47 protein-coding genes, 1 tRNA gene and 2 pseudogenes (1 of these 50 cut by a window edge) are annotated in these 42,963 nt (G+C 61.3%); 21 read left to right on the top strand and 29 right to left on the bottom strand.

The window, feature by feature from the left end; genetic code table 11:
- Positions 1–568, bottom strand: a pseudogene (locus L610_RS00895) (transposase); the annotation flags it as partial.
- A 267-nt stretch (positions 569–835) separates the two neighbouring features.
- Here L610_RS00895 and L610_RS00890 point away from each other — a divergent pair.
- Positions 836–1,084 carry a hypothetical protein gene (locus tag L610_RS00890; RefSeq protein ID WP_024849600.1) on the top strand — a complete coding sequence of 83 codons (249 nt, stop codon included), beginning with the start codon at positions 836–838 and terminating at the stop codon, positions 1,082–1,084.
- Positions 1,069–1,425 (top strand): annotated as a pseudogene (locus L610_RS00885) (helix-turn-helix domain-containing protein); the annotation flags it as partial. The gene L610_RS00890 and the pseudogene L610_RS00885, both read left to right, overlap by 16 nt.
- Before the next feature lie 10 nt (positions 1,426–1,435).
- Here L610_RS00885 and L610_RS00880 read toward each other — a convergent pair.
- The 7 genes from L610_RS00880 to L610_RS00850 form a co-directional block, all read right to left on the bottom strand.
- A complete protein-coding gene (locus tag L610_RS00880; protein WP_144701698.1) occupies positions 1,436–2,221 on the bottom strand; it encodes a hypothetical protein in 786 nt (261 codons plus the stop codon).
- A gap of 97 nt (positions 2,222–2,318) precedes the next feature.
- Entirely contained in the window at positions 2,319–3,287 is a 969-nt protein-coding gene (locus L610_RS00875) for a DUF4424 family protein (RefSeq protein WP_024849603.1), read from the bottom strand.
- 55 nt (positions 3,288–3,342) lie between these two features.
- Positions 3,343–4,341 carry an OmpA family protein gene (locus L610_RS00870; protein ID WP_024849604.1) on the bottom strand — a complete coding sequence of 333 codons (999 nt, stop codon included), beginning with the start codon at positions 4,339–4,341 and terminating at the stop codon, positions 3,343–3,345.
- Between the two features lie 82 nt (positions 4,342–4,423).
- Positions 4,424–4,978, bottom strand: coding sequence for a hypothetical protein (locus tag L610_RS00865; protein ID WP_210245983.1), 555 nt, complete (start codon positions 4,976–4,978; stop codon positions 4,424–4,426).
- Positions 4,954–5,421: a hypothetical protein gene (locus L610_RS00860; protein WP_144701692.1), complete on the bottom strand. Its 468-nt coding sequence runs from the start codon at positions 5,419–5,421 to the stop codon at positions 4,954–4,956. Before L610_RS00860 ends, L610_RS00865 begins: the two co-directional genes overlap by 25 nt.
- A gap of 14 nt (positions 5,422–5,435) precedes the next feature.
- The gene (locus L610_RS00855) at positions 5,436–6,383 is read right to left on the bottom strand and encodes a hypothetical protein (RefSeq protein WP_245263794.1); all 948 of its coding nucleotides are present in this window, start codon (positions 6,381–6,383) and stop codon (positions 5,436–5,438) included.
- A gap of 146 nt (positions 6,384–6,529) precedes the next feature.
- On the bottom strand, positions 6,530–7,213 hold the full coding sequence (locus L610_RS00850) for an outer membrane protein (RefSeq protein ID WP_084466207.1): 684 nt from the start codon (positions 7,211–7,213) through the stop codon (positions 6,530–6,532).
- Positions 7,214–7,305: 92 nt separating this feature from the next.
- Between L610_RS00850 and L610_RS20085 the strand changes: the two genes are divergently transcribed.
- Entirely contained in the window at positions 7,306–8,121 is an 816-nt protein-coding gene (locus L610_RS20085; RefSeq protein WP_024849609.1) for a helix-turn-helix transcriptional regulator, read from the top strand.
- Between the two features lie 221 nt (positions 8,122–8,342).
- On the top strand, positions 8,343–8,642 hold the full coding sequence (locus L610_RS00840; protein ID WP_144701689.1) for a hypothetical protein: 300 nt from the start codon (positions 8,343–8,345) through the stop codon (positions 8,640–8,642).
- A 446-nt stretch (positions 8,643–9,088) separates the two neighbouring features.
- Here the strand turns inward: L610_RS00840 and L610_RS00835 are convergent, their stop codons facing one another.
- From L610_RS00835 to L610_RS00810, 6 genes are all read right to left on the bottom strand, one after another.
- On the bottom strand, positions 9,089–10,216 hold the full coding sequence (locus L610_RS00835; RefSeq protein WP_024849610.1) for a mandelate racemase/muconate lactonizing enzyme family protein: 1,128 nt from the start codon (positions 10,214–10,216) through the stop codon (positions 9,089–9,091).
- Between the two features lie 22 nt (positions 10,217–10,238).
- Complete coding sequence (locus tag L610_RS00830; RefSeq protein ID WP_024849611.1) at positions 10,239–11,744, bottom strand: tripartite tricarboxylate transporter permease; 1,506 nt, start codon at positions 11,742–11,744, stop codon at positions 10,239–10,241.
- Entirely contained in the window at positions 11,744–12,211 is a 468-nt protein-coding gene (locus L610_RS00825) for a tripartite tricarboxylate transporter TctB family protein (protein WP_024849612.1), read from the bottom strand. The genes L610_RS00830 and L610_RS00825 overlap by 1 nt, the downstream gene beginning before the upstream one ends.
- Before the next feature lie 34 nt (positions 12,212–12,245).
- On the bottom strand, positions 12,246–13,217 hold the full coding sequence (locus L610_RS00820) for a tripartite tricarboxylate transporter substrate binding protein (protein ID WP_024849613.1): 972 nt from the start codon (positions 13,215–13,217) through the stop codon (positions 12,246–12,248).
- Positions 13,218–13,300: 83 nt separating this feature from the next.
- Positions 13,301–14,017 carry a hypothetical protein gene (locus L610_RS00815; protein WP_024849614.1) on the bottom strand — a complete coding sequence of 239 codons (717 nt, stop codon included), beginning with the start codon at positions 14,015–14,017 and terminating at the stop codon, positions 13,301–13,303.
- A gap of 63 nt (positions 14,018–14,080) precedes the next feature.
- Positions 14,081–15,031: a tripartite tricarboxylate transporter substrate binding protein gene (locus L610_RS00810; RefSeq protein WP_024849615.1), complete on the bottom strand. Its 951-nt coding sequence runs from the start codon at positions 15,029–15,031 to the stop codon at positions 14,081–14,083.
- Positions 15,032–15,362: 331 nt separating this feature from the next.
- Between L610_RS00810 and L610_RS00805 the strand changes: the two genes are divergently transcribed.
- Positions 15,363–15,752 (top strand): MerR family transcriptional regulator, encoded by a 390-nt coding sequence (locus tag L610_RS00805; RefSeq protein WP_024849616.1) that lies wholly within the window; start codon positions 15,363–15,365, stop codon positions 15,750–15,752.
- A 322-nt stretch (positions 15,753–16,074) separates the two neighbouring features.
- On the opposite strand, the gene L610_RS00800 is transcribed toward L610_RS00805, so the two are convergent.
- Positions 16,075–17,862: a hypothetical protein gene (locus L610_RS00800; protein ID WP_144701686.1), complete on the bottom strand. Its 1,788-nt coding sequence runs from the start codon at positions 17,860–17,862 to the stop codon at positions 16,075–16,077.
- A 213-nt stretch (positions 17,863–18,075) separates the two neighbouring features.
- Positions 18,076–18,166 (bottom strand) — tRNA-Ser (locus tag L610_RS00795).
- Between the two features lie 691 nt (positions 18,167–18,857).
- Here L610_RS00795 and L610_RS00790 point away from each other — a divergent pair.
- Positions 18,858–19,934 (top strand): porin, encoded by a 1,077-nt coding sequence (locus L610_RS00790; RefSeq protein ID WP_024848593.1) that lies wholly within the window; start codon positions 18,858–18,860, stop codon positions 19,932–19,934.
- 158 nt (positions 19,935–20,092) lie between these two features.
- On the opposite strand, the gene L610_RS00785 is transcribed toward L610_RS00790, so the two are convergent.
- Positions 20,093–22,195: a lytic transglycosylase domain-containing protein gene (locus tag L610_RS00785; RefSeq protein ID WP_144701683.1), complete on the bottom strand. Its 2,103-nt coding sequence runs from the start codon at positions 22,193–22,195 to the stop codon at positions 20,093–20,095.
- A gap of 212 nt (positions 22,196–22,407) precedes the next feature.
- Between L610_RS00785 and dapA the strand changes: the two genes are divergently transcribed.
- Both dapA and smpB read left to right on the top strand, forming a co-directional pair.
- Positions 22,408–23,289: a 4-hydroxy-tetrahydrodipicolinate synthase gene (gene dapA, locus L610_RS00780; protein ID WP_024848591.1), complete on the top strand. Its 882-nt coding sequence runs from the start codon at positions 22,408–22,410 to the stop codon at positions 23,287–23,289.
- 25 nt (positions 23,290–23,314) lie between these two features.
- Positions 23,315–23,788, top strand: a complete 474-nt coding sequence (gene smpB / locus L610_RS00775; RefSeq protein WP_024848590.1) for an SsrA-binding protein SmpB — start codon at positions 23,315–23,317, stop codon at positions 23,786–23,788.
- Positions 23,789–23,791: 3 nt separating this feature from the next.
- Here the strand turns inward: smpB and L610_RS00770 are convergent, their stop codons facing one another.
- Both L610_RS00770 and L610_RS00765 read right to left on the bottom strand, forming a co-directional pair.
- On the bottom strand, positions 23,792–24,457 hold the full coding sequence (locus L610_RS00770; protein ID WP_034330208.1) for a uracil-DNA glycosylase: 666 nt from the start codon (positions 24,455–24,457) through the stop codon (positions 23,792–23,794).
- A complete protein-coding gene (locus tag L610_RS00765) occupies positions 24,454–25,038 on the bottom strand; it encodes an NYN domain-containing protein (RefSeq protein WP_024848588.1) in 585 nt (194 codons plus the stop codon). Before L610_RS00765 ends, L610_RS00770 begins: the two co-directional genes overlap by 4 nt.
- 197 nt (positions 25,039–25,235) lie before the next feature.
- On the opposite strand from L610_RS00765, the gene rpoZ reads away from it, so the two are divergent.
- The 6 genes from rpoZ to era all read left to right on the top strand — a co-directional run bounded on the left by rpoZ (position 25,236) and on the right by era (position 30,810).
- Complete coding sequence (rpoZ, locus tag L610_RS00760) at positions 25,236–25,622, top strand: DNA-directed RNA polymerase subunit omega (RefSeq protein WP_024848587.1); 387 nt, start codon at positions 25,236–25,238, stop codon at positions 25,620–25,622.
- Between the two features lie 110 nt (positions 25,623–25,732).
- Positions 25,733–27,952, top strand: coding sequence for a bifunctional (p)ppGpp synthetase/guanosine-3',5'-bis(diphosphate) 3'-pyrophosphohydrolase (locus L610_RS00755; protein ID WP_024848586.1), 2,220 nt, complete (start codon positions 25,733–25,735; stop codon positions 27,950–27,952).
- 9 nt (positions 27,953–27,961) lie between these two features.
- Positions 27,962–28,366, top strand: a complete 405-nt coding sequence (gene acpS / locus L610_RS00750; protein WP_024848585.1) for a holo-ACP synthase — start codon at positions 27,962–27,964, stop codon at positions 28,364–28,366.
- A 71-nt stretch (positions 28,367–28,437) separates the two neighbouring features.
- Positions 28,438–29,181, top strand: coding sequence for a signal peptidase I (gene lepB, locus L610_RS00745; RefSeq protein ID WP_186441267.1), 744 nt, complete (start codon positions 28,438–28,440; stop codon positions 29,179–29,181).
- A gap of 4 nt (positions 29,182–29,185) precedes the next feature.
- Positions 29,186–29,902, top strand: a complete 717-nt coding sequence (gene rnc / locus L610_RS00740; RefSeq protein WP_024848583.1) for a ribonuclease III — start codon at positions 29,186–29,188, stop codon at positions 29,900–29,902.
- Positions 29,878–30,810 (top strand): GTPase Era, encoded by a 933-nt coding sequence (gene era, locus L610_RS00735; RefSeq protein WP_024848582.1) that lies wholly within the window; start codon positions 29,878–29,880, stop codon positions 30,808–30,810. Before rnc ends, era begins: the two co-directional genes overlap by 25 nt.
- Positions 30,811–30,813: 3 nt before the next feature.
- On the opposite strand, the gene L610_RS00730 is transcribed toward era, so the two are convergent.
- A complete protein-coding gene (locus tag L610_RS00730; protein WP_024848581.1) occupies positions 30,814–31,278 on the bottom strand; it encodes a GNAT family N-acetyltransferase in 465 nt (154 codons plus the stop codon).
- Positions 31,279–31,382: 104 nt separating this feature from the next.
- Here L610_RS00730 and recO point away from each other — a divergent pair, with 104 nt between their 5' ends.
- Positions 31,383–32,126, top strand: coding sequence for a DNA repair protein RecO (recO, locus tag L610_RS00725; protein ID WP_144701676.1), 744 nt, complete (start codon positions 31,383–31,385; stop codon positions 32,124–32,126).
- Between the two features lie 5 nt (positions 32,127–32,131).
- Here recO and L610_RS00720 read toward each other — a convergent pair whose 3' ends face one another.
- The 8 genes from L610_RS00720 to L610_RS00685 form a co-directional block, all read right to left on the bottom strand.
- The gene (locus tag L610_RS00720; protein ID WP_024848580.1) at positions 32,132–33,367 is read right to left on the bottom strand and encodes an MFS transporter; all 1,236 of its coding nucleotides are present in this window, start codon (positions 33,365–33,367) and stop codon (positions 32,132–32,134) included.
- A gap of 79 nt (positions 33,368–33,446) precedes the next feature.
- Positions 33,447–33,893, bottom strand: a complete 447-nt coding sequence (locus L610_RS00715) for a LysM peptidoglycan-binding domain-containing protein (protein ID WP_024848579.1) — start codon at positions 33,891–33,893, stop codon at positions 33,447–33,449.
- Between the two features lie 91 nt (positions 33,894–33,984).
- Positions 33,985–34,596: an HD family hydrolase gene (locus L610_RS00710; protein WP_024848578.1), complete on the bottom strand. Its 612-nt coding sequence runs from the start codon at positions 34,594–34,596 to the stop codon at positions 33,985–33,987.
- Positions 34,593–35,465 (bottom strand): folate-binding protein YgfZ, encoded by an 873-nt coding sequence (locus L610_RS00705; RefSeq protein WP_024848577.1) that lies wholly within the window; start codon positions 35,463–35,465, stop codon positions 34,593–34,595. The genes L610_RS00710 and L610_RS00705 overlap by 4 nt, the downstream gene beginning before the upstream one ends.
- Before the next feature lie 86 nt (positions 35,466–35,551).
- The gene (locus L610_RS00700) at positions 35,552–36,442 is read right to left on the bottom strand and encodes a hypothetical protein (protein WP_024848576.1); all 891 of its coding nucleotides are present in this window, start codon (positions 36,440–36,442) and stop codon (positions 35,552–35,554) included.
- Positions 36,443–36,534: 92 nt separating this feature from the next.
- Positions 36,535–36,792 carry a hypothetical protein gene (locus tag L610_RS00695; protein WP_024848575.1) on the bottom strand — a complete coding sequence of 86 codons (258 nt, stop codon included), beginning with the start codon at positions 36,790–36,792 and terminating at the stop codon, positions 36,535–36,537.
- A gap of 143 nt (positions 36,793–36,935) precedes the next feature.
- A complete protein-coding gene (locus L610_RS00690) occupies positions 36,936–37,313 on the bottom strand; it encodes a TIGR02301 family protein (protein WP_024848574.1) in 378 nt (125 codons plus the stop codon).
- Positions 37,310–37,756 (bottom strand): NUDIX hydrolase, encoded by a 447-nt coding sequence (locus tag L610_RS00685; protein WP_024848573.1) that lies wholly within the window; start codon positions 37,754–37,756, stop codon positions 37,310–37,312. Before L610_RS00685 ends, L610_RS00690 begins: the two co-directional genes overlap by 4 nt.
- Positions 37,757–37,944: 188 nt before the next feature.
- Here L610_RS00685 and L610_RS00680 point away from each other — a divergent pair, with 188 nt between their 5' ends.
- Positions 37,945–38,694, top strand: a complete 750-nt coding sequence (locus tag L610_RS00680; RefSeq protein ID WP_024848572.1) for an SOS response-associated peptidase — start codon at positions 37,945–37,947, stop codon at positions 38,692–38,694.
- 3 nt (positions 38,695–38,697) lie between these two features.
- Here L610_RS00680 and L610_RS00675 read toward each other — a convergent pair whose 3' ends face one another.
- On the bottom strand, positions 38,698–38,889 hold the full coding sequence (locus tag L610_RS00675; protein WP_144701673.1) for a hypothetical protein: 192 nt from the start codon (positions 38,887–38,889) through the stop codon (positions 38,698–38,700).
- 351 nt (positions 38,890–39,240) lie between these two features.
- Here L610_RS00675 and cysS point away from each other — a divergent pair, with 351 nt between their 5' ends.
- The 5 genes in view from cysS to pip are tightly spaced (at most 55 nt apart) and all read left to right on the top strand, a layout consistent with a single transcriptional unit that may run on beyond the window.
- The gene (cysS, locus tag L610_RS00670) at positions 39,241–40,665 is read left to right on the top strand and encodes a cysteine--tRNA ligase (RefSeq protein ID WP_024848571.1); all 1,425 of its coding nucleotides are present in this window, start codon (positions 39,241–39,243) and stop codon (positions 40,663–40,665) included.
- On the top strand, positions 40,662–41,063 hold the full coding sequence (locus tag L610_RS00665) for a VOC family protein (protein ID WP_024848570.1): 402 nt from the start codon (positions 40,662–40,664) through the stop codon (positions 41,061–41,063). The genes cysS and L610_RS00665 overlap by 4 nt, the downstream gene beginning before the upstream one ends.
- Before the next feature lie 55 nt (positions 41,064–41,118).
- A complete protein-coding gene (locus tag L610_RS00660) occupies positions 41,119–41,610 on the top strand; it encodes a GFA family protein (RefSeq protein WP_024848569.1) in 492 nt (163 codons plus the stop codon).
- A complete protein-coding gene (locus tag L610_RS00655; protein ID WP_024848568.1) occupies positions 41,607–42,083 on the top strand; it encodes a GFA family protein in 477 nt (158 codons plus the stop codon). Before L610_RS00660 ends, L610_RS00655 begins: the two co-directional genes overlap by 4 nt.
- Positions 42,080–42,963 carry the 5' portion of a prolyl aminopeptidase gene (gene pip, locus L610_RS00650; protein ID WP_024848567.1) on the top strand. 70 nt of this gene lie beyond the right edge of the window, so 884 of the gene's 954 nt are visible here — the first part of the coding sequence; the start codon lies at positions 42,080–42,082; the stop codon falls past the right edge of the window. Before L610_RS00655 ends, pip begins: the two co-directional genes overlap by 4 nt.

Genomic DNA, 42,963 nt, shown 5'->3' with positions numbered 1-42,963 from the left:
GGAACCTTCAGCCCCTCTTGTCGCCAGATGCGCTCGACCCGCTTGTCGTTGACCACCCAGCCCATCTGGCTGCGCAGAAGCTCGGCGATCTTGCGATAGCCATAGCGGCCATACYGGCGGGCCARTGCRACRATGTCYTCGGTMAGTTGCTGCTCGTCGTCCCGRCCGCGRGGAATGCGGCGCTGCGTGGAGCGATGCTGCCCCAGCACGCGGCATATCCGGCGCTCCGAMACGCGYTTCGGCARAACCGAGCGAACATGGTCKATGCAGGCACGRCGRCGCGAGGGGCTCAGAAGTTTCCCCGMGCAGCCTCCGTCAGGATCAGCTTGTCCAGKGTCAGATCGGCMACCRCCTTGCGAAGCCGTTCGTTCTCCTTCTGGAGCTCCTTCAACTGCCGRAGYTGGTCACGGCTCATGCCGCCATACTGCTTGCGCCACCTGTAATACGTCAGCTCGGAAACGCCGATCTGGCGAACAGCATCCGCCATCGCCATGCCCTGGCCGCGCAAAACCTCAACCTGCCGAAGCTTCGTGACGATCTCATCGGGCTTGTGTCGCTTGGTTGCCATCGTGGTCCTCCTTCATGGTCAAAACCATACTTCAAGGTGGACCCGTTCAATGGGGGTGGATCACGCTTCTGGGTGCAAAAGTTGAAAAGGCCGTCCTTCAGCTGTTGCACCAGAACTTCGAATGGCAACAGCAGTAGGCCGGCCCCAACTTGCATATAGCCCGGCATCGGCTTCGCTGTCGCTACACCGATGTTGAGCAGGCGGAGGCGCGCGTCTGCGCGATCGGCGAGCATTGGCTCGGAAATCCTGATTCCCATAGTGCTGCGCATGAGCGCGGCCAAGCAACATCAATCTTCTCATGCCTTCTCGCAGGGCCGGCCGAAGGGGCACATCTTCCAGACGGTATCGACCCACGATGCCGCGCCGGCGGAGCGCTATGACTACTGGACCGGAGATGTCATACGAAGCTTTGAGCTTGCGGCTCCCGACAGCAGACAGAGGCGGGATTTCAGGGCCAGGATGACGTCGCTGGCAACCATGGCCGGCGAGATGCACTATGCCGATTCCGACGCCTAAGCGTCGTTCAAGCCGCCGAGCCGCTGCACATCAGCCGCAGCCAGGTTCACCGGCTCCTGCAGGCCTATGATCGCGCCGGCGCTGATGGTCTGGCGTCCAGAAAGCGCGGCCGGCCGAGTAATCGTCGCCATACCCAGGATTTTCGCAATCATGTGCTCGATCTGGTTCGTGCGCATTATCCAGATTTCGGATCAACCTTTGCCCATGAGAAGCTGGTCGATCGGCATGGCCTCGGGATCAGCAAGGAGACCTTACGCCAATGAACGATCGAATCTGGTCTCTGGACGTCGAGCCGCGAGCGCAAGCGGCGGATTTTCCAGCCGCGCGGCCGACGCGACTGCCGCCGCTTTTTCAGAAGCGCTCTTCGTTCTCGCGTGCCAGGGTTGTCAAAGCGTTCGAATCCGGCATGTAGCTTTGGGCGACGGTATCCCAGCGATAGGTTACGGTGATCGCACGACTTCCCGGCTCGGGAAGCGTCCCGTCGTCCTGGTCCACGGCCGTGAGCTCCGTCGTTTCAGTTACGCTGACCGCTATGTCCGCGAAGGGCTCGCCTGCGCTTTGTTCGATGGTCAACTCCTGGGTGCGTTCGAAGCCATACGCTCTGTCGCCGAGCAAGGAGATCGTATCGACCAATTCGAACTGGTCATTGCGAACCAGGATCAGGGATGCGGACAGGAAGCTCTGGCTAGAGTTGTGGTGCGTGCTTTGGATTACCAGGAGATCGTCGTCAGCGCCGACCGGCAGACGAACGGGGTCCATGAACGATGTCCACCGATCCAACGCGACATCGGCGGCGTCGAGCAGCCGGGCGTCACCTTCAATGTCAAAAAGCGCCAGGATGGCATAGCCGACGCTGTATTCGGTCATTCCGAAGTCTACCAGCAGCACCAGCCGTTGCCTGCCGCTAGAGCGCAACGGCACGGCTTGAAGCCCAAGAGTACCAGTACGTGCCAACCCGATATCGCCGTCAATCCAGCCTCCGAGATGCCTGATGCCGGTTGGCTGGTGGGCGTCGGAATAGGCGCTGCCGCTGACGGCGATTCCTGGCATGACGAGCCGGATGAGGTCGAGATATGTCCTTCCGTTGCCCTCGGGCAGCGCGTCGGTCGCCTCCGGGGAAAAGGACGGCTGTGCCATTACACTGCCGGCCATGCCCATAAGGAGCGCGAGCAGGATTGGAAATAAGCGCAGGTGTGCAACGGCAAGGTTTGTGCCGTAATGTGGGCGATATGCGCTAGCCATACACATAGAACACGATTTTCAGGTCTGAATCGGGCACGAAGTCCCTGGCTCTCCAACTCCGGTCATCACCGGCCGGCTCCAGGCCTTCGGGAACGCAGAACGCGAACAGGACCCCGAGGTCGTCGCTGACCTTCAGCCGGAAGTCGCCGATCGGGCCGTTCCAGTATCTCGCCGTCTGCAGGATGTAGCCGACTGTGAACGCCTCCGGTTGACCGCCTCTCGTCATGAACTCCCTCTTGGTCGCTTCGTCCATGCAATAGTGCGAAGCGCCTTCGCCATCCGGATAGTAACGGTGGTAATCGACGTCGGCACCGAACAGCGGCCGGTAGGAGATTTCGACCACGGTCTCGCCGGGCGAGAAAGTCTGAGTCCATTCATAGACGGATTGATATTCCCATTTCGGGGCGATCCAGCCGGCGCCCGGCGGCACCTCGTTCCACACCAGATCGTGCCGTCTCAGCTCCTCAAGTGTCGCGTCCGGCAGTTGCGCCAGCCTGACGTATGAATCCATGTCGGTCGAAAGGAGCGGTATGTCGAGGTCGAGAAGTCTTCGAGTAACATCGGTTTCCCCGGACCATGCGTATTCGTGAAGCTTCGGCGTCAGCGGCGTGCCATTCACGAAGACCCTGAAAGCCATGTAGTTGCGCGGATCGTCCACGCCTTCGTCCTGGCTCCAGCTCCTGTTCTCGATGTTGTCTGGTCCGTCTTCCAACGAAACCTTTGCCAAGGGAAAGCCGATCGTCCTTATGAGCGGCTCGGTTGCGGACGAGACAAAGACGTAGCGGACATTGATCCGGTTCCATCCGATCTCAAGGTCCTCGCGCGCGATCGAAATGCTCTCCTCGGACTTGAAGACGAGGCCGCCTGCCGGGAATTCGGACACCGCGCCGTTTGCCTGCGCCGCGGACACCGTGCTGAGGATCGTTGCGCAGGCGATAGCGAGACTGGAACGACATTTCATCTGAGCCTCCCGCAACAGATTCAGGTGTTGGACATCTTCCTCCCGATGACGATGCTTACTCCGACCGCGTCACCAGCTCCACGATCTCGACGCGCCGGTTCCTGGCACGGCCTTCCTCGGTGCGATTGGTCGCAACCGGCGCGACCATGCCGGCGCCGGCCGGCGTCATGCGGCCTGAGGCGATGCCATGGTTTGTCACCAGAGCATCGACCACGGCCTGGGCTCGACGCTGCGAGAGCGACAGATTGTAGTCGAATGCGCCCTGGCCGTCCGTATGGCCGACGATCAATACGCTGAGTTGCGGACTGTCGTTGAGCAAACCGGCAAGCTGGGTGATCTGAGGCTCCGATTCCGGCCTGAGCTCGGTACTGTCGAAGTCGAAATAGATGCCATAGATCGCGATGCGGCCATCCTTTGCCAAGGCCTGCTGCAATTCGTTCGCCTCGATGACACTGATGCGGTCCGTCTCCATGGGCTGGCTTTTGACGATGGTCATGGCGACATGCGGGGTCAGAGGCTGACCGCTTCGCGCTGCGGTTTCCACGCCGAGCATGCCGACCGTCAGCTTGCCTTCCCCATCATCGCGCTCGGCAAGCAGGTAGACGGTCGTGTCCCATGTGGTGGGCATGCCGATCCCGCCGCGTGCGGCGTCCCAAAAGGTTGAGATCGCACGGGCGGGTGAGCACTCCTGCTCGTTGCGGCAGAGGAAGCGGATTTCGAAGCTCTCCGCTTGCAAGGCGGCCTCGTAGTTGCGCATCACCTCCAGGATCGAACGGTCGCCCGGCCCCTCGTAGCGAATGGAGGTGAGTTCCCCGGCAAGCTCCGTCTGCCATGCGGAAGGGTCATTCTGATCGCCGGGATCAAGGGCCTTGAAGGGCAGGCTGAGCTCTTCATAGGCTTTGGTCTCGTAAAAGCCGATCCTCGCCCCTTCGTAGCGGCCGACCGCCGGATGATCGGAAGATCCGGGAACGTCGTCGACCTGGGCAAAGACTGAAGGCGCTCCACACCAAACGGCAAAGCACAGCGAAAATATTGCGATGATCAAACGCCCCATGGCAATCCTCCCAATTTGTGCCTCCGACGGAGCGAAGATGGTTCATAATCGGTAAGAGGCGACCGCCACCAGTCTCAGAAATTTACCTCTTACATCTCTCGATGAGATGCATCGCGGCCGCGCGCGCGCCGTCCAGTGGATATTCCTCTGACCCGTCCTCCACAAAGACCGTGAGTGTCTCGCCGGAGGTCAAAAGATCGACCAGCCTGTCATCAAGGTGGGTTCTTCCCTGAAGAAGGAACTCCTCATCAAGTTCGAGCCGAAACCCGAAGGTCGTGATTGGCACTGCAATTTCCGCAGCCTGAAGCAGGACTTCAACTTTGATGCCCTCACAGGGCTGGTTCGGTTCGTGGGCATAGGTGAAAGTCACTCCCTTACCGTCATTTGTGCAACTGAAGGAAAGCGGTGCGTAATCGGAATTGGGAATGCCATAGGAGAGCGAAGCTCTGCCTCCCTCTGCACGTCCATGCCAGATCAGATTCTCCTGCGCTCGCGCCGGCGATAGCCATGGGGACACGCCCGACGCGAGGAAAAGCATTCCCATGCTGGTGAAAAGCTCATCGCCGATGCCCGTCTCGACAGGGTGCCGCTCCGAATCCTGGCGTCTTCCATTCAGCACGCCCCCTTGCGGAGACAACCCGTCAAAATCTCCAGATCGCGTTCGGTTGGCCCTCTCAAAACCGTACGGTTGCAGGGGAAGGTCTCAAGCAGATAGCCGTTCTCGACTTTCTTCAGGAAGATAACGGCAGGAGCGCCTGTCGGCACCGCGCCGCACCACGGGCCAAGGCAATTTTCCATCACGTTCAGGGCGAAGCGCGCCGGAAGGTCAAAGCCGCTCGGCCGGGCAAGATGTCCGCTGAACGTGGCTCTGTAGGGTCCAGGAGGCTTATATTCGAGCGTATCGGAATTGAACTGCGGGCGTTGGCCAACAAGCGTTATGGTGCCGAAAGCCATGACGTAGCTTTCCGGCAGTTCCTGATGCATCACGCATAGCAGCTCCGCCGTCTGTTCCGGGCAGGTCAGCGAGAGTGCCGGTCCCGCCATGAAGGGAAGGAACGCTGACGCCTTCAGCCATGTCACTGGGCGACATAACATCATACCGCCGCTTTCCTCTCCTGAGGTGCAGCAGGCTGGCGAGACCAATCGCGAGCCCGCTCGGCGAGCATTCCGAACCGACCAGAGAGTTGAGCCAGCCTCGCCTGCCATTCAGGATCTGGCTCCTGTCCCGCGGTGGTCCTGAAGAAAACCTGCATCATGCACGCAATCGCCAGCGGTTCGAGAACGGCGGCCTTGACTGCCCACGCAAAGAGCAGGGCAAACACGAAGCCCCCGGCGCTCCATCCGCCGGGAAACAGATAGATCAACGCCGAGGCTGGAGCGAGAGCAAGCAGGAACACGACAAAGGCGAAAACGTAGATGAACATGGCCACCCAGGCAGCGTTCCTGATCATCACCTTATAGTTCTGACAGTAGAGGATCAGGGCTTCCTCTGCCGCTTGCCATGGATTACGCGTCTGAATGTGGATCGCATAGGCGAGGATGACTTCATCGATGAAGCCTACGGCAATCTTGAGAAAGAGCCGCAACATCCGCGCGAGCGTGTCTAGGCTAGGGATCGGCAAGAACGTAGCGGTACCTGCCATAAGGCTGGTGACCGCGTTGATGACTGCCTTGACCACCTGATCGATGCCAAACAGGACGCTTGCCTCAACGAAGTGTTCGCGCACAATCCTCGTGCCGCGGGCGATCTGGCCGGCATTACCTGAGTCTTCGCGGCCGTCCATAAGATCGACCAGAACAGCGATATGGCCGGCTTTGACGAGATAGAGAATGTATTCGCGGGCAAGATAGATGAGACCCGCCGAGAGTCCGAAACCCGCCGCCCCACCCCAGAAGCCGGAGGCTGTGCGGAAATCTTCACCGCCGCGACTGCCAATGCCGTAGCCGATCATGGCGCTGGCGCCTGTAACAATGACAATGGCACCCGCGATGCCGAAATAGACGGCCAAGCGCAGCGCGACATAGGGCGCAGTCCGCGCCATCAGCCCCAAAGCCCTCGTAAACTGAAAGTCCCACATATTCCTCAGAATCGGCGTCTACGCCTTGTCCCACCACTCGCTGCACAACGGCATCGATCCAAGTTGGAAGCAGCCCTTGCCATCGCAACAGACTGCCCAGTTATCCTCCCTCAGAATTTGTAGCTAATGCTTGCCGAAATCAGGTGAAGACCCGGCTCGACAAATGTCGGTCCGATCTCGTCATTCTCGAAATTGTGGCTGCCGAAATCGGAATAGGCGTAATCGACGCCGAGAACCCAGTTGTTGTCGACCGCGTAGTCGACGCCCGCTCCGACGGTCCAGCCGACATAGCTGCGATCCAACGGTCGTGACGAAGGGAAAATAGAACTTTCATAGCGAAGGTCCTTCAGGTGAAGGAAGGAAACGCCACCCTTCAAATAGGGCAGGAAACGTCCCGCGGCATAGCCGATGCGGCCAACCATGGCGCCCTGCCAATCGGCGTTGACGTGCCAGTCTTCGTTGCCGAAAATTGAATGGCCTTCATTGAACAGGGCGAACATCGACGCTTCTATGCCCAGCACGATGTCATTGGCGAAGTGCTGGTTGTAGCCCGCCTTCGCGCCAATGGCTCCGGACGTGCTGTCCGCGTGGAAAGCGTCGCGCGAATAGGCTGGAATGCGCGTGGTGCCGTCGAGAGCGCTAATACCGCCGACAATACCGATCGAAGCTCCGGTCCAATCGACAGCGGATGTGTCCGGTTGGGAAGATCCGGGCTCAGCAGCATTGGCAATGACACTGGTGCATATGACGTAAACGGCTGCTGCCGAAAGCAAAAAGACAGTCGTAATCCTCATTTAGGCGCCGTTCTTTCTGGTAGGATTGAAAGGACAACGTTACAATGACTGTCAAACAAAAGCGTCAACCGTTCGGTCGATAGAAGGGGGCGATGGACGAAGCGCTGCTTGATCTGATCGATTGCATTTACGCTGCTTCGCTGGAAAAGCCGCTGTGGCCCGATGCAATGAACCGCATGGCTGACCTGATGGGAGGCGCCGAAGCCACTCTCCATTTCAGCGATACCGGGACCGGACAGCGGATCGTTGTCGCGCCTAGATCGGATCCGGACTATCTGGTGAGCTATCGTGAGCACTGGGTGCGTCTCAATCCCCTGATGCAGCACGTCGGCAAGGTTCGAGCGGGTCAACTCATTCGCTTCGCGACGATCGTGCCGCCGGATGAATTTGAACGCACAGCCTTCTTCAACGAGTGGTGGGCTCCACAAGGGTTGGGCACCGGGGGCATGGGCATCACGTTGATGTCTGGCGCGCAAGCGTGGGCGGGGTGCGCGGTTCACCCGGACATCAGGCGTCCGCTCAATGGAAAAGCCGAGGCGCTGTTCGCGGCTTTGCGCCCGCATCTGGTGCGAGCCTTCGAAATCCAGTCGCGGCTCGGTTCCCTGCAAGTCGGAGATGGACATGCGGAGAGCATTGACGATCAGATAGACAACCTTCGCCATCGGTTCGGCCTCACGCGAGCCGAGGCCATTCTCGCATTGGAGATCTGCAAGGGCGACGGGCGCGAGGCTGCCGCGCAGCGCTGCGGGATTTCGGTTTCGACGGCACATACTCATCTGAACCGAATATTCAGCAAGACAGGAACACGCCGGCAGGCCGAGCTTGTGCATTTGTTGCTCACGTCACAGGCGGCCACTTACAAGCTTTCCGTCTCTAACATGCAACGCATGGCCCTTATACAGATTTGAACGTCCGCCTATTAAGGCTGCTGGCGGACTTCCTAATCGCGACCTGAGCCTAATCTGCCGCTATTTCCGCCCGATTACTGGCCAGGCCAGTGACGCGCGTTGTTATTGCGTCGACGAGACGGCTGACGATCCGGTGGAATGCCGGAACGCCGTTTCGTGGGTCTGGCGGAACGGAGGTTCGATGGAATGCCGGCGCGTCGTTTCGTTGGCCCGGCAGAACGGTGATCTGGTGGAATGCTGAAACAGCGTTTCATTGGTCAGTTGAAATGGCAGAATGGTTGTGCGGTGGAATGCCGGAACAGCGTTTCATTGGCCAGTTGAAATGGGAGAACGGCGGTCCGATGGAATGCCGTGAGGGCGTTTCGCTGGTCTGGCGGAACGGTGGTCCGGTGACCTGCTGGAACGGCGTTTCATTAGTCTGGCAGAACGGTGATCCGATGGAGTGCCGGAGCGTCATTTCGTTGGTCTGGCGGAACGGTGGTCCGGCGGAATGCTGGAGCGGCGTTTCATTGGTCAGTTGAAATGGCAGAACGGTGGTCCGGTGGAAGACCGNACGGTGGTCCGGCGGAATGCTGGAGCGGCGTTTCATTGGTCAGTTGAAATGGCAGAACGGTGGTCCGGTGGAAGACCGGAATGGCACTTCGTTGGGCTGGCGGATCGGTGGTCCAGTGGAGTGCCGGAACGGCATTTCGTTGGTCGTTGAAACGGCAGAATGGGGCCGAGTGGTCCGGCGGGATGCCGGTGCGTTAGTGTCCCGTTGCGCGCTGAAAGAGCCCTTGTCCATCAGAAGCAAGTACTGGCTGATGTAGCCTCGCTTATGCCTAGGTCTCAGGAGACGAGACAGCAGCTTGCGGGAACGAGCCATCGCCGCCAATGAGGGAGGAAGTGATTCTAATGTTGGCGACACCGGTCGGGGTTTTCGTTCGTGACGAACTGAGGTGTCCCCAAGAAAAGGCTAGACAGCCTGCTAACGGCAGCGAAATGCCCGAACCGCCTCCTGGTTGATGTCAAATCCGAGACCCGGGGCGTCGGGCATTGTAAGCCAGCCGTTTTGAGGTTCCGGTAGGTTATTGGCTAGCTGGCGGTACGCGATGACCGCAAGATTGTGGTATTCGCAGAGCGTTCCATTTGGTGCTCCAGCCTGCAAGTGCATGTTGTAGTGGATCCAAGCACCTCCGTTTGCGATTGGCATGTTGTAGGTGTGGGCTAGCGAGGCGATGCGCGCGCATTGGGTAAAGCCGCCAGTGATGACGACGTTCGGCTGTAGCACATCGAGTGCGTTGGCCGCGATTAGCTCACGAAAACGGAAGGCGGTGCCTTCATTCTGGCCGCACGCAAGCGGAATGCCGACTTCGCGACGCAGATCCGCCATTTGTCGAGCATCGTTTTGGGTGATTGGTTCTTCGAAGAAGGTGATATCGTATTCCTTCACTCGGCGAGCGAGATGCGCGGCGTGGAAGTGATCGAGGCTGCAGTTGGCATCAAGATATAGCCGGACGTTGGGGCCGACTGCCTCACGCACAGCCTGAACCCGTCGAGCGTCTTCCTCCACTACTTCTATTACGGGGCGAGAAGGACTGCGGCGAGCGAGCGCGTTATGTCCGACCGTCATCTTCAGATCGCGAAATCCGCGTTGTACGAAGTCACTCGCAGCGTTCGCGAGCTCGTCCCGGTCGTAGAAGTCAAAGCCAAAGGTGGCATAGACAGGTACACGCTCGCGAGCGCCGCCAAGAAGACGCCATACGGGTAGATTGAGATGCTTGCCTTTGAGATCCCAGATCGCGACGTCAATCGCAGCTATCGCATGCATTGCATAGCCACCTTGACCGCGAGGCGTCATCGCCCAGTAGAGCACTTCCCAAATCCGTTCATTGTCGACCGGGTCCATGCCCATGATGACGTTTGAGGATGAATTGACGGCGGCCGCCACCACCCCGACGTCTGTGATCGCACTAATCCCGTGGCCGATGTTCCCATCATCCGTCTCTACTTCGACATAGCAGATGCCCATGTTCTGGCTGTGCTTGCGGGTGCCAATTTCAACGTTGGCTGGGACGGCAAGCGCTTGTGCGTGCACGCGTGTGATTTTTGGCATGTACGGTCCTACGAAATCCAAGTCACTGAGCGGCTGCGCGCGCTCGAATTTTTTGGCGGAGGCCAGAGATTAACGGCCACAGCAGTAGAAGCGCCGTCAGAAGCAGACACGTGAGGCTGATCGGACTCTTGATGAACACCGAAAAGTCACCTCGGTTGAGCATCAGTGCGCGGCGCAAATTCTCTTCCATCAGCGGTCCTAGGATGAACCCCATCAAGAGCGGAGCGCAGTCGAAGCCCGTCATGCGCATCGAGTATCCGAGAAGCCCAATACCCAGCACGACCCAGATGTCGAATGTGCTGAGATTCACGCTGTAGATCCCGACGCAGATCAGGCAGATGATGGTCGGGAAGAGATACTTGTAGGGCACCTGCAACAATCGGACCCAAAGGCCGACCAGGGGAATGTTTAGTACCAGCAGGAACAGATTTCCGATCCAGAAGCTGGCGACCAACGCCCAAAAAAGATCGGCATGCGCGGTCATAAACTGCGGACCGGGCGGGATGCCATGGATCATAAGTGCGCCAAGTATCAACGCCATGGTCGCGCTACCAGGAATGCCCAATGTGAGGGTAGGGATGAACGCGGTCTGTGCTGCAGCATTGTTTGCCGACTCCGGTGCCGCAACGCCTTCTATCGCGCCGTGTCCGAACCGTTCGGGCGTGTGTGACACCTTCTTTTCGATCGAATAGGCGAGAAACGCGGCGATTGTGACGCCTGTGCCGGGGAGGGCCCCCAAGAGTGAGCCAAGGCTTGTCCCTCGCACCACGGGCATGGTCGCGCGGCGTACTTCATCGCGTGTTGGGAGCATATCTCGAATGCGGACACGTTGGGCGACGGGGCGGTTTGCCTTGCTTTCGGCGCCAGCAATGACCTCGGGGACCCCGAAGAGACCCATCGCGATTACTGTGATGCCGAGCCCGGTGATCAGCTCTGGGTACCCGAAGGTATAGCGTTGCATCCCTGTGTTAACGTCGGTGCCAATGATACCGAACAGCACGCCAACAATGAGGGCACCAATCGATTTCACTGGTGAGCCGCGGCCAACCGACGCCGAGGCGAGCAGACCCAGTAACATCACTGAGAAATAGTCGACTGAGGTGAAAGACAACGCGAAGTTGGCGATGAGCGGCGAGAATAGCGTCATCAAAATGATGCCAGTTGTGCCGGCGATGAACGATGCGACTGCGGTCACATAGAGAGCGACGGCGGCGCGCCCTTGCTTGGCCATTTGATGGCCGTCGAGACATGTCACTGCTGACGATGCGCTGCCCGGCAGATTCACCAGAATTGACGTGATCGAACCTCCATATTCACCGCCGTAATAAAGACCTGCGAGCATGATGATCGCCGCATCGGGCGGAAGATGGAAAGTGACTGGGAGAAGTAGAGCAATGCCTAGCATCGCGCCGATGCCGGGCAGCACCCCAATAAGGGTTCCAAGCGTGACACCTACAAAGCAGTAGAAAAGGTTAGTTAATGATGCAGCTTGAACAAATCCGGCGACCAGGCTGGATGGAATATCCATCAGAATACGCGCTCCAGTAGCGGCATTGGGAGACTTAGAAGGTATATAAAGATCACCCAGATGCTGGCGGTAAGGATGGCAGCGAGTGTGACACTGCTTCGCAAGGTCGCTTCTTTATCGGCGAAGGACGATATCACGGTGGTCGCAAAGACTGCCGGGCCCAGTCCCACGGTCTCGATCAGAAGACCAAACGCAACAACCGAGCCGACAACAAAGATTAAGGACCTCGAGTGGAGCAGGTCATATAGACCGCCCGGGACCAAGAACGAGCGGATCAATATGGTGACAGCTAACCCGCAACCCACTAGCCCGAATAGGAATGGGAAGAACCCGGGGCCCATTCGTGCAGGTGTTCCTATGCCATACCGATACGCTGTGACCGCAAATCCACCGCAGATGGCCAGCATCACCACACCGGACACGAGATCCGACGTGTTGACGCCCCGCGGTGCATCTTCAGAGTTCATCGGCTCCTCCCGATTTTTCGTCGCTGCGACGCAACTACTTTCCAGACGCAGGCAGTGACCGGGCTACTTCGGTCCATTTAGCCGTCTCCGACGCGATACGAACGTCAAGTTCAGCGGCCGGCATATACTTGGGCAAAAGGCCCTGCTTTTTTAGGAAGTCGACGAATTCTGGGTCTTCAACTACCGACGCGGTTGCGTCGGAGAGAATATCGATGATGGTCTGCGGTGTGCCTGCAGGTGAAACGAGGAAGTTGGAAGGTAGGGCGCCGTAGCCAGCGACGGTTTCTCCAATGGCAGGGATATCCGGATAATCGGAAACCCGCTCGGGTGAAGTAATTCCGAGTATCTTGATCTTGCCACCCTTCGCCTGTTCAATCGCAGCACTGAGGCTGATTATCGCGAGCGGGATTTCTCCAGAAATGACTGCGGCAATCGACGGCGCAGCGCCCTGGTATGGCGCATCCTGTAAGTCGATGCCTGCCTCTCGCTCCAGCATCTCGATGAGAAGGTGCTGGGTCGTGCCTACGCCCGGAGTTGCGTAAAACAGCTCGCCCGGCTTCGCCTTAGCCTCTTCGATCATGCCTCTGACGTCATCCGCCGGAAAGGAAGGACCAGCTACTAATGCCAGCGGCGTCTCATTGATGTTGGCAACTCCGGCAAAGCTTTTGACCGGATCGTAGCCAGCATTTTCCACGAAGACCGGGCCGATCAGCGTCGACGTTCCGCTAAAGTAGAGCGTGTAACCGTCCGGATCAGCCGCCGCACTGTAGGATGCTGCCAACGTACCGCCTGCACCCGGGCGGTTCTCGACCACAACTGGTTGATCGATTTGTTTCGACAGGCCTTCGGCAAGCATTCTCGCGATCGTGTCTGTGCCGCCCCCGGCCGCAAACCCGATGACGATGCGAACCGGCTTGCTCGGATAGTCGGCCTCCGCAATTGCTGTAGAAGGTCCGAGAATGGAAGTTACCAAGGCTGCAGCAGCAGCGATAAGGGAAATACGCATGGCAAATCTCCTTGGGGCGACCGGTAGAACTGCGTTAGGGCTATCTTCCCACGTCTACATCTGAAGTTCAGCGTCCGCAGGTCTTAAGCAACCCGACCCAGAGCTCCAAAAGCATCGAGACGTGTATTGATGCCGAGCAGTCTGACGGTCGACCAAAGACCTGCCGTTGCACTGGCAATCACTGGCACACCGACCTTTGCTTCAAGTGCGGGCGCCAGGTGCGTCGCGCGCAGGCCGCCGCATGAAATCAGAACAGCATCTGCCCTGCGACCAGAGCTTTCGAATGTCTTCTCGCCAAGGCTGACGATCGTGTCGAGTGTAACTGCGTGGATCTCAGGGACTGCAGACAGCTGAAGGCTCTCCAGCGACAAAACTTTGAAACCGCTATCGGTGAGATAAGTCCTGAGCTTTTCATTGAGGTCGTCCGTGTAGGCAGTCCCCACTGCGACCTTCGTAGCGCCAACTGCTCTGAGTGCGTCGCGAATGCCGTTACTCATTGTTGTGGCAGGGAGGCCTGTAGCCTCGTGCAGTGCTCTCGTTAATTCATCGTTGAAGGCGACGCCGCGGAAAAAGCTCAGCGACGTTCCCATCAGGGAGACTGCTTCGGCCCCTTCGTCGCGCAACTCCTTTCCGAGTTGCACGACCCGATCGATCACCTTGTCGAAGCTACCGATGGAAACGGAATCGATCGCAAGGCCGCGCGTTAGAAATCGTATCCCCTCGGGGTAGATGGCAGGGGCTTCAGGCGGAACTTCGCCGTTCGCCGGCGGGACGATCATGCCGATGGTACGGTGTGTCATGTCTGCACTGCAATTCTCATGGGGAGGGAGGCCGGCGTCTTCAACTGCCGGCCGGAGACGTGCTTATTTTGCGTCGAGAGCATTGGTGGCGTCGGTCCACCGTTTGACGGCATTCGGGATCTCGGATGCCAACTGCTCACCGCTTTTGTAGTCAGGAATGAAGCCCTGCTTGGTCAGTGTGTCGAGTAATGCCTGCTCCTCCATCGCCTTCCCCACAGCATCGGAAAGCGTCTTGATGACGTCCACTGGAGCATTGGAAGGAGCCAAGATGAATTGGCTTGGTGATGCAGAGAATCCCGGGATCGTTTCACTGATCGTCGGCAGATCGGGGAACTGGGCTAAGCGTTCTTCTGAAGTGATCGCGAGGATTTTCAACGTGCCGCCTTCTGCCTGCTGAACTGCCGCGCCGAGGCTGACGATAGCTAGCGGTACTTCGCCTGAAACAACTGCCGTAACAGATGGCGCACCACCTTGGAACGGCGCGTCCTCCAACTCGATCCCTGCCATGTTCGAGAGCATTTCACCTGCGAGATGCTGGACCGTCGCTACGCCGGACGTCGCGTAGAACAGTTCTCCCGGCTTAGCCTTTGCCAGTTCAATCAGGTCGTTGACGCTATCGATCCCGAGCTTGGGATTGGCCACAAGCGCCAGCGGCGCAGATGTTAGCTGTGCAACGGGCGTGAAATCCGTGATCGGGTCATAGCCTACGTTTTCGTACACTACGGGGCCAATAAGAGCACTGGTCTCACTGAGGACGATCGTGTAGCCGTCCGGCCGAGCTTCTTTGGTGAAGGCCATGGCAATTGTGCCACCCGCACCAGGACGATTTTCAACGACCACTGGCTGCCCGAGTGGTGCCGCGAGTTTTTCACTGACGGTGCGGGCGATGGTGTCCATGCCACCACCGGGGTTGAAGCCAACGATCATCCGGATCGGCTGCGCAGGGTAATCCTGGGCCGCAACAATGGGTGCAGTCACAAGCAAAGCTGCGACCGCCAAAGCAAATCGGCGCATATGTTCCTCCCAAACGAGCTGTCCTCCAACGGCTCGAAGATGAGGCTAAGATCGACGTACCGGGGTGTCAATCGTAAATATTAACATGTTTACCTGTCGCGGCCGTATTTGGGAGTGGATCGCACCCGCGTCACCTCGCTGCTGGCGGATTCCTTTCTGTCCAACGACGTTCCGGCAAACGATTGGGGCGGCGAGCTATCTGGAGCAGCCTGAGCTACTCTGAAATTTTATTGCCTTCGTGACAGTTCAACTGTCGCGAAAACTTGACTCAGGGAATTAACCGTGTGAGGGTTTTCGTGACAGTTGAACTGTCGCGAAAAAGGAACCTGACTTGGACGATACAGTGACCGTCGGCTTAAAGATCGACGACCTCGAACGGAGGACGGGACAGCCGCGAAGGAACATCAGGTTCCTGATCGCCGAAGGCGTCGTTCCCGAACCATATGGGCGCGGGAAAGCGGCCTACTACACCGAAGAGCACGTCACGGCGCTCACTATGTATTCGGACCTCAAGAAGGCCCATTCGCTTGAATTCATCAGGAACAAGGTCAGGGAAGCTCTCGAGGGAGAGGTGCTTGAACTCGCCCCCGTCGAAGGCGTGACCGTCAGGGTCGAACGACTGGCCCTGAACAAATTGGGCATTGAAGCCCTGATCGAGACGATCGGCACTGCCGTTAAGGAAGCCGTCGAGGCAAAGGGAAAGGGAAAGGACCGCAAATGAAGCACGAGCACATCTCCGGACCGCTAGGCAATTTCATCGCCAGCAAGTCGCGCGGTTCTTTTCCGATCCCGCTCAAATCGGCCGGCTACGAGATCGAGGTCCGATCCGGCCTTGCGGAAGTTCGCATGATCCCCACCTCATTCCGACCGAATCGAACGACTTCCTCATGAAACCGTGGCCCGGATGTGAGGCAATCTCAGCGATCGGCAAGCCTCACTTGTTGCCCAGGGGGATCCCGGAAGAGAAAGAGGAAAGGGCATCGATCTTTGCCATCTGACTGTGCTGCGGTGAAACAAGACGGAGCCCACGAGCGGCGCAGCTGTCACTTCTTCTTGCGTCCGGACGTCCGCTTGGCGCTGGCCAGCTTGTCGAAATCGAGCCCCTTGAACATAGAGTAGTCGACGCCCTCCATCAGCCGGACATGCGCCATCTCACGCGCTCGGCTCTCGCTGATCGCCCGGAAGCCATAGAGGTCGTGCTCGTCGCTGAGGGTGTGTCCTGCCTGGAGCTTGCGGTCGCGCGCGTCCACCTTGCTGTCGCGCATCATTTCGATGTAACCGCCCCGAAGCGAATGAAACACCTCCTTGTGCTTGCCCGTGATGCCAGCCCGTTTGAACAGGCGCGCCATGTAGGAACTCGCGCTCTTGGAGGGATCGGCGAGTCGCATCAGTTCCGGGAACAGGAAGCCATCACCTTGCGAGGTCGCCCATTCCACAAAGCCGATCTCCCGGAGGAAGTCATGCAGGACGAAGAAGGTCGTGCTGGCCTGCGTTTTGATCGGCACCCGTTGCCAGGTTTTGTTCACCTTTATGATGCCGTTGGTCTGCGCGACCCAGACACCTTCGTACTTTTCCCGAATATCGGCTCCGGTGAGGTGTACCAGCAGGCCAAGCCTTCTTCCGGTCAAATGGCCGAGAAGGGGCAGCATGGCCTCGTCGAGGAAACCGCGCCCGACGCCAGCGGCGAAGATATTGCTTAACTGCAGGGCGCTGAGCGGTTCCCTGGCCTGGCTGGGAGTGGCGGTGTCGGGGTAAGAAATGGTCACGCCAGCAAATGGGTTGGGATAATCGTACGCCGCCATTCGCGAGCGGATCACTGCCTTGACTGCTCCTACATACCCTTCGCGAAGGGATTTTCTCGCCAGGGGCTTCCGGGACAGGTCCTGATTCATGGCGATGATTTCCCTGGCGGACAGGTCCCTGGGGCGGTCCTTTTCCTTGGCGGGCCAGTACTTCAAGAACTTGACGTAAGCCTGCAAGTCCGCAGACGTGTATGTGTCGACCGGATGGTCGCCAACGAGCTCGACGAAGAGGTCACATCGGTATCGAGCGGTCTTGATGTCGGGATTGTCTTCGCCGGATTTTACGGCCCTTGCCTCGAAATACTCGGCCGCGATGGTACTGAACAGCGGCTTGGAGGAGGCAGGTCGAGCAACCGTGCGGCGGTCAAGCTCAAAGGCGGGGACGGGTTGCCTCGGTGCCGCCTTCGGCGAATGCGAGGGAGCGGGCGGCTGGGCAGCGGGGCCAAGCGCGTCGATGCGGGATTCAGGCGCAGGCGGCGCAGCCTTCGGGGCTTCGCCACTCGTGCCGACTGTCGTCGTCGTCGCCGTTGCCATAGCTCGATCGGCGCCTTGAACCTTCGCCACGTAGCGGGCCTTCAGCAGATCGGCATTCTCCATGATTATTGGATTTCCCGCAGGCCCCTTGGCCACCTCGCGCGCAATGCCTACCAGACCTCGCAGACCCTCGAGCGCCGCCTCCTGATGTGGCGGAGACGTCGGAGCCTCTCCGGAAATCACGGACGCCATGGCCTTCAGATAACCACGCGCCTCGGCCAGCACTTCCAACGGCGTTTCACCCGTAAATTGTGGTGCGCCAGGTCCGTAAGCTTCGCTGCGGCTGCTCGCTCCGTCTTCGTCTTGCCCGTTTGCCAACTTTCTTGTCCTCACTCCCTCGAAGAAGAGGCGGGCATGAGCCGCCATGATGTCCGCCCGGATGCGGGCCTGCCTCGCGGTCAGCGCGCCGAGGCTGACGCGGACGAGGGGAAGCTCGTGGCCGCAAAGGTCCTTCGGAACCCTAATCTGGAAGATGTAAACGGAACCTGATCGCACGAGGTACCGCCCGGCCCCTGTGCCGCGCGGGCGTTTGGAGGATGCTTCCCGGGCCGCCGAACGCGTCCTTCCGAGCGATACTTCGGGCGATACATTCAGCGATACTTCTGACGATACATCCATGGCACAGACACCCTCATTTGGGTTCCCAGCCTGGAAATCATGTCGGGAAAACAGCGTCTTGCGCGTAATTGGCGAAGAGTGGATCCGCCGTGGCGGAGAGGATGGGATTCGAACCCACGAGACCCTTTTGAGGTCTACTCCCTTAGCAGGGGAGCGCCTTCGACCACTCGGCCACCTCTCCGTCGCGCCTCCACTAACCTGCGATGCCTTGGGATACAAGAGCTATTTCGCCGTCACGAAGCTAATCTTGCTGCATCCACAAGCGATTGGGTCGTGCAGCCGCTTTCGCTGCTAATGATTGGGAAGCGCCGTTGCGCGCATCCGCTTATCTGAGCGCGGTGTCGTTCTCCATAGGAGGTGCTCAGCTGCCTTCGGAGCCATTCTTATATAGAGGCAGGATCCGGTCCGTGCTCGTAGAGGGAGGCGCATCTGGTTCCCGGATCAACGGTAGAGACTTGAGACGTCTCGACTGCAGTCACGCGGAAGCGGGATGAGACCCCCCTGCAGGCTCGTGGCCGTTGAATGCGCGCACAGGCACGTGGAGTTGACTGCGGAGCGAATCTTCCGCTTCGATCGAATGGCGCGACATCGCGGCAAGTGGCGCGTTCTCCGCGTCGGCGAGGCACCGCTGTTAAGCCTCTGTTAAGGTCCACCAAAAAATCGTGACCTTTCTGCCACAGACCGACCTCATACCATATGGTAGCCGGGTATCCAGCCGTCGAACTTTGTTGATCGGCACCGGGACCTGCGTATTCTCACCGTCGAAGAGGGCGGAATCGTTCTCTTCGGATTGGGGATGGGGCAGGAAACAGCTGTCCTTCAGCGAAAAAAGATACCCAGACCCGCTTTGTAACTTTGACTGGAGGTCAGAAATGAACATCAAGAGCCTTCTTCTCGGCTCGGCGGCAGCTGTTGTCGCTGGCTCGGCTCAGGCTGCTGACGCAATCGTCGTCGCTGAGCCGGAGCCGATGGAATATGTCCGCATCTGCGACACCTACGGCACGGGCTTCTTCTACATCCCGGGCACCGAGACCTGCCTGAAGATCGGCGGCTACGTCCGTTACGAGATGCGCTACCGCGATCGCGACGGCGACCCGGACTACCGCTTCTCGAAGTTCGCTCGCTTCTCCCCGACCTTCGACGCCCGTTCGTCGACCGAGTGGGGCACGCTGCGTTCGTTCGGCCAGGTCTTCTTCAACTGGGGTAGCGGCAACATCTCCGGCGACGGCAACTCGACCGCGCTTGAGCATGCCTACATCTCGCTCGAGAACGGCCCGCACCTCTTCCTCGTTGGTAAGACCGACACCCCGTTCCACGCTGCTCACCTGGGCGGCCCGAACGTCGGCGGCATCTTCGAGACCCGCGGCGACAACGCTGACAACAACGACACCAACACGGGCGTCGTCTACTACACCTTCGCTCCGGGCAACGGCCTGTCGCTCACCCTCGGCGCTGTCGAGAACACCGGCAACACCGAGTTCGAGCCGAACGTTGAAGCCGTCGTTCGCTACAGCCAGGGCTGGGGCCTTCTGGTCGGCGCAGCTGGCTACGACAACGAAGTTGACGAGTGGGGCGCAAAGGTTGCTGGCGAGCTGACCTTCAACCCGGTCACCGTTGGCCTCCAGGTCCAGTACGGCAGCGACGCTTCCAGCGCCTACGGCGCTCGTTACGTCGACGGCGTCTTCGGCTCGAACCTGACCAGCGAGTGGTCGGTTGCCGGTTACGCTCGTGCGAAGCTGGTCGACACCCTCGGTGCCAAGCTGCAGGTTCAGTGGTTCGATGGCGTTGGCGGCTTCGACGACGCTTGGCAGATCACCGGCGGCCTCGACTGGGCTCCGGTCACCGGCCTGAACATCATCCCGGAAGTCCGCTACACCAAGGCTGACCTGCTCGGCGGTGGTGACGTCGAGGCTTGGGAAGGCCGTCTGCGCTTCCAGCGTTCGTTCTAATCGGTTCTCAGAACTGGTTTAGGGAAACCCGGCGGGCAACCGCCGGGTTTTTCTTTTGAGGGCCGGGCGCAGACGCGACAGCGTTTGGGTGCCGCCCAAAGAAAAAGCGCCCGGGAAAGGGCGCTTCGCGTGGGTTGAAAGATGTGGTGACAGCGGCGTTACGACCGCCGCCCGTGCACGAGGTCGCGGGCGATGTCCATCTGGCCCGTCAGCCGCATCTTGTAGACCTGATAATTCTCCATCACGCGCTGGACGTAGGAGCGGGTCTCGCTGAACGGGATGCGCTCGATCCAGTCCACCACTTCCTCGACCGATTTCCCGCGCGGGTCGCCATAGCGCTGGATCCATTCCTTGGCGCGGCGCGGGCCGGCATTGTAGCCCGCGAATGTCAGCACATAGGAGCCATTGAAGCGCTCGAGCTGGTCATTGAGATAGTGCGAGCCGAGTGTTGCGTTGTAGGCGGGATCCCGCGTCAGCTTCTCGGGCGCAAATGACATGCCGGCCTTCTTGGCCATTGCCTTAGCGGTGCCCGGCATCAGCTGCAGCAGGCCGAGCGCCCCCGCGCCCGACTTTGCCGAGATGTTGAACTCGCTTTCCTGGCGCGCGATGGCGTAGGCGAGGGCCTTGCCGGCACCCGAAATGTTGGCATTGGACGGAATCGCGCCGACCGGATGGGCAAGCGCACCGACGGGCAGGCCGCGTGAGGCGGCCCACTTGCCGACCCGGAGGGCGAGATAGTGGTTGCCCTGGCGTTCTGCCATCACCGCGAGCAGCGCAAGTTCTCCGGGGCTGCTCAGCTCCTGTGCCAGCGCCTTGTAGAGGCTGTCGGCCCGACGGGCATGACCAGCCTGTTCGAGACGCCTGATTGCCTGCACGGCTTGCCGGCGCTCGAAATTGGCGCGGTCGCCGTCAGACGCGGCAGGGTAGGCGGCCGGGATCGCGCTGCGGCTAAGCTTTGCGGCCGCGAGCTGCCCGTAGAAAGCCGTACCGTACTGGGCCGCGCGCTCGAAATACTGTCGCGCGTTCCCGGGGCCGCCGGCTTCGGGGGGCCCCCCCAGCCAGTAATAGGCACGTGACAGCGAGATCGGCCCGTCGGCGATCTCCGCGATTCGCGCGAAATGCTTGGCGCCGGTGCGCGCGTCGCCCAGACCGCGGAAGGCGTACCACCCGGCATGGAACTCGGCGTCGACCGCCTGCGCCGGGCTCTCGGCCGAATGCGCCGCGGCAATCTTGTAGGCGGTTGCGGGGTCGCCATGGTCGAGCAGTTCGCGGGAAAGCACGCGACGCTCGATCCACCATGCGTCCGGATCGACCAGCGCTGCAGGCTCGCGCGGGGCGCTCAGCATGACCTTTGCCGCTTCCTTGAAGCGCTCGTTGCGGCGAAGGTGCCGTGCTTGCGCGAAGATGTAGGCTGCACCACGCTGCGACTTTGGAACGGCCTGAAGGAGCTTTGCCGCGTTCTTGTCGTTGCGGGTGACGGCGGCGAAGGCCGCGACGAGTTCCTTCGCGCCGGCAAGTGCGGCGACGCGCTCGGCCGAGGATACACGGTCGGAATAGAGCATCCGCTCCGCGCGGAAGCGGTGGTCGGCGGGCGAGATGACCCGGCCGAACTCGCGAATGATCGCCTGCTCGTCCTTGGCCTCGAGCTTTTCGGTGCGCCACATGCGGCCGAGCACAGCGCGGGCCTTGTCCGTGTTGCCGACGGCGAGGTGCGCGCGGGCAAGCGCGATTGCTCCCTGATAGGTTTGCGGCTGCGTGTTGCCGAACGCTTCGAGCACAGTGCGCGGTGCAGCATTTTCACGATACAGCGCGCGCTCCGAGTTGGCGCGCAGCGTCGCCATGCCAGGCCAGCCGGCAAGCAACCTTGCCGCCTCGGCGATCTCGCCACTGCTAACGTCCGGGCTGCCGGAGGTGGCGATCGCCCACATCAGGATGTGGCGGTCGAGCGAGTTGGACGGCAGGTTGTCGCGTGCGACACGGGCTTTGGCAATGTTGCCGGATGACAGGGCATCGAGACCCGCCTTCAGGCGCTCGATGTTGCCCTGCGTGGTGATGTTAGTTGCCATCATCCCCGCCGCAGCACCCGCGGCGATCGAGCCGGTGGTGGCGCTGTCGATCAGCCGCTGACCGGCAGCTTTATAGGGCCGGTCGAAGGGCAGGGGACCGGAATCGGGAAGGCTCGTGAAAGCCAGGGCGGAACTGGTGCTGGTAAGGAAGGCAAGTCCCACGAGTGCCGCGCGGGCGCGTGTCGTGTCTTTCATGAGAGGTCCCTGATCCAGACAAGGTACGAGAATGGTTTGGGCATGAGGAGCCTCGCACGGAAGCGGTGAAGATGTCGTAAACGAATGGTTAGCGCAGAACGGCTGATTGTATCGACCCAATCGCGCGCCATCTTGCGGACCGCTTGGGGCGATACTATGAAGCCAGCTCAAGATCGTCACGCTCAACGTCCAAGAAAGTTTCGGAGCACATCATGTTCAGAGGGTCCCTGACCGCGCTCGTCACGCCGTTCACGCGCGAAGGCGCTCTGGACAAAGATGCATTCCGCGCGCTGTGCGAGTGGCAGATCGATGAGGGAACCTCGGGCCTCGTGCCTGTTGGCACCACGGGTGAATCGCCGACGCTCAGCCACGAGGAGCATCGCGAGGTCGTGGAGCTTGCAGTGAAGGCTGCCCGCGGTCGCGTCCCGGTCATCGCCGGTGCCGGCTCGAACAACACGGTCGAGGCCATCGAGCTGGTCCGCCACGCCGAGAAGGTAGGCGCGGATGCCGTTCTCGTCGTCACTCCTTACTACAACAAGCCGACCCAGCGCGGCCTCTACGCGCACTTCGCGGCGATCGCGCGTTCGACGAAGCTGCCCATCATTATCTACAACATCCCGCCGCGCTCGGTGATCGACATGACGCCGGAGACGATGGGACGCCTCGCCAACGACTTCAAGAACATCGTCGGCGTCAAGGATGCGACCGGCAAGATCGAGCGCGTGTCCGAACAGCGCATCACCTGCGGCAAGGACTTCATCCAGCTCTCCGGCGAGGATGCGACTGCGCTCGGCTTCAATGCCCATGGCGGTGTTGGCGCGATCTCGGTCACGTCCAATGTCGCGCCGCGTCTTTGCGCCGAGTTCCAGGCTGCTTCGCTGGCTGGCGACAAGGAGAAGGCGCTCGAGTTGCATGATCGTCTGATGCCCCTACATAAGGCTATCTTCATCGAGCCGGGTGTCTCGGGTGCGAAGTATGCGCTGTCGCGTCTCGGCAAGGTGGAGAACGTCGTCCGCTCGCCTTTGATGACCGTCGAGACCTCGACGGCGGAGCGGATCGACGCGGCGATGATTCACGCCGGTCTTTTGAATTGAGGCACGGCAGGCACGCGCGGAGATCATGAGCAAGGAGAAAAAGCCCACCGGCAAGACGGTTGCCGAGAATCGCAAGGCGCGATTTTCCTACGAGATTATCGACACCTACGAGGCTGGGCTTGTCCTGACCGGAACCGAGGTCAAGTCTCTGCGTGAGGGGCATGCGAACATCCAGGAAAGCTACGCCTCCAACGAAGGCGGCGAGATCTGGCTGATCAACTCGTACCTGCCTGAATACCTGCAGGGCAACCGCTTCAACCATGAGCCGCGCCGGCGCCGCAAACTCCTGCTGAACAAGCGGGAGATTGCCAAGCTGACGCAGGCCGTGGATCGCGAAGGCATGACGATGGTGCCGTTGAAGATCTACTTCAACGAGCGCGGCCGCGCGAAGCTGCTGCTGGCGATCGCCCGCGGCAAGAAGCTGCACGACAAGCGCGAGACCGAGAAGCGGCGCGACTGGGATCGCGAAAAGGGCAGGCTGCTCAAGGAGCGCGGCTGATCTTCAGCCGCGTTTCGCCGCCAGGTACTCCGCGACGTTCCTGAACACGTCGACGAACATTTCTTCCGTCAGCCGGCCGGTATTCGTGTTGTAGCGCGAGCAGTGATAGCTCGAGAACACGGCGATGTTGCCGACATCCGCGCGCCCGCCATGGCTGAACGGATGATCGCCGACTCGTGCGCCGAGCGCGCGGATGGTCGACTGATGCGCGATGGTGCCGAGCGTCACGATGGCTTGCAGGTTGCGAAACCGCTGGATCGTCAGCTTCAGGAAGCTGCGGCAGGTGTTGATCTCCGCGCCGACCGGCTTGTTCTCCGGCGGCACGCAGCGCACCGCGTTGGTCAGCGCTGTGTCGATCAGCTCGACGCCGTCATCCGGACGCGCCTGGAACTCTCCGGTAGAGAAGCCGAAGCTCTTCAGCGTCGCATAGAGAAGCTCGCCGGCATAGTCGCCGGTGAAGGGGCGGCCGGTGCGGTTTGCTCCCCGCAGGCCAGGCGCGAGGCCGACAATCAGCAGCCGGACGCTGTCATCGCCATCGCGCGAGAAGAAGGTCGGCACGGGCGCGTTGAACCAGTCGGGCTCGCGCGTTCGCCATTCGGCAATGAATTGGTGCAGGCGCGGGCACAGCGGGCAATCGCGCGGCGGCTCCGACAGCTTCTCGGGAATCACAGATCGTCTTCGTCGTAGTCGGGTTCAGGTTCCTGCCGGCGGGCAGGGCGCTCGCCGGGCTCACGCCCTATTTCGTTCTTGAGCGAGAGCAGGTCAATGAAGTTGTCAGCCTGACGGCGAAGTTCGTCGGAAATCATCGGCGGCTGGGAGGCAAGCGTCGAAACGATCGAGACCTTGCGGCCCTTGCGCTGCAGCGCGTCGACCAGCGTGCGGAAGTCTCCGTCGCCCGAGAAGATGACATAGTGGTCGATGACATCGACAAGGCTAAGCGTATCTACCGCCAGCTCGATGTCCATGTTGCCCTTGATCTTGCGCCGGCCGCTCGCATCTGTGAATTCCTTGGCCGGCTTCGTCACGACCTTGTAGCCGTTGTAGTCCAGCCAGTCGATGAGCGGGCGGATCGACGAGTACTCCTGGTCCTCGACGAGGGCAGTATAATAGTAGGCGCGCAGGAGGTAGCCGCGGCTCTTAAACGCTGTCAGCAATCTGCGATAATCTATATCAAAGCCGAGAGATCGGGATGTGGCGTAGAGATTGGCGCCATCAATGAAAAGTCCAATCTTCTCCCGTGGATCGAACATATTGAAAGTATCCGTTTGTCACCAATATAAATGAGATAACGCGATATGATTCACTTTCCAAGGGGAGGTGGGCTTTCGTGAGCGACACGATCCCGTGCGTGCAGGCTGGCGCGTTGGGCAACCTGCTTGTCTTTCGCGCCTTTTCACGATAAGGACCGCCAGACTCTCCGACATTCCATCGAAGAAAGGGGCAATGCATGGCCCGCGTAACTGTTGAGGATTGCATCGACAAGGTCGACAATCGCTTCGAGCTCGTCCTGCTCGCAGGACACCGCGCCCGCCTGATCAGCCAGGGCGCTCCGATCACTGTCGATCGGGACAACGACAAAAACCCCGTCGTCGCGCTTCGCGAAATCGCCGACGAGACGCTGTCGCCCGAGGATCTGCGCGAGGACCTGATTCACTCGCTGCAGAAGCACGTCGAGGTCGACGAGCCGGAGAATGACGTTCCGGATGCTCTGCCGGTTGCTGCTGAATCTGACGACGCTCCGGAAGAGAACATCGTCTTCGACCGCATGAGCGAGGAAGATCTCCTTGCCGGTATCGAAGGCCTCGTCGCTCCGGAAAAGAACGACGACTTCTGATCGCTGGCATAGCGTTCGCCACTTTATCGGCGGCGCATTCGTGATTATCTAGACATGCGCCGTGCACCCGCCCGGCGCATGTCTTGTTTTAAGTGATAGGAAACGCGCCAATGATGCGACAGTACGAGCTTGTGGAGCGCGTCCAGCGCTACAAGCCGGATGTCAACGAGGCGCTTCTGAACAAAGCTTATGTTTACGCCATGCAGAAGCATGGCCACCAGAAGCGTGCGTCGGGCGACCCATATTTTTCGCATCCGCTGGAGGTTGCGGCGATCCTCACCGAAATGCGCATGGACGAGGCGACAATTGCCGTCGCGCTCCTTCATGACACCATCGAGGACACGACTGCCACGCGGCAGGAGATCGACCAGCTGTTTGGCCCCGAGATGGGCAAGCTGGTTGAGGGGCTGACCAAGCTCAAGAAGCTTGATCTCGTTTCCAAAAAGGCGGAGCAGGCCGAGAACCTTCGCAAGCTGCTGCTGGCGATTGCCGAGGACGTGCGCGTCCTGCTCGTCAAGCTCGCGGACCGGCTGCACAACATGCGCACGCTGGGCGCAATGCGGCCCGACAAGCGCCTGCGCATCGCCGAGGAGACGATGGATATCTATGCGCCGCTCGCCGGGCGCATGGGCATGCAGGACATGCGCGAGGAGCTCGAGGAACTCGCCTTCCGCACCATCAACCCCGAGGCGCACAAGGCGGTCACCGAACGCCTCGACGAATTCTTCGATCGGAACCAGCACGTCATCGAGGAAGTCGAGCAGGCGCTGACGAACCTCTTCATCGAGCGCGCGCTCTATGCCGAGGTGAAGAGCCGGCGCAAGAAGCCGTGGTCGGTGTTCCGCAAGATGGAGACCAAGGCGATCTCCTTCGAGCAGCTGTCGGACCTGATCGGCTTCCGCGTCATCGTTGCGAATGTGGACGACTGCTATCGCACGCTGGGGGCGATCCACACCACCTGGGCGATGGTGCCGGGCCGCTTCAAGGACTACATCTCGACGCCGAAGCAGAACGATTACCGTTCGATCCATACGACCGTGGTTGGCCCGTCGCGCCAGCGCGTCGAGCTGCAGATCCGCACGCAGGAGATGGACACGGTGGCCGAGTACGGCGTTGCCGCGCACTCCATCTACAAGGATCATGGCTCGACCACGAGCGCCGGCGGCCACTTGCTGTCCAAGGACAGCAACGCCTATGCATGGCTGCGCCAGACGATCCAGGCGCTCGCAGAGGGCGACAATCCGGAAGAGTTCCTCGAGAACACCAAGCTCGAGCTGTTCCAGGATCAGGTGTTCGCCTTCACGCCGAAGGGCCGTCTGATCGCGCTGCCGCGCGGCGCAACCCCGATTGACTTCGCCTACGCGGTCCATACCGACGTCGGCGACACCTGCGTTGGTGCAAAGATCAACGGCCGCGTCATGCCGCTGATGACCGAGCTCAAGAACGGCGACGAGGTCGAGATCATCCGTTCCAAGGCGCAGGTCCCGCCGGCTGCCTGGGAATCGATCGTCGTCACCGGCAAGGCGCGCTCGGCCATCCGCAGGGCGACCAAGAACGCGATCCGCAAGCAGTATTCGGGCCTGGGCGTGCGCATCCTCGAGCGCGCCTTCGAGCGTGCCGGCAAGACCTTCTCGCGCGAGCAGATCAAGCCGGTACTTCATCGTCTTGCCCGCAAGGACGTCGAGGACGTGCTGGCGGCAGTCGGTCGCGGCGAGTTGTCGTCGGTCGACGTGATGCGCGCAGTGTTCCCGGATCACAAGCCCGAGCAGGCTTCCGCCAAGCCCCGGGAGGAGGGCTGGTTCAACCTGCGCAACGCCGCGGGCATGCTGTTCCAGATCCCGGGCCTCAAGACGCCTCGCAAGAACTCTGGCGACAACAGGGGCGCGGTACCTATCCGCGGCGTGCGCGGCGACCTGCCGGTCTCGTTCGCACCGGAAGGTGCGGTGCCGGGCGACCGCATCGTTGGCATCCTCGAGCCCGGCAAGGGCATCACCATCTATCCGATCCAGTCGCCGGCGCTGACGGCCTTCGACGACCAGCCAGAGCGGTGGATCGACGTCCGCTGGGACATGGACGAGGAAGCGAAGGAGCGCTTCCCGGCGCGGATCACGGTCACCGCCATAAACGAGCCAGGGTCGCTTGCGGCGATCGCGCAGGTGGTGGCGTCGAACGACGCCAACATCCACAGCCTGTCGATGGTGCAAACCGCAGCCGACTTCACCGAGATGCTGTTCGACCTTGAGGTGTGGGACCTCAAGCACCTGAACAACCTCATTCGGGAGCTGAAGGATTGCCCGAGCGTGAGCGCCGTGCGGCGCGTCAACGGTTAGGATGGCGCTATGATCATCGGCATCGGCAGTGACCTCATCGACATCCGCCGCATCGAGCAGACGCTCGAGCGGCACCCTGAGCGGTTCGTTGAACGCGTCTTTACAGACGTTGAGCGGGCGAAATCGGAGCGCCGCAAGGAGCGCGCCGCCTCCTACGCCAAGCGCTTCGCCGCCAAGGAGGCCTGCGCCAAGGCGCTGGGCACAGGCCTTTCGCGCGGTGTCTTCTGGCGAGACATGGGCGTCGTAAATCTGCCTTCAGGCAAGCCCACCATGAAGCTGACCGGCGGTGCAGCCGAACGGCTTGCCGAAATGGTGCCGGAGGGGCACGAGGCAGTCGTGCATCTGACGATCACCGACGATTACCCTCTGGCGCAGGCTTTCGTCATCATCGAAGCGCTGCCACTGATGCGCTGACGCTTCCCGCGTTGCCCCGGCGCGGGCAAGCGGCTAAGACGGACGCCGACGAACAACAGGACGAAACGAGCGTGGCCGATACATCGCAGAAGAAATCCGGCGGACTTGGCGAAACGATCAGCGTGATTGTGCAGGCGTTGCTGCTTGCGCTGGTGATCAGGACCTTCCTCTTCCAGCCCTTCTCGATCCCGTCGGGTTCGATGCGGCCAACCCTCCTTGAAGGCGACTATCTGTTCGTCACCAAGTGGGCCTACGGCTTCTCGAAGCACTCGTTCCCGTTCTCGCCGGACCTGTTCGAAGGCCGCATCTGGGGCAGCCAGCCCGAGCGCGGCGACGTCGTTGTCTTCAAGTTCCCGCCGAACCCGTCGCTCGACTACATCAAGCGCGTCATTGGCCTTCCGGGCGACCGCATCCAGATGCGCAGCGGCCAGCTCTACATCAACGATGAGCCGGTGCGCCGCGAGAAGGTAGGCGAGATCAACAACCCGGATATCACCGAGGTCAACCGTCCGGTCGAGGTATGGCGCGAGACGCTGCCGAACGGCGTATCCTACGACACGCTCGACCTGACGCCGAACGGCATCGGCGACAACACGCGGGAGTTCGTCGTCCCGGAGGGCCACTACTTCATGATGGGCGACAACCGCGACAACTCCACCGACAGCCGCTTCTCCGTCGGCTTCGTTCCGGAGGAGAATCTGGTAGGTCGCGCCAACATCATCTTCTTCTCGATCGCTGGCAGCGCGAGCCCGCTGGAGATCTGGAGATGGCCGACCGAACTGCGTGCGTCGCGCCTGTTCAACATGGTACGCTAGGTCGATGAAGGCCAAGGCAAAGTTTGAGGAAGACCTCGTCCGCAAGGTCGAGGCGATCACCGGTCACGCCTTCCAGGACCGCGACCTGCTGCGCCGCGCGCTCACGCATGCGAGCGCCAAGGGCGGCGAGCGCGGCAATTACCAGCGTCTCGAATTCCTGGGCGATCGGGTCCTCGGCCTCGTCGTGGCGCAGATGGTGTTTGAGGCGAATGCCAATGCGCCGGAAGGCGAGCTATCGCTGCGGCTCAACGCGCTGGTAAACGCCGAGACCCTGGCCGAGATCGCCGACGAGGTTGGCCTTTCGGAGTTGATCGTCGCCGGCAGCGAGTTGCGCACCGTTACCGGCCGCAAGCGCGTCAACCTGCGCGCCGACGTCATGGAAGCGCTGATCGCCGCCATCTATCTCGAGGCAGGGCTGGAGACGGCCCGCAACTTCATCCGCCGTTACTGGGAGAAGCGCTCTAAGGCGCCGACGGCCGCCCGCCGCGATCCCAAGACGGAACTGCAGGAATGGGCTCACCAGATGACCAAGTCCGCGCCGACCTACGTGGTCGACAGGCGCGACGGGCCGGATCACGATCCGGTCTTCGACGTTTCGGTCAGGGTAGCCGGATATGCGCCTGCCACCGGGTCAGGCCGTTCTAAACGCGAGGCCGAACAGGCTGCAGCAACTGCCATCCTGGTGCGCGAGGGCGTCTGGAAAGAGGAGTCACGCGCATGAGCGAGACAGAACAAAAAAAGACACGCTCGGGCTTCGTCGCCCTCATCGGTGCGCCGAACGCTGGTAAGTCGACCTTGGTCAACCAACTCGTCGGAACCAAGGTTTCCATCGTCACTCACAAGGTGCAGACGACGCGTTCGATCGTACGCGGCATTGCCACCCATGAGGACGCGCAAATCGTCTTCGTCGACACGCCTGGCATTTTCTCGCCACGCCGCCGGCTCGACCGCGCGATGGTGTCGACTGCTTGGGGCGGCGCCAAGGATGCCGACATCGTCCTCGTGCTGATCGATTCCGAACGCGGGCTGAAGGGCGATGCGGAAGCGCTGCTTGAAAACCTCGGCGACGTGCGCCAGCCGAAGATCCTCGTCCTGAACAAGGTTGACCGGGTGAAGCCGGAGAACCTGCTGAAGCTCACCGCCGAGATCAACGCGCGTGTGCCGTTTGAGCGGACCTTCATGATCTCGGCGTTGACCGGTTCGGGCTGTCAGGACCTGCTGAACCATCTGGCCAAGGCGCTGCCGGAAGGCCCCTGGTACTACCCGGAAGACGAGGTATCCGACCTGCCGATGCGTCAGCTGGCGGCGGAAATCACGCGCGAAAAACTGTTCCTGCGGCTGCACCAGGAAATCCCGTACTCGTCGCATGTCGAAACTGAGCGATGGGAAGAGAAGAAGGACGGCTCCGTACGCATCGAGCAGGTCATCTATGTCGAGCGCGACAGCCAGAAGAAGATCGTGCTCGGCCACAAGGGCGAGACCATCCGCGCGATCGGTCAGGCGTCCCGCAAGGAACTGACAGAGATCATGGAGCGTCCGGTGCACCTGTTCCTGTTCGTCAAGGTGCGCGAGGACTGGGGCAACGATCCAGAGCGCTATCGCGAGATGGGGCTCGACTTCCCAAGCTGATTGTCAGTCCTCGAGGATCTTCTCGAAGAACATGTCGGCGTAGGCGTTGTCGTTGTAGCGCTCGATCTCGACATAGCCTGCTTTGAAGTAGAGCGACTGCGCCTCTGTCAGCGAGCGGTTGGTGTCGAGGCGGACGCGTTGAAGTTCCAGTTCACGCGCCTCCGCTTCGAGCGCTTCGAGCAGCAGCCGGGCGATCCCCCGGCCGCGCATTTCCGGCGCGATCCACATCTGCTTGATCTCGCCGGTCTGATTGTCGAGAACATGTAGCGCACCGCAGCCGACAGGACGGCCCTCGTAGCGGACGATCAGGAAGCTGGCCGGTTCCGCCGCCTTGGCATATCCGCCCTCCTGCGGGCGGAAACCGCCATCGAACCGCGCATCGAGCTCGCGGTAATACGCCTCGATGCAGTGCAGCGCATCCTCGCTGTAAGGCGACTCCGGCGATATCGCGATCTGCGGGCCTGTCATTGGTTACTCCGGTTCTTGAGCGACCATTTAACTACGGGTTGCCGCCTTAGGTTGCGTCCTGCTTCGCCTTGAAATCGTACGCTCCTTGATGGAAGGCTGCACCGATGGAATGGCGCGACGAAGGAATCATTCTGGGCACGAGAAAGCATGGCGAAACCAGCGCCATTCTGGAAGTGATGACGCGTGCCCGCGGGCGTCATCTTGGAATGGTGAAGGGAGGCCGCTCGCGCAAGATGCAGCCGCTGCTGCAGCCCGGGAATCGCGTCGACCTCGTCTGGAGAGCTCGTCTCGACGAACATCTTGGCTTTTTTCAGGTAGAGCCGCTGGAGCTGCATGCAGCGCGGCTTTTTGACAGTGCCTGCGCCGTCTATGGCCTGCAGACACTCGCTGCTCATCTGCGGCTGCTGCCGGAACGCGACCCGCACGCGAACCTCTACGACACGCTGCTGGTGCTTCTGGAGCACCTGGAGGAACCGGAGGTTGCGGGCGAGCTGGTTGTACGGTTCGAGTTACTGCTTCTGGAAGCGCTCGGCTTCGGCCTCGACCTCGCGCGCTGCGCCGCCACGGGGCAGGTCGAGGATCTCGCCTATGTATCACCCAAGAGCGGTCGTGCGGTGTCTCGCGAAGCCGGAAAGCCGTGGGCCGACAGGATGCTGCCTCTGCCGGCCTTCCTCCAGCGGGGCGCGCGGCTGCACGCTGATCCAACAGCACTGGAAGATGCCTACCGGCTGACAGCCTTCTTTCTGGAGCACCACGTCTACCAGCCACGAGGCATCGTTGCTCCGGAAGCGCGAGCCGGGTTTCTTGCGGCCCTGCGTCGCCATTACGCAAGCAGGGCCGCCAGGTAAGAGGGTTATTCGGCCGCGGCGAGCATCGGACGCTCGATCGGCCGCTCCTGGATCGGCCAGTGCACGAAGGCGGCGAAGACGCCGAGCGCCACGCCCAGCCACCACACGCCGTCATAGCTGCCGAAATGGTCGTACAGATAGCCGCCGAGCCAGACGCCCAGGAATGAGCCGACCTGGTGCGAGAAGAACACCACGCCGCCCAGCATGCCGAGATGCGCGGTGCCGAACATGATCGCGACCAGCGCATTGGTAGGCGGCACCGTCGACAGCCACAGCAGGCCCATGATGATCGCGAAGACGATCACTGTCGCCGGCGTCTGCGGCAGCAGCACGAAGGCGGTGACCAGGATCGAGCGGCCGAGATAGATCCAGGCGAGGAAGATCGGCTTGGAATAGCGCTGGCCGATGTAGCCGGCGGCCAGCGAGCCGATGATGTTGAAGAAGCCGATCAGTGCCAGCGCGATCACCGCATACTTTGCGTCGATGCCGATGTCGGAAATGTATGCGGGGAAGTGCGCCGTGATGAACGCAACCTGGAACCCGCAGACGAAAAAGCCGGAGGTCAGCAGCAGATAGCTGCGATGGCCCAGGGCTTCGCGCAGGGCTTCGCCAGCCGTCTGCTTGTAGGTGATGGGCGTGATGCCGGAGGACGAATTGCCCCGCAGCGGTATGGCAAGCAGCGGAATCACCAGCATCATCGCGCTCATGATGACCAGCGCGTCGTACCAGCCATATTGCGAGATCAGCCCCTGGCTCAGCGGCGCGAACAGGAACATGCCAGCGGAGCCGGCCGCCGTGCCGAGGCCGAAGACGAAGCTGCGCTGCTCCGCCGCGACATTGCGGGCAAAGGCCGCGAGGATGATGCCGAATGAGCCGGAGGCAACGCCGAGGCCAACGAGCACGCCGCCGCCGATGTGCAGCAGCGTCGGAGAGGTCGACACGGCCATGAGGATCAGGCCGCTGGCGTACATGATGCCGGACAGCGCCAGCACGCGCCACGTTCCGTACTTATCGGCCAGTGCGCCGAAGATTGGCGTGCCGAGACCCCAGGCAAGGTTCTGGATCGCCATGGCAAGGCCAAACGTCGTGCGGTCCCAGCCCTTTTCGGCTAGCATCGGCAGCTGGAAGAAGCCCATCGCCGAGCGGGGGCCGAAGGTCATAAGTGCGATCAGACAGCCGCAAATGATGATGAGCCACGGCAGGCGTGCCGTGGTGGTCTGGGGAGAAACGTGCGTAACCATGACAGAGAATCCTCAGGCGTATCGCCGCACGCTAATAGCATTTTCCCGCCACCGGAAATGAATTGAACGCGTTGACCCTTCAATTTGCTTGATGTGGGAAGTTGTTGAACGGGTTGCTGTGTCCGGGCGGGAGCGGCAGTTGCCCCGGCTGGTTGCCGAAGCCACGCAGGATATGCTGCTGCGGAACTGGCGGCTGCTCGGGCGGCAGGATCACCGTCGAATGGCCGTCGCCGCCGAGCGAGGGGTTCACCAGCGACGGGAATGGCTGGATTGAAGGCCGACCAATGACTGGCGGCGTCACCCGCACGACAGGTCGGGGAATGTTGATGAAGGTCCCGGCGCGCAGTGTATCGGCACGCAGGCCCGGATTCATATCCTTCAGCGCCTCGACATTGACGCCGCACGCAGCCGCGATCGACTGCAGCGTGTCGCCATAGGCAACCCCGACGCGAGCCGGGCACGCGGCTTGGGCAGCGGGAACCGAAATGCCGAGGACGACCGCGGCAGCGAGAAGAAACCTGGACATTGCTGCACTCTATCATGCGAATGGCGGCCGCAGCGCCCGAAATGTCGCTTGCTGCGTCTTCACCATAAGTCGTGCCTGATGAGGCAGATTGCTAGCGTCGAAGACGGTCGATTTCCGAAAACCGGGTGAGGAACGCATCCTGCACCACGGAGGCGGGCAGGGGATCGAGCGGCAGCCTGTCGTGCGTGATCCCGCGCGGGCGACCGAAGAATTTGGCCGCTTCGGCTTCTGTGAAACGCGCGAGCGTCGTTGCCTCGAACCAGGCCGCGATGTGGTCTGCCCGCTTGATCGTTTTCATCAGCCGTTCCGGCAGGTCGGCCGAGAGCGAGAAGCGCAAGTGGATCGCGCGCTGCAGGCGAAGCTCCACCTCCTTGTACCCGCCACCGACGACCGCCTTGAACGGCGAAATCATGTCACCAATTACATATTCGGGCGCGTCATGCAGCAGTGCCGCCATGCGGTCGGATGGCGAGCAGGACGGCGATATCTGGCAGAAGATGTCCTCGACCAGCAGCGAGTGCTGCGCCACTGAATAAGCGTGCTCGCCCTGCGTCTGGCCGTTCCAGCGTGCGACGCGCGCAAGTCCGTGCGCGATGTCAGAAATCTCTACGTCGAGCGGTGACGGATCGAGCAAATCGAGCCTGCGGCCCGACAGCATCCGTTGCCATGCGCGCGGCGGTGCCCCTGCCTTGTCTGCCATCAGTCCTGATCGCCCGTTGCCGACTCTGGCAGTGTGTAGCCTGCCCATGCCGGGATCGACAACGTCACCGTGACGCCGCTGGCCTCGATCGGTGTGCCGGAATCGAGAGCGTCCTTGACGCGGTCGATGCGCACGATCGCTAGGCCGTCCGTCCCGGCGACACTGCCGAGGGTGCCGATGGTGCGGCCGTTGACGGTGAGTTCCGTCCCGCTTGAGGGCAGGGGAGCTTGCCCCTTCACCAGCATGACGCGCCGGCGCGCGGTGCCTCGATGCTGCATGCGCGATACGACTTCCTGGCCGACATAACAGCCCTTGCGGACGCCTACGCCGCCAGAAAGGTCGAGCAGGATGTCATGCGGGAAGGCATCGCCAAGCTGGTAGTCGCTGCCGCTTTCGACAACCCCGTTCTCAATTCGCAGCTGGTGATAGGCTTCAATATTTGCGTCGCCCTTTGCCTCTGCGGCGTACACGCGGAAGACGCCGAGCTCAGCCGGGAAACGAAGATCGCGAAGGCCAGCGCCTGCCGTTGAATCGTTTTCTGAACCGCTTGAATCAGCTTGCCATGAAGCGAGCACAACCAGCTGATCCGGCTTCGCAATTTCCACCTTGGCCCGCATGCGGTACATCATCAGCCGCCGCAGGAAATCGTCGGCGATATCGGTCCGGCACTCGAGCAGGAACGCTGTGTCGCCGTCGCGCGAAACGAGGAAATCGAACAGGACCTTGCCCTGCGGCGTCAGCAGCGCGCCCGGTTTCGCCTCGCCAGCGGCGAGTTGGTCGAGATCGGTCGTGACGATGTTTTGCAGAAAATGCTCCGCGTCAGGGCCGTCGAGCCGGATAAGAATCCGATCGGGTAAATGCACTGTAGGCATCGCGAATCCGTCCGTTACCAGGTGAGGCCTCTACGTAGGCTCCCGGCGCGCTGGCGGCAAGCCATGCCGCCTGGTCAACGGACAGGCTAGTCGCCGGCGACGAAGAACTGCCAGCGGCCGTCAGGCGTGATGCCGACGCGGTAGAAGATGTAGCCGCCGAAGGACGTCATGTCCTGGTAATCGCCGGCAGTCACCAGCTTGAACAGCTCGACGCGCTGCCTTGGCGTCAGCGTGTCGAGGGGAACGGAGTAGAAGTACGGCCAGATGTACATCTGGTCGTTTTCGATTTCCTCGATGACGTAGCCGCTGTCGAGCACCTCGTAGAGGATCGCCAGGATTTCCTGGCCTTCGCCGTCACCGGACACGCTCTTCAGGAACTCGATCGGATCGACCTGCTCGGGGTTGAACGACAGTTGTGTTCCATCCGGGCCGGTCTGCAGCAGCGGACGCAACTGCTCGATGTCGCCGGTGAGGCACGCCTCCATGATCTTCTCCCGCAGGCGGCGAACGGGCTCCGGCAGTTTGGAAACGTCGTATTGCACTTCCGGAACCGGCACGTCGTCGTCCACTTCCGGTGTCTCAGGTTCCGCAACCTGCTTGCGCGTGTCCTGCGGGATCACGATCGGGTCGGGGAAGGGCACAGGCCCTATCTGGCGCTGGCGCGCGGCCGGTGCTTCCCTCTCGCCTTCGGGCTGCGGCGCGGCATCCGGTGCAGCTTCGCCTTGATCTTCACCACCAGCATCTGGGGCGGCCCGGGGAGGTGCCTGCTCGGCACCTTCCGGGGGCGGCAGCTGCTCGCGAATGACGTCCTCGTCGCTGGCGCCCTCGGCATCCTCGGGGATCGGCACATCCTCGCGCTGCAGCTCGCTCAGCGCCCAGGAGGGGGAGGCCGCAGGGAAAAGCAGCGCGAGCGCAAGCGCGGCCACGCCCGTTTTCAGCCGGATGGCGTCTGGCAGGTGTGACAGCGTCTTCATCATCGGGCTGCGGTTGCTCCCCAAAATCCGCTGGCTCATATCCCAATGATGCGCGGGAAGATGGTCCGCCCGCGCCTCCGGGTGGCGCTGCGGAGTTAGTGCACGCTCAGATTGCGGTCGAACTCGCCGGCAAGCAGGCGCTCGCGCATGCGTTCGATCAAGGCCAGGGCAGTGGCTTCGCCGCTGCTCTGCAGAAGTTCGGTCAGTGCAGTCGAAATGGCCGCTTCAGCCATGATGTCGGGCTCGATACCGGCAGCGAGACCATCGGCCCACGCATCTTCGCAACTTTCGACAGCCGACAGACGCTTCTCTTCACGTATCAATGTATCGATGTCGGCGAGGCTCTGATCCATTCGATCCACCCATGCAGGCTGCCCGTCTCGAATCGACGAAGCAGCGTTCTTAATGTCTCGTTAATCCCCTACCACACGAAATGCGGCGGAGCGCGCCACATTAGTGTAAAAGTTAACAAAAGCTGTATGAATAGCTGTTATGGTTAATTTCCAAAGCGCGTCGCTGTGTCGCGCGTGAGAGCTTCGCCTTCGCGCATGTAGCGATTGATCGCTTCGACGGCCGAAGTGGTGCAAGTCGCATAGCTTTGCTGGTAGCTCCGGTAGCCCTTGTTGAAGCTCGCCACGAATCTCGCGCGGCGCGATTCGTCAGGATTCTCGACTTCCAGCAGGGTATTCATCCGGTCGCGCCATTCAACGCTCTCCTCCCCGCAAAGATTGCGAAGGTAGTGGAGAGCGCCAAGAATCTCGGCAAGGCGCAGCAACTGGTTCTCGAACGGCGAGTCAGCGGCGCGCACCGGTTGTGCGGCGATTGCGGCTGCCAGGAGCAGGGCCGTTGCAGTGCATCCCAGCTTTCGGATCATGACTGCGCCGTCTTAATCTCGGCCGCGAGCTGCCGTGCGATCTCGAGCACGGAGCCTGCCAGCGGCAGTTGCTCCATTTCATCGACCGTGACCCAGACGGCGGCATCCGCATCGTCTCCGGCAACAACCGTGCCGCCGGCATAGCTCGCGGAATGGACGCTCAGCACGAATTCGATCCGATCATCATTTTCGGCCGGAATCGCGAGGTCAACGACATGGGCGACATTGGCGAGTTGTGCGCCTGTTTCCTCCAGCGTCTCGCGGATCACCGCCTGCTCGCGGGTTTCGCCGGCCTCGACGCGCCCGCCCGGAAAGGCATAGAGCCCCTTGGCCGGTGCGCGCCCGCGCCTGACCAGCAGGAACCGGCCCTCATGCAGAATCGCCACCGACACGGCCTCGATGGGCAGGGATGCGTTCGGTCCGGCTGGGGCAGCGGAAGACAAGCGGCAAATCACCTTGAAAGACAAAGTAGAGTCGAGACTACCAGCCGCACTGTGTCGAAGCCTATAGGGAATCGGCTTTCCCGGGCGCTAGCCACAGAAGGGATGCACTGGCTGTGTCTGTCGAACGAGCCTATACCTCTGGCGAGCGCCACGGCGTTTCAAGGACAGCTAGCCAAGGGGATTGTGACATGTGCGGCCGGTTTGCGCTCATCGAGGATCCGTTGGTGGTGGAGGAACACTTCGCCGCCTCCGGCGTCGACGCATTCCCGCCGCGCTACAACATCGCGCCAACGCAGCCGATCATGGTGATCGGCCCGGCGCCGACGCGCGAGCAGGGCTCGAACCAACCCCTGCGCCACGCCTACCTCGTCCGCTGGGGTTTTATTCCGTCCTGGGTCAAGGACGTTCGCGAGTTTCCGATGCTCATCAACGCCCGCTCCGAAACGGCGGCCGAAAAGGCGTCGTTCCGGGCGGCAATGCGCCATCGCCGGGTGTTGATCCCGGCTTCGGGATTCTATGAGTGGCGCAAGCTGCCGGGAAAGAAGACCCAGCCCTATTGGATCAGGCCGCGCCATGGCGGCGTGATCGCCTTTGCCGGGCTGGTGGAGACTTACGCCGAGCCGGGCGGATCGGAGATCGATACCGGTGCAATCCTGACCACGGGCGCTTCCGGCGAGATCGCGAAGGTTCACGATCGCGCCCCGGTGGTGGTTCAGCCAGAGGATTATTCGCGCTGGCTCGACTGCATCACGCAGGAGCCACGCGACGTCTCCGACATCATGAAGCCGGTGCAGCCGGACTTCTTCGAGGCGATTCCGGTTTCCGACAAGGTCAACAAGGTCGCCAATGTCGGACCGGACCTGCAGGAGCGTGTGCCGGAAGTCGCCCCAGCGTCGGAACCGAAGCCGAAGCGCGACGACCAGCTCAGCCTGTTCTAGGCCTCAGGCCGCAATTCGGCGCCTGGCCTTGCCGATCTTGTCGATCCCTGCTTCCTGCTTTTCCTCCCGGTGCGAGCAGGCAAGGGCAGCGAGGATCGCGGCCGGGCCGATGTCGCCGTAGTGCTGGGTGAGCTCCGCGTAGCGGGCGCGTTGTGCGCGTTCTTGTTCCGCTTCCAAAGGGGTTTGCTTTTCCATGTCGTGCCGCTCCGTCACTTGCGCCGTAGGGCGGGCGCGTTGTCGATGCGGAAAGCCTCGTTTTCAATTCGGGCGGCAGCGTGGATTTCCGTAGGCGCAGCCGGGGCATCACCTGGCAATTTTGCGAACATGTTTAATCAAGTCTTATCGATATGCGCCCGTGAAAATGACGCGCGGGGAAGGCCCGGTCACTTGACGTCAACTGCGAGCAGCGCGATAAGCGGGCACATGAAAACGCCTTTCGCCATTACCGGCATTTGCATTATCGACTAGCGCTCTCGCTGGTCCGGCCGTTTTCGCTCTCCCGACAGAAACGAGAAAACGCCCCGGCCAGCAGGCCAGGGGGATTGTATGTCAGAACCGCAGCTTCGGCTCTACAACACGCTGACGCGCACCAAGGAAGTGTTTGAGCCGATCGATCGGCGGAACGTGCGCATGTATGTGTGCGGGCCGACGGTTTATGACTACGCCCACATCGGCAATGCCCGTCCGGTGATCGTGTTCGACGTGCTCAACCGTCTGCTGTGCCATGTCTATGGCGAGGAGCATGTAACCTACGTTCGCAACATCACGGACGTGGACGACAAGATCAACGCCCGCGCCGCGCGCGACTATCCGGACCTTCCGCTCAACGAGGCGATCCGCAAGGTCACTGAGGCGACCAACGCGCAATTCCAGTCCGACGTGAAGGCGTTGGGCTGTCGTGAACCGGATTCGCAGCCGCGCGCCACCGAGCACATCGAGGCGATGAAGGCGATGATCGAGACGCTGGTTGTGAAGGGCGTCGCCTACGTCGCCGAAGGCCATGTGCTGTTCTCGCCGTCCGCGATGAACGCGCGATCCGGCCCGCGCTATGGCGCCCTGTCTCGCCGCCCGCTCGACGAAATGCTCGCCGGCGCGCGCGTGGACGTCGCCTCTTACAAGCGCGACGAGATGGATTTCGTCCTCTGGAAGCCGTCCAAGGAAGGCGAGCCGGGCTGGCCGTCGCCCGCCGGCATTGCGACGCTTGGCCGTCCGGGCTGGCACATCGAATGTTCGGCCATGTCGATGGCCAAGCTTCTCGAGCCGTTCGGTGGCGGCCTGCGCTGCGACGACCCGATGAAGAACGTCTTCGACATTCATGGCGGCGGCATCGACCTCGTCTTCCCGCACCATGAGAACGAGATCGCGCAGTCCTGTTCCGCCTTTGGTTCCGACCGCATGGCCAACGTGTGGATGCACAACGGCTTTCTGCAGGTCGAAGGCCGCAAGATGTCGAAGTCGGAAGGCAACTTCGTCACCATCCACGAGCTGCTCGAAACGGAAAAATTCGGTGGCCGCAAGTGGCCCGGCGAAGTCCTGCGCCTTGCCATGCTCACGACCCACTATCGCGAGCCGATCGACTTCTCCGTTCGCAAGCTGGAGGAGGCCGAAAGCCTCATCACCAAGTGGCGCCGCCGCGCCGAGGGCGGCAGTCTTGAGCCGGTCGGTGAGGAGTTCGTCGCGGCACTCGCCGACGACCTCGACATGGCCGAATACCTGCGCCTGCTGAACTCGGACCTGCCCCCGTCGCAACTCTTTTCTGCCGCAGCCCTCATTGGAATCGACCTCTCGCCACTCAAGACCGACATCGATGTCGCGTCCTTCGTCGAGAAGCGTCTGGCGGCGATCCGCGAGAAGAACTGGGCGGAGGCAGACCGCATCCGCGACGAACTGCTTGCACAGGGGGTTCAGCTCAAGGACGGCAAGGATCCGGTGACGGGGGAACGCGTTACAACCTGGGAGGTGAAGCGATGATCGATCACACCGGCATCCCGGTCGCGGACTGGGAAAAGTCGAAGGCCTTTTACGATGCGGCGCTGGCGCCGCTCGGTATTTCGATGCTTTACATCGTGCCGGAGCAGTACACCGGTGGCCAGAAGGTTGGCGGCTACGGCCGCACCAAGCCCGAATTCTGGCTGCACCACAGTTCTGAAGTGGGACCGGGCAGGCACTACGCCTTCAGCGCGAATAGCCGCGCTGAGGTCGATGCCTTCTATGCCTCGGCAATCGCTGCAGGAGGGCGCGACAATGGCGCTCCCGGACCGCGCCCGCACTACCACGAGCACTACTATGGGGCCTTCGTGATCGATCCTGACGGCAACAACGTCGAGGCAGTCTGTCACCACCCGGAAGTTTCGCAAGAGAGTCGCTAGAGAAACGGTTAGGCTGTCGACTGGATACTGGCACTCGTTTCAGGGAGTTGAAGCGATGACTTTGGACAACAAGCCGATTTACACCGGCGGGTGCCAGTGCGGTGCCGTGCGGTTTCGCGTCGAGGGTGCGCTGGCTGGCGCTTCCGTGTGCCACTGTCGCATGTGCCAGAAGGCGTTCGGCAATTTCTATGCTCCGCTGGTGACTGTTCGGCAGGAGAGCCTCACCTGGACCCGCGGTGAACCGAAACGGTTTCGTTCGTCCAATCATGTCCAGCGCGGCTTCTGCGGCGAGTGCGGCACTCCGCTGACCTATGAGGCGCCGGACGGAATCGCGCTCGCGATCGGCGCCTTTGATGCCCCGGAAACCATCGCGCCGACGGTGCAGTTCGGCGTCGAGATGAAGCTCCCTTACGTGGACAGCATTCACAAGCTGCCGCGGCGCCTGACGGAGGAAGACGTCGAGGCATCCACGTTCCTGGCTTCGATCGTCAGCTACCAGCATCCAGATCACGACACAGACACTTGGCCTCGGGAGGAGAAGTCATGAATGACACCGTCAGAACGGGTGGCTGCCAGTGCGGGGCGGTGCGTTACCGCATCCACGGGCAGCTCGGCAGGCCCTCGATCTGCCACTGCCGCATGTGCCAGAAGCAGTTCGGCTCGTTCTTCTCGGCCTTCGTGACGGCGCCGAAGGACGGCGTCGAATGGATCCGCGAAGAGCCGACCTACTACCAGTCGTCCGTGAACATCTCGCGCGGCTTCTGCCGCCGCTGCGGCACGCCGCTCACCTACCGCCATCCGGGACGCCTGGAGATCTCAATCGGTTCGTTCGACGACCGTTCGGACCTGCAGCCGCAGATCCAGGTGAACTACAAGTGGCGGCTGCCATGGGTGGAGCACATCTTCGAGGCGGAGGTTCTTGAGGAAACCACGGCAAATACCCGGCAGGAATCAATAATCTCGTTCCAGCATCCCGACCACGAGACCGAGCACTGGCCAGCCCGGGGGCTTCAGCTTTGAGCGCACTGCGTACGCTTTATCCTGAAATCGAACCGTTCGAGACCGGCTTTCTCGATGTGGGCGACGGGCACAGGATCTACTGGGAGCGCGTCGGCACCAGGGCCGCGAAACCAGCGGTGTTTCTGCACGGCGGTCCGGGCGGCGGTATAGCGCCGACCCATCGCCGCCTGTTCGATCCGGAGCTCTACGACGTGATCCTGTTCGACCAGCGCGGCTGCGGGCGCTCGACTCCGCATGCCGAGCTCGAGGCGAACACGACCTGGCATCTCGTCGCCGACATCGAACGGTTGCGCGAGATGGCGGGCTTCGAGAAGTGGCTGGTGTTCGGCGGTTCGTGGGGCTCGACGCTGGCGCTGACCTATTCCGAAACGCATCCGGATCGCGTCAGCGAACTGGTTGTGCGCGGCGTCTATACGCTGACCAAGCCCGAGCTCGACTGGTACTACCAGTTCGGCGTCTCTGAAATGTTTCCGGACAAGTGGGAGCGTTTCCTGGCGCCCATCCCCGAGGAAGAGCGCGGCGACCTGATGGCGGCGTACCGCAAGCGCCTGACGCATCCCGACCGCAAGGTGCAGCTTGAGGCCGCCCGGGCCTGGAGTCTGTGGGAAGGCGAGACGATCACGCTGTTGCCCAATCCGAACGCCGCCAGCTTCGGTGAGGACGACTATGCGCTCGCCTTCGCGCGCATCGAGAACCACTTCTTCACGCATGGCGCCTGGCTCGACGAAGGCCAGCTTCTGCGCGATGCCCACAAGCTTCGGGGCATTCCGGGCTTGATCGTCCACGGCCGCTACGACATGCCGTGCCCGGCGAAATATGCCTGGCTGCTGTCGAAAGCCTGGCCGGACGCTGAATTTTACCTGATCGAAGGGGCCGGGCA

Origin of the sequence: Aminobacter sp. J44, assembly GCF_007829415.1 — a bacterium.
Lineage (GTDB): Bacteria > Pseudomonadota > Alphaproteobacteria > Rhizobiales > Rhizobiaceae > Aerobium.
This window is presented reverse-complemented; position numbering and strand designations above follow the sequence as displayed.

What these genes read in the sequence shown, in the direction of transcription:
- L610_RS00890 (WP_024849600.1), top strand. Translation starts at nt 836, where the DNA reads ATGAGCGCGGCCAAGCAACATCAATCTTCTCATGCCTTCTCGCAGGGC.
- L610_RS00880 (WP_144701698.1), bottom strand. Translation starts at nt 2,221, where the DNA reads ATGGCACAGCCGTCCTTTTCCCCGGAGGCGACCGACGCGCTGCCCGAG.
- L610_RS00875 (WP_024849603.1), bottom strand. Translation starts at nt 3,287, where the DNA reads ATGAAATGTCGTTCCAGTCTCGCTATCGCCTGCGCAACGATCCTCAGC.
- L610_RS00870 (WP_024849604.1), bottom strand. Translation starts at nt 4,341, where the DNA reads ATGGGGCGTTTGATCATCGCAATATTTTCGCTGTGCTTTGCCGTTTGG.
- L610_RS00855 (WP_245263794.1), bottom strand. Translation starts at nt 6,383, where the DNA reads ATGGCGCGGACTGCGCCCTATGTCGCGCTGCGCTTGGCCGTCTATTTC.
- L610_RS00850 (WP_084466207.1), bottom strand. Translation starts at nt 7,213, where the DNA reads ATGAGGATTACGACTGTCTTTTTGCTTTCGGCAGCAGCCGTTTACGTC.
- L610_RS20085 (WP_024849609.1), top strand. Translation starts at nt 7,306, where the DNA reads ATGGACGAAGCGCTGCTTGATCTGATCGATTGCATTTACGCTGCTTCG.
- L610_RS00835 (WP_024849610.1), bottom strand. Translation starts at nt 10,216, where the DNA reads ATGCCAAAAATCACACGCGTGCACGCACAAGCGCTTGCCGTCCCAGCC.
- L610_RS00830 (WP_024849611.1), bottom strand. Translation starts at nt 11,744, where the DNA reads ATGGATATTCCATCCAGCCTGGTCGCCGGATTTGTTCAAGCTGCATCA.
- L610_RS00825 (WP_024849612.1), bottom strand. Translation starts at nt 12,211, where the DNA reads ATGAACTCTGAAGATGCACCGCGGGGCGTCAACACGTCGGATCTCGTG.
- L610_RS00820 (WP_024849613.1), bottom strand. Translation starts at nt 13,217, where the DNA reads ATGCGTATTTCCCTTATCGCTGCTGCTGCAGCCTTGGTAACTTCCATT.
- L610_RS00815 (WP_024849614.1), bottom strand. Translation starts at nt 14,017, where the DNA reads ATGACACACCGTACCATCGGCATGATCGTCCCGCCGGCGAACGGCGAA.
- L610_RS00810 (WP_024849615.1), bottom strand. Translation starts at nt 15,031, where the DNA reads ATGCGCCGATTTGCTTTGGCGGTCGCAGCTTTGCTTGTGACTGCACCC.
- L610_RS00790 (WP_024848593.1), top strand. Translation starts at nt 18,858, where the DNA reads ATGAACATCAAGAGCCTTCTTCTCGGCTCGGCGGCAGCTGTTGTCGCT.
- L610_RS00785 (WP_144701683.1), bottom strand. Translation starts at nt 22,195, where the DNA reads ATGAAAGACACGACACGCGCCCGCGCGGCACTCGTGGGACTTGCCTTC.
- dapA (WP_024848591.1), top strand. Translation starts at nt 22,408, where the DNA reads ATGTTCAGAGGGTCCCTGACCGCGCTCGTCACGCCGTTCACGCGCGAA.
- smpB (WP_024848590.1), top strand. Translation starts at nt 23,315, where the DNA reads ATGAGCAAGGAGAAAAAGCCCACCGGCAAGACGGTTGCCGAGAATCGC.
- L610_RS00765 (WP_024848588.1), bottom strand. Translation starts at nt 25,038, where the DNA reads ATGTTCGATCCACGGGAGAAGATTGGACTTTTCATTGATGGCGCCAAT.
- rpoZ (WP_024848587.1), top strand. Translation starts at nt 25,236, where the DNA reads ATGGCCCGCGTAACTGTTGAGGATTGCATCGACAAGGTCGACAATCGC.
- L610_RS00755 (WP_024848586.1), top strand. Translation starts at nt 25,733, where the DNA reads ATGATGCGACAGTACGAGCTTGTGGAGCGCGTCCAGCGCTACAAGCCG.
- acpS (WP_024848585.1), top strand. Translation starts at nt 27,962, where the DNA reads ATGATCATCGGCATCGGCAGTGACCTCATCGACATCCGCCGCATCGAG.
- rnc (WP_024848583.1), top strand. Translation starts at nt 29,186, where the DNA reads ATGAAGGCCAAGGCAAAGTTTGAGGAAGACCTCGTCCGCAAGGTCGAG.
- L610_RS00730 (WP_024848581.1), bottom strand. Translation starts at nt 31,278, where the DNA reads ATGACAGGCCCGCAGATCGCGATATCGCCGGAGTCGCCTTACAGCGAG.
- recO (WP_144701676.1), top strand. Translation starts at nt 31,383, where the DNA reads ATGGAATGGCGCGACGAAGGAATCATTCTGGGCACGAGAAAGCATGGC.
- L610_RS00720 (WP_024848580.1), bottom strand. Translation starts at nt 33,367, where the DNA reads ATGGTTACGCACGTTTCTCCCCAGACCACCACGGCACGCCTGCCGTGG.
- L610_RS00715 (WP_024848579.1), bottom strand. Translation starts at nt 33,893, where the DNA reads ATGTCCAGGTTTCTTCTCGCTGCCGCGGTCGTCCTCGGCATTTCGGTT.
- L610_RS00705 (WP_024848577.1), bottom strand. Translation starts at nt 35,465, where the DNA reads ATGCCTACAGTGCATTTACCCGATCGGATTCTTATCCGGCTCGACGGC.
- L610_RS00700 (WP_024848576.1), bottom strand. Translation starts at nt 36,442, where the DNA reads ATGATGAAGACGCTGTCACACCTGCCAGACGCCATCCGGCTGAAAACG.
- L610_RS00695 (WP_024848575.1), bottom strand. Translation starts at nt 36,792, where the DNA reads ATGGATCAGAGCCTCGCCGACATCGATACATTGATACGTGAAGAGAAG.
- L610_RS00690 (WP_024848574.1), bottom strand. Translation starts at nt 37,313, where the DNA reads ATGATCCGAAAGCTGGGATGCACTGCAACGGCCCTGCTCCTGGCAGCC.
- L610_RS00680 (WP_024848572.1), top strand. Translation starts at nt 37,945, where the DNA reads ATGTGCGGCCGGTTTGCGCTCATCGAGGATCCGTTGGTGGTGGAGGAA.
- L610_RS00675 (WP_144701673.1), bottom strand. Translation starts at nt 38,889, where the DNA reads ATGGAAAAGCAAACCCCTTTGGAAGCGGAACAAGAACGCGCACAACGC.
- cysS (WP_024848571.1), top strand. Translation starts at nt 39,241, where the DNA reads ATGTCAGAACCGCAGCTTCGGCTCTACAACACGCTGACGCGCACCAAG.
- L610_RS00665 (WP_024848570.1), top strand. Translation starts at nt 40,662, where the DNA reads ATGATCGATCACACCGGCATCCCGGTCGCGGACTGGGAAAAGTCGAAG.
- L610_RS00660 (WP_024848569.1), top strand. Translation starts at nt 41,119, where the DNA reads ATGACTTTGGACAACAAGCCGATTTACACCGGCGGGTGCCAGTGCGGT.
- L610_RS00655 (WP_024848568.1), top strand. Translation starts at nt 41,607, where the DNA reads ATGAATGACACCGTCAGAACGGGTGGCTGCCAGTGCGGGGCGGTGCGT.